Source organism: Nocardioides agariphilus, assembly GCF_015352445.1.
Lineage (GTDB): Bacteria > Actinomycetota > Actinomycetes > Propionibacteriales > Nocardioidaceae > Nocardioides > Nocardioides agariphilus.
The window spans coordinates 115,006-172,101 of sequence record NZ_JADKPO010000007.1 but is presented as its reverse complement, the minus strand read 5'-3'; the positions used below and the strand labels follow the sequence as shown (position 1 = coordinate 172,101).

The window sequence follows — 57,096 nt, the reverse complement described above, 5'->3', positions numbered from 1 at the left end:
ATGTGGTTCGGCGACCTGGTCACGATGAAGTGGTGGGACGACCTGTGGCTCAACGAGGCGTTTGCCTCATGGGCCGCGTGCTGGGCGTCGGTCGGCGCGACGAAGTACCAGGACAACTGGGCCAACTTCCTGGCCGGCGAGCAGCTGGCCGCCTACCGACTCGACATGGGACCCGCGTCGCACCCGATCCGCGGAGACGTCCCCGACGTCGCGCAGGCGATGGCGAACTTCGACGCGATCTCCTACTCCAAGGGCCAGGCCGTGCTCAAGCAGCTCGGTGCCTACGTCGGCGAAGACGCCTTGCTCGAAGGCCTGCGGGCCTACTTCCGTGACCACGCCTGGGGCAACACCACCCTCGAGGACTTCGTGGGCGCGGTTGCCACTGCGAGCGGGCGGGACCTGGGGGAGTGGCAGCGGTCCTGGCTGGACGAGGGCGGTACCGACACCCTGACGCTCTCGGGTTCTGAGCTGACAGCAACCGGGCCCGATGGCAAGGCGCCGCGGCCGCACCGGGTCGACATCGGCTGCTACGTCGACGAGGGCTCGTCGTTGAGCAAGGTCGCCGACGTGGCGGTGCAGACCGTTGGTGGGTCGACCCAGGTCGAGCTGCCGGAGTCCGACCTGCGCCTGGTCAACGACGGCGACCTGACCTTCGCGGCCGCGCGGACGGACCCGGTCTCACTTGACCTCTTGCTGCGCAAGGCGGGTCTGCTGCCAGACGCGGTGTCGCGCTCCCTTGCGGTCTCGACGGTCTACGACATGCTGCTCAAGGGCGAGCTCGGTGCCGAGGAGACGCTCGCCTGCATCCTCGGCGTGCTCGAGACCGAGCACGTGGCCGGGATCGTGGAGCCGTTCCTGCAGATCGCCAGCACGGTCGCCCACCGCTACATGCCGCTGCCCCGCATCGAGTCCGCGCGCTCCCGTGTGGCCGACGTCGCGGCCGTGCTCGCCGGGCAGCCGGAGCTCGCCAAGGGCGCGCTCCTCGAGCTGGCCGGCAACGCCGTCACCCCGGAGCACTTCGCCCGGGTCGACTCCGCGGCCTCGTCTGACTTCGGGCTCGCCTGGCGGGTGGCGGCCACGCGTGCTGCGCAGGGTGACTACGACGAGGCCGTCATCGAGGACCTGCTCGAGCGGGACCCTGATCCCGACGCCCCGTTCAGTGCGCTCGCCGTCCGCACCGCCAGGCCGCTCGCCGAGGCCAAGGAGGAGGCCTGGCACGCGCTGTACGTCGAGCAGAACGTGCCGTCCGGCCTCGCGATGTACCCGATGGTCCAGGCCTTCTGGCAGCCCGAGCAGCGTGACGTGGTCCTGCCCTACACCTGGCGCTACCTCGAAGAGGTCCCCAAGCTCGCCGGCGGGCTGATGCTCAAGGTCGGCGGCCTGATCCGCGGCATGTTCCCCGACGTGGGCGACCAGGTGTTCATCGACGCCGCCCTGGAGATGGCGCGCGCCGACGGCTGCGACCCGACGGTGCGCGGCGCGCTGCTCAACGGCACCGACGGGCTGGTGCGCAAGCTACGGGCGAGAGGCGACCTGCCCGCTGGTTGAGGAGGGACGTGTCCGTGCCCGTTGGTTGAGGAGGGACGAAGTCCCGTCTCGAAACCACGTCTCCAGCGCTGACACCCGTCTGTTCGCCAAGAGGGGCGGCGCCCACCTGGACGCCGCCCCCTTCCCGATGCTGCGTCAGGCCGCAGCGGGCGGGGCGAAGAACTCCAGCGCGATGCCGTCCGGGTCGCGGAACGACAGCCCCGACCCGTAGTGCGCGTCGACGATCTCGCCGCGGGCGATGCCGAGCTCGTCGAGCCTGACGCTCCACTTCTCCAGCTCCGCTCGGTCGCTGCACGCGAAGGAGACGTGGTCGAGCCCGGGGCTGCGCTCGTCGAACGGCGCCCCGCTGGGGTCGACGTGCCGGTGCAGCCCGAAGAGGTTGCCGCCGCCGAGGGCGAAGACCGTGTGGTGGAAGTCGCCGGCCTCGACGTCCTCGTCGAGGACGGGCTGGGTGCCGAACAGGTCGGCGTACCACGCCGCACTCCGCCTCAGGTCGCTGACGGTGACAGCGATGTGGGTGATGCCTGGGAACTCGTTCATGGTGATCTCCTTGGATGGGTGTTCGCCCCCTGTACGGCGACACCTCGCTTGCGGTTCCCTCCCGTGTCCTCGATGGTCGAGGACGGAACCGATCCGCAACCGCTCGCGTAAGCAGCACGTGGGACACAGTGCAGCCGCCTTCGAAGCTGCCTTCGTGCGCCCGAAAACCAGGGAGCCGAGCACTGAACGGTGGGCTAGCGTGACGACCGTGGCCATGGACGATGCCGAGGTGGCGTCGCGGTTCGCATCAGGGGACGCCGACTCGGTGCGCGTGGTCTACCAGACCTACGGACGGCTGGTCTTCTCGATCGCCTACAAGGTCCTCGGTGACACCGGGCTCGCGGAGGACGCGACGCAGCAGACGTTCGTGCAGGCCTGGCGCGGCGCTTCGACCTACGACCCCAGCCGCCCGCTCGGCGCCTGGATCGGCACGATCGCCAAGCGCGTCGCCATCGACGTCTACCGCCGCGAGAAGCGCCACCGCCACCTCGACGACATCGACACCGCCGAGACGCCGAACCTGATCACGCTGCCGCCGTCGGTGGACCAGATGGAGGACGTGGCCGAAGTACGACGGGCGCTCGATGAGCTGCCTCCCGCCGAGCGCGACCTGCTCCGCATGCAGCACTTCGACGAGCTCAGCCACGCCGAGATCGCCCAGCAGCTGGAGATTCCGCTTGGCACCGTGAAGTCACGTACCTTCCGAGCACACCGCCGCCTGGCCGGCCTGCTGGCCCATCTGCGCACCGAACCCGAAGGAGGCCGCGATGTCTGACTCCGAGCTGACCCCGGCCGAGCGTGCCGAGATCGAGCGGGTCTCCGACGTACTCGCGGACCCCGCCGTCTGGATGGAGCCGCCGGCGCACCTCCAGGAGGCCGTCGTCGCGGCGATCGCGTCCGAGGCTGGCTCGGTGGGCCGTCGACGCCGCGTGCGCTTCGCACTCGTCGGCGTGGCCGCAGCGATCCTCCTGGCGGTGGGCGTGACCATCGGCGTCCAGCTCAACCAGGACGACTCGATCGAGTTCGCCGCCTCCTTGAGCGGCACCGAGCTCGCCCCGTCGGCTACCGGCGACGTCACCCTGACCAAGACCCCCAGCGGCTGGGACATCCGCCTCCACGCCACGGGCCTCCCTCGCCGCCAGGACGGCGAGTTCTACCAGGCCTGGCTCAAGAACGACGACGGTCTGCTCGTCCCCATCGGCTCCTTCAACGACGGCCGCGAGGTCATCCTCTGGTCCGGCGTCGGTCCCGGTGACTTCCCGATCCTGACCATCACCCAGGAGGTCGCCGATGGCGACCAGGCCTCCTCGGGGCTCGTCGTACTGGTCGGGCAGGCCTCCCAGTCCTGACCGTGGCCGCCCGCGTGCAGGCGGGCACAAGTCAGGCTCAAGTCGGACGCAAGTGGCGTCGAGTTGCATAAGGGCATGCCCCGAACCGCGGGGTCCGAACCCAGGAGCACCTCATGGCCAGAAGCGCAGTCCACCTCTACCGTCACCTCCAGTCCAGGCGCGCACGCGCTGTGGTCGACCGCCCACCCGCCATACCGACGCGCGACCGTTTTGCCACGGCCCACGCGCTCGGCTGGCGGCCCCTCCCGTGACAGGACGCCAACGACACCAGCACCCACCACGACCGCCCGGCTCTTTCGTCAGATGACGATGAAGCCGGGCGGTTCGTCATTTCCTGGGTTCCAGGAACCTGTGCGAGGCAAGGGCCGTCCCACCGGCGTGCGTTCCGGACTTCCCCTCGTGCTCGCAGCCGGCCTGCTCACCCTCGCGGCGTGCGGTGGCGAGCAACCCACTGAGGAGCCCGACTCCGGCTTGAGAGGGATCGTGCAGCTCGGCCCCCAGTGCGCCGTCGAGAACGCCACGGACCCCTGCGACAACCAGCCGGCGGCCGGCGTGACCGTGATCGTCTCCGAGCAGCTGCCCGGCGACGCGTACGCCGCCGGCGAGGAGGTCGCGCGGACCACGACTGCCGACGACGGCAGCTTCGAGCTGGCCGTCGAGCCGGGTGCGTACGTCGTCACCGCCGAGGCCGGTATGTCCTGCGAGCTGATGGACGCCCGCGTCGTGCGAGGTGCCATCGCCGAGGTTGTTGTTCCGTGCGACACGGGCATCCGCTGACACAGCCGGCGCTGTCGCGGTGGTCGATGCCAGCCACCCGTCGACCGATGTCGACATCGGTTCCTCCGTTCTTGGGTCGTGTGCCGCACACCGCGCCATAGCGCCGCCTCAGGCACACGAGGACGGACGCTAGCGATCCCGCAGCACCTCCCGAGCAACGAACGCCATCCCCACGGCCGTCAGGCTCCAGGCGACGAAGTCGACCTGAGGGCTTCCGAGGATGACGGTGGCCACGAAGTGCAGCGGCTGGGAGACGGCGATCGCCCATCCCGCCCAGACGGGGATCCGGCCGGACCGGAGCAGTGCCAGTCCCAGGAGCACCGTGCCGATCACGTGGCCCAGCACGAAGACGCCGATCGCGACGTCGATCGACGGGTGGCCGGCATCGACCACCGCGACCGCGTCGGCGCGGGACAGGCCGGCGTCCGTCGTACTCCAGAGCAGGTGGTCCGATCCGACGAGCATGCCGAGCGATAGGTAGCCCGGCACCGCGAGCCCCAGGGCCCAGGCCGTCAGTCGCGGTGCGGCCGTGCGGCAGACCTGGGCTGCGGCGAACAGGCCGGGCACCAGCGTGAGGATGCCGACGTACGCCAGCCATAGCACCGCGCTCTGCCGCCCGGGGTTGGCGTTGACGGCGGCGACCATGTCTGAGGTGTCGCCTGCGGTGTAGTAGGGGAGGATCAGCCGGAGTACGGCGATCGCTGCCGGGCCGACGGGAAGCAGCAGCGCCACGGCCCAGGTGGACAGCGGTATCGAGCGACCGCGGGTGGGTGCAAGCGTCGCAGTCATCGCGCCACCGCCAGGGCGCGGCCACGAGCGGTGAGCAGGACACCCACGGCAGTGAGCACGACGACACCAGCTGCGGCCGCCTGTGCGCCGGCTGGCACGTCGGACACGAAGAACGCCGGCAGTGCGGTGACTGCGGAGAGAACGCGTAGCGCGATCAGCAGGCGCAGCGGCCGGCGGGGGTCGAGGTGCGCGTGGACGACGAGCACGAGCGAGACGAGCCCGAGTAGCGCAGCGACGGCTGCCACGGCGTACGGCGGCGACTTGCCGTCGGTGAGCGCGAGGGTCGCCATGTCGCCGAGCGACAAGAGGCCGAAGATCGCGAGCCCGACGCTGCGGCTGGTGAAGCCGGATTTGTCGATCATGGTGAGTCTCCTTCGAGAAGCGGCTGTTGCCTCGAACGATCCGGCGAGTCACCGCCCAACGGGCAGGGTCGGGTTCCCGGCTGGTCGAGGAGATCCCCGGGTCGGTCGGGAAGATTTCCCGGGACGGCCCACGGGTGCCCGGCGGTATCTTCAGCCCAGATCTTCGGCACAGGCTGCAGGAGGTGTCCGATGCGCAGCAGGTTGCTCGCCGGTGCCCTGGGCGTCGCCGCTGTGCTCGCCGCTGTCGGCGCGATCACCTGCGTCTGGGCCGTCGGCTGGAGCTTCAACGACGCGTTCGAGGCGTTCGTCGTCAGCAACATCCTGATCGGCGTCAGCTTCGGGCTCTGTGGGGTGCTGATCGCGTGGCACCGGCCGTCGTCGCCGCTCGGGTGGATGTACGCCGTCGGCGGCGCCTGCCAGGCGGCCTCGGCGCTGGCCGCGCCACTGACCGAGCTGCTCGACGAGCGAGGTGTCGCGGAGTGGATGGTGCGGCTCGCCGCCACGGTCTTCCAGTGGGGTTGGCCGGTCAACATCGCCATGATCCCGATCTCGCTGCTGCTCCTGCCTGATGGCCGTCTCGCATCGTCGCGGTGGCGACCCCTCGCGATTGTCATCGCTGGCACCGCGCCGCTGTTCGTGCTCGAGGTCGGACTGGGCCCGGGGCACCCTGCCGGCCTGCCCCCGGCCTACCTCACCCTGAGCGAGGTCAGTTACGACTCCTTGACCTGGCTGTGGACCGTGAGCGAGATCCGGTGGGTCTTGTCGGTCCTGATCGGGTTGGTGTGCCTCGGGGTGAGGTATCGCGCGGGCTCGGAGACCGTGCGCCGACAGCTGCTCTGGCTGGTGGCTGCCGCCGCCGTGATCGTCGTCGCCGTCACGCCATGGGCGCTGGTCGCCGGCACTCCGATCATCGTGCTGTTCACCATCCCGCTGCTGCCGGCGGCGATCGCCGCAGCGGTGCTGCGTCACCAGCTGCTCGACATCCGGCTGGTGGTCGCCCGGGGTCTCACCTACGCGCTGCTCTCCGGTCTCGTGCTCGCGGCGTACGCCGGCCTGGTCGTCGTACTCTCCGGCGTCGCCTCCGCACTGCTGGTCGCCCTGCTCGCGCTGCCGTTGCGCTCGCGGCTGCAGACCGCCGTCGACCAGCTGCTGTACGGCGAGCGCGGCGACCCCTTGAAGGTCGCGTCCCGCGTCGGCCGTTCGCTCGGCGCCGGGCTCCCCGAGACGCTCGACGAGATCAGGCTGGCGCTGCGACTGCCGTACGTCGGGGTCGTGGTCGACGGCGAGCCGCTCGCAGCTGGTGGCGTGCTGGACGGGCCTTCGGCCGAGCTGCCGTTGGACTCCGCCACGCTGGTCGTGGGGCTGCGTCGTGGTGAGCGTCGTCTCGATGCTGCGGACAAGCGGCTGCTCGGCTTGCTGTCGGGTCCGCTCTCGACTGCCGTGCACGCCACCCTCCTGCTCTCGCAGTTGCAGGTCTCGCGTGAACGGCTGGTGGTCGCCCGCGAGGAGGAGCGTCGCCGACTCCGGCGGGAGCTGCACGACAGCCTCGGTCCCCTGCTCACCGGGGTGGCGCTGTCGGCCGACACTGCCGCCAACCTCGCTGCTGGCGCACCCGACGCCGGGCTGCAGGAGAGGCTGTCCGCGGTGCGAAACGACACCAGGTCGGCGATCCAGGAGGTGCGCCGGATCGTCGACGGCCTCGGCTCCCCCGCCCTCGACTCGCTCGGGCTCGTGGAGGCGCTGCGCATCCGCGCCGACCTGGTCAACCGGCGGTCCGACGGCGCCTCACTCCGCACCATCGTCGAGGCGGACGAGCTGGCGCCGCTGCCGCCTGCGGTCGAGCAGGCCGTCTACCGGATCGCCACCGAGGCCCTCACCAACGTCGTGCGTCACTCCCGTGCGACCTCCGTCGTCGTACGACTCGGTGCCGACGAGGCCGGACTGCACTGCGATGTACTCGACGACGGCGGCCACACACCCGCCTGGTGTCCCGGCGTCGGGATCGCCGGCATGCGGGAGCGGGTCGCCGAGCTGGGCGGCAGCTGCGAGGTCGGGTCAGGTCCCCGCGGAGGGGAGGTGCGGGTGTGTCTGCCGATGGCGCTGGGGTGAAGCCTGACGCGATCCGCGTTCTTGTTGCCGATGACCACCCGGTCGTCCGTTCGGGTCTGGTGGGAGTCCTGACCTCGCTCGAGGGCTTCGACGTCGTCGGTGTGGCCGCCGATGGTCGTGAGGCTGTGCGCGAGGCCGTGCTGCACCACCCGCACGTCGCCCTGATGGACCTCCAGATGCCAGGCGTCGACGGATTCGCGGCCATCCGCGAGCTGACCCGGGTCGCGCCGTCGGTGCGCGTCTGCGTGCTGACGATGTACGACGACGACGACTCGCTCTTCGCCGCGATGCGGGCCGGCGCGCGTGGGTACCTGCTCAAGGGCGCCGAGCAAGATGAGATCGCCCGCGCCGTACGTGCGATCGCGGCGGGCGAGGTCATCTTCGGGCCTGGGATCGCCGTACGGGTGCTGAGCCAGCTGAACTCACCTGCGGCTGAGCCCGCCGGTGAGCGCTTTCCTCAGCTCACGGCGCGGGAGCTGGAGATCCTCGACCTCCTGGCTGCGGGGACACCGACGGCGACGATTGCGGCTCGCCTCGACGTCACGGCGAAGACCGTCAGCAACCACGTCTCGAACATCCTGACCAAGCTGCAGGTCACCGACCGCACCCAAGCCGCGTTGCTGGCCCGCAAGGCTGGGCTGGGCGAAACGGGATCCGACCGCGCACGTGAGAACTGACGAGCCCAGGGAACGGCGACGCCCTCGATCCGGCTGCTCCACGCCGGGCCCGATGCGTCATTGCGCGGCCGCGCGTGTACGACATACTCGTGGCGCATGCTGATCATGCAGGTCGTGGAGGCATCGGCCAGCGGCACGCTGGAGATCGTCCGGGCCATCAGCCAAGGAGCGCGAGCGGCTGGTCACGAAGTCATCGTCGGCTACGGCAGGCGACCGGAGACCCCCGCGGACCCGGCCGCCTTCTTCGGTGACGGCCCGGAGCTCGTGGCGCTCCCGTGGACCGACCGGCGCCTTGCCGCGCAGCTGCATACCGGCCAGGCGCTTCGGCGACTCGTGAGCGCTCGACGCCCCGACGTGGTGCACCTGCACTCCAGCTTCGCCGGTGCCATGGGAGCGCTGGCAGTGGGCCGCGGGACGCCCACTGTCTACACGCCGCACGGCTACTCCTTCCTGCGCACCGACGTGGGCACCGTACGTCGCTACCTGTTCCGCGGCGCCGAGTGGCTGATCGCGCGGCGAGTGGACATCGTGGCCACGGTGTCCGCCGCCGAGGCAGCGGTGGCACGACACGCGCTCCGCGCGCCGCGGGTGGCCACGGTGGCGAACGGGATCGGGGAGCTCGACGAGTTGCCGAGTGCGGGGGTGAGCGGCGCGGCCCGGGTCGTCGCCATGGGCCGTGTCGGACCAGCCCTGGCGCCGGTTGCGACGACGTCGATCCTCGTCGCGCTCCAGGACCTCGCCACGGTGGAGTGGATCGGGGGCGGGCCCGCGGTGAGCGAGGCGCCGGTGCGGGACGCGGGGATCCCGATCACGGGCTGGCTCGGTCGCGACGACGCGCTCGCCCGGCTACAGATCGCGACTGTCCTGGTGCGCTGGTCAGCCTGGGACGCCGCCCCGGTCGCGCTTCTCGAAGCGATGGCCCACGACGTCGTGGCGATCGGGTCCGACATCCCGGCGAACCGAGAGCTGCTCGGGGCTCACGCGGTCTTCCGCACCCCGTCCGAGGCCATCGCCCGGATCCGTACGCTCCTCCAGGACCCCACGGCGCTCCGCGAGGCGATCGCCGCGCAACGCCGCCGCCGGCGGAAGTTCGGGGCCTCCCGCATGGTCGAGGACTGGCTCCGGCTCTATGAATCCGTGGCCACGGGCAAGGCCTCCTCGGCTGAGGTGTCGTGATCGCGAACCAGCGCACCCGCCCAGACCAACCCGGCGATGATCCACAGGTGCCGCCAATGGAGAGTGTCGACGACGAGGCTGTTCACCAGAAGGCCGCACCAGATGGCCAGCAGTGCCCGCGAGCTCAGCCCGAACGGGTCATGCCCGGCTCTCAGTGCTCGCAGGGCCAGCAGGAGCGTGACTCCGAGCAATGCCAGGAGCACGAGCAGTCCCACGACGCCTTCCTCAGCGAGGGCTCGGACGTAGATGCTGTGGGCCGACACCGGCGAGAGCACCTCGAACTGGCCCGGTCCCACACCCACCGGATGATGGCTGGCGAGCTCCACGCCGAACCGCTGAGCGCCGAAGCGCTCGCTGTCGTAGGAGTGGCTCCCGACCCGTTCGGCGAGGAAGGAGGCGGAGCCGGTCGCCGCGACGGCGACCGCAGCCACCGCCACCACTCCCGTGGCGATCCCGACCGCCACCAGCGTCCGGCGCTGGCCCGCACCGCCGAAGGCGTGGGTCGCCACGACCACGACGACCGCCACGGCCAGGTTGACCCAAGCGCCTCGGGAGTACGAGTACAGGATCCCGATCGCCAGCACCATCAGGGCCAGCATCTTGATCGACACGTGCCAGCGAAGCAGCGAAGGCTCCAGGATCTCGACGAGCAGCAGCACCGCCGCGACGACGAGGAACGGCCCGAAGACGTTGGCGTCCTGGAACAGTGCGTTGGCCCGCATCCCGAAGCTGTCGGTCAGGTGGATCGACCCGGGGAAGTGCACCAGCACGGCCACCGTCCCGGCGGCGGCGGCGACGACCGCGCCGGCGATGTAGCACGAGACCACCGTGCGCGCCCGCGAGGTCCGGTCGACATAGCCGCTCAGCCACACTCCCAGCACCATCAGGTAGCCGGTGACGGCGACGTAGCCCATCGCCCTCGAGAGGTCGGGGGCCACCAGGCACGCCGCCAGGTTCACGACGGCGAAGGCGGCCACAAGCACCAGCACCACGCGTGGCGCCGACCGCAGTCCGAGTCGACCGGTCAGCAGCGACACCAGGATCAGCGCTGCGAAGAGGACGTCGACCGGCGCCGGTTCGACCTCGACGACCCCGACGATCACCATCGCGACCCCGACCGCGACGTCGTAGGGCGCTCCGCTGAGAGCGCGGCGTACGGTCACCTCCCGAGGGTAGAGGAGCCTTGAGCCAGCCTGCAGCCGACGGCCCCACGGCCCCTCAACGCGTCGCTCGCAATGTGATCGTGCGGGCCGGTGGGGAGGTCATCGCCAAGGCGGCGTCCTTCGTCTTCTTCGTGAGTCTCGCTCGTGAGGTGGGCACTGCCGACTTCGGCGCCTTCATGTTCGCCCTGGGTCTGACCGGCGTCCTCGCCCTCGTCGCGGGGTTCGGCACCGATGCGCTCGTGGCGCGCGAGGTCGCCGACGACACCGCGGCAGCCGGGCCCCTCCTGGCGGACGTCGGCTCGATGAAGGCGCTGGTCGCGGTCTGCCTCCTTGTCGTGGCCGTGGGCGTCGTGGGACTGGGCGACTTCTCGCACAGCACGACGGTGACGGTCGCCATCGTCGGCCTCGGCGCGACCATCGAGGTGATCGCCAAGTCGTGGGACGCCGTCCTGCTGGGTCACGAAAGACTCGACCTGGTCTCGATGACCACCATCGTCCAGCGGATGACCACCACGTTGGCGTGGCTTGCCGTCGTCGTGGTCGGCCCGAGCTTGTTGGCCGCGTCGCTGTGCTTCCTCGGCGGTGCCTTGGCGGGGCTCGCCGCTGACGAGTGGGCGGTGCGCCGGGTCGTCGGACGGCGTCCGCGGCCCGACCCGACCCGATGGTGGAAGTTGGCCAAGGCCGGCGTGCCCTTCGGGATCGCCAGCGTCCTGTTCCTCCTCCTTCTCAGGCTCGACGTCGTGCTGCTGTCGTTCCTCTCGGGGGAATCCCAGGTCGGCTACTACGCCGCGGCCTACCGCCTCGCGGAGAGCGGCCAGTTCATCGCCTGGGCGATCGGGGCCGCGACCCTGCCGTGGCTCGTGCGGCGTGCCTCGGACGGCGTCGCCCGAGGGTGCGAGATCGCCCTCAAGGCCTCGAACCTGGTCCTGGCACCGATCAGCGCCGTGCTGGGGCTGTTCGCCGTACCCGCCGTACAGCTCCTTTACGGGGACGAGTTCAGACCCTCGGTGCTCCCCCTCCAGCTGATCGCGGCCACCGCCGCGTGCTACGGGGTGCAGTCCGTCGCCGCGACGGTCTTGGTGGCACGCAACCAACCCTGGCACTTCACCCGCCTCGTCGGCCTGGTCGCGGCGGGCAACGTCGCCGCGAACCTGGTGCTGATTCCCAGGTACGGCGCAAACGGTGCTGCTGGCGTGGCGCTGGCGTCGAGCGCAGCCCTCGCGATCGCCTCCTTCCTGGCGTTGCGTCGACGGTTCGGCCACGTCGGAATCTGGCGCTGCAGCTCCGGTGCGCTAGCGGGCATCGCAGCCATGGCGGCGGTGCGGGCCTGCCCATGGCCCGACGGCGCAGAGCTCGTGCTGGGTGTCGTCGCGTACGTGGCCACGGTGGGGGTGGTCGAGTGGGTGGCCTTCCCCGACGACGTGCGCTTCTTCCGTCGGAGCCTGCCGTCCGCATGGATCTGGCGCGGCTCCTGGCGATGACTGCCGTCAGGCGCGCGACGCCCCCGTCCACCATCCGAGCCGGTCGGCCCACGGCTTCAGCCTCTCCTCCATGGGCCACCGTGCCCGTGCGCCGTAGACCAGGGGGAACAGCAACTTCTTGTGCGGCGGCAGATCGGAACGACGGCGGTGCTCGCGGATCTGCTCGAACAGGTACGGGTGGTCTGCGCGCATCGCCCGGTACAGCGCGGCATGCCTCGTCTTCGCCGTCGCGTTGAGGCGCGGCCCGTGCAACCGACGCCGATAGCCGATCCGACCGGCGCCCAGGTGCACGATGCGCTCACGCTGCTGGGCGAGATCCATCCATAGGTTCCAGTCCTCGTAGCCCGTCAACGTCGTGCTGGTGCGTTCCCACCCGTGCAGCGCGTCGAGGGTCGAGCGGCGGAAGAGGGCGCTGACGGGGTACTCGTTGGTGTAGGCCACGCGGTAGGGGTCGAGGGCCGTTGGGACCGCACGCACCAGGGTGTGCTTGCCGAACTCGAGGATGTCGCCCACACAGGCCGCCGCCCCCGGGTCGGCGTCCAGGCGGTCGGCCATCTCGGCGAGGACACCGGGCTCAGCGAGGTCGTCGGCGTCGAGGGGGAAGACGTACGGTGTCGTGCATCGGGCCAGGCCCAGGGTGCGGGCCCGGCCCGGCCCGCCGTTGGCCTCCAAGCTCACGACGGTGGCCTCACCGTCGCGAAGCCCGTCGAGCACCGACAGCGTTCGTGGGTCTGACGAGGCGTCGTCGATGACCACGACGTCGACGGGCTCGGACTCGCGGATCGAGGCGACCGCCTCCGCCAGGTGCTCACCGTCGTCGTAGCAGGGGATCAGGACGCTGATGCGCGCCGCTCGCGCCGGGGACGTCACTGCGCGTCGAGGGCCGGCAGGGCCGGGGCCTCTGGCCTGCGCTCTCCTCGGACGACCGCCGGCAGGGTCTGCGCCAAGATCCAGAGGTCCGTCCGCAGCGACCAGTGAGCGACGTACCGGGCGTCGAGCTTCGCGCGTTCGGGATAGACCATCCGGCCCCGGCCTGTCACCTGCCAGACCCCAGTCATCCCGGGGCGGGTCGCTGCGTAGGCCCAGCGCCACGGACCGTATTCCGCGATCTCCGGCAGGACCACCGGCCGCGGTCCGACGAGACTCATCTGGCCGCTCAAGACATTGACCAGCTGCGGGAGCTCGTCCAACGAGGTGCGGCGCAACCACCTGCCCAGCGGCGTGGTGCGGGTCTCCGCGCCCGCGGGCACCTTGTAGCCGGCCAGCACGTAGTGGGCGGCCGCATCGGTGTCGGCGACGAGCCTTGCCTCGGCGTCCACCACCATCGTGCGGAACTTCAGGATCGAGAAGGGGACACAGTCGCGTCCCAACCGGGTCTGGCGAAACAGCACCGGACCGGGGGAGGTGGCCTTGACCGCAACGGCGATGAGGGCCAGGAGCGGCGCGAGGAGGAACAACAGGAGTGTCGCGAGGACCACGTCGAGACCACGCTTGACCATCCGAGCCAGTCGCACGCCGGGGGTCGCGGAGCGGGCGACGTGCAGCTCGAACAGGGGCACCTGCGCATCGTAGGGTCAAACGCCTAGGGTCGTCTCGGTGAGATCTCCCCCCTCCTCTGCTCCGCCCTCCGAGGTCCATCTCGTGGAGCTGGACGGTCGTGGCGGCGTCTTCCAGCACGCCCTGGCTCTCGCCGATGCGCTGCACCTCTCCGGCACCCGAGTGGTGCTGCACACCGCGACGGACGCCGAGCTCGAACCCCTGGGACAGGTCACGGTCTGCCGTTGCATGGACTGGCTCCGGGACGCCGGGCCCGGGCGGCGGGTGCGCGTCGGTGTTCGCTTCCTCGCCGTCACGCTTCCTCACCTGCTGCGGGGTCCCGGGGTGCTCCACGTGCAAGGGCCATTCCGGTCGAGCCTGTCGGTCGTGGCCCTCGCTGCGGCGAGGATGCGTGGACGGCGGGTGGTCTTCACCCCGCACAACACCTTCTCCCGAAGCGGAAGTGCCCTGGACGCGCGCCTGATGCGGGTGTGCTGGCGACTGGCGCACGTCAATGTCGTCTTCTCGCGGGCCGACGCGGCGGTGGTGGGCCGGGTCACCACCATGCCGGTGATCTCGCCTCTCGTCCTTCCCCAACCGCCGTCCGATGTGCTCGCGCAGGACGGCTGGCGAGCTCGTTGGGGTCCCGGACCCGTCGTGCTCTTCGCGGGACACATCCGGCCGGACAAGCAGCTCGACCTGCTGATCGCGGCCAGCCAGCTGTGGCAGCGCGCAGCGCGGCTGGCCATCGTGGGGTCGGACAACGGCGACGCGCAGCGCTGTCAGCGCCTGGCGGAGCGGCTGGGTGTCGATGCCTCGTGGACGGTCGGATACCTCGACCTCGCCGAGTTCGCGGCCGCCGTCGCAGCCGCCGACCTGATCGTGTGTCCGTACCGCACGGCTAGCCAGAGTGGCGTCCTGGCCCTGGCGGCCCAGCTCGGTACTCCCACGCTGGCGACCGACATCGGTGGCCTGTCCGAGCTCGCCACCCGCACCGTCGCGCGCGACGCCGACCCGATGGCGGTCGCCATGGCGGTCGACGAGCTCCTCGCCTCGCCACGGCCGCGCGCGGCGCCGGCTCCCTCCCTTGCCCTGGTGGCGGCACACCGGCGCGCCTACGCCTTCTAGAGCTCATCCGAGAGCTCACCATCGACCTGACCCGCGACTACCAACCCCACGGCCCGAAATGACAACAGCTGAACCTGCGATCCGTAGGTCCAGCTGCCGCGTGTCTCTTGAGAGATCACACAAGGCGCCCCCGGTAGGATTCGAACCTACGCTCCCGCCTCCGGAGGGCGGTGCTCTATCCCCTGAGCTACGGGGGCTCAGGTGCGGACACGACCATACCGGCGGGTCGAGTGGTGTCGGAAACCGGCAGAACGCTCAGGCAGTCTGGAACGTGTAGCGCAACGGCTGGGCGCCCTGCTTCTTCGGCTGCTGGTCCCAGCGGTTGCCCGCAGGATCTTTCACCCCGCGGACCGTCACGACGTACGTCGCATGAGAGGCGAGTGCGCGACGAGGCGTCAGGACGATGGTCGCCGAGGTCGCGACGTACTTCACCGTGGCGGTGACCCGGCCACTCACGCCCTGCTTGGTGAGGAAGACGGTCGTGCCGTTGACCGTGGCGGCGGCGAGCTTCTCGCTGGCCCGGATCTTGATGCTGGTGCCTCGTGGGACCTTCGTGGCGTTCGCTGCCGGCGTCAGCTTCCTGGCCAACGGGGCCTTGGTGTCGAGCGCGATGGTGTCGCTGACCACGATCGACTGGTTGCCGTCGGCGTCCTTGAACTGCGCGTACACGCGTTTGGTCCCGTCGAGGACCGACAGCGTCCAGGTCGCAGTGGCGGCGTACGGCTGGTAGTCCGTGAAGGCCAGTCCGTCGTTGCTGAACCGCATCTGGGTGACGCCGCTGGAGGGGGACGGGTCGGACGCGCTGAGGTTCAGCACCACTGAACGCTTGTTGGTCCGGGTGGCCCCGCCGGCGATCGAGACGGTGCCGGTCGGGGCGGTGGGGTCGGCCCAGGACAGGTCGAGCGACCAGCCGCCGTCGATCTTGGTGATGTCACCGGGGCCGTCGTCCACGGCGTAGAGCGTCCACACGCCGTTGGGGTTCGTCCCGTCGAACACCGACAGCGCGAAGCTGCCCGTCGAGGTCGGTGCCGGCGCGGGGTAGGGGTCAGGGAAGGTGCCGTAGTCCACCGGTTTGTAGGTCCCGGCGCCGAAGAAGCTGTTCTCCGGCAGCAAGGCGGATGCCTCGTCATCGAGAGTGATGTCCGCGTCCACGAGGTGCCCGGCGAAGCCGGCGTCACTGATCAGCGTTGCCTGCTGGCCTTGGGGTCCCACCAGCAGCACGTCGAGGTCGTTGGAGTAGGTGGAGTTGACGTCGTGCAGCGTGACGTTGACGTCGGTCACGGCGCCCAGGCCGCTGACGGAGATGGGGCTGGGGTAGTGAGTGGGCTCGAAGTCGAATACCAGAGCCCAGCCGTTCGCGATGGTGCCGCTGTTGAACGCCAAGTCGTCCATGATGTACAGGCTCCAGACACCCTTGGCGTCGGTCCCGTTGAAGACTGACAGCACGCTGCCGCCATCGGATTCCGGCGCCGGCGCCGGGAAGAAGTCGGGAAACTCGTAGTTGGTGGTCGCGTACGTGCCGTTGCTGACCGCTGTCGTCTCCGGCAGACCCTGTGCGGCGTCGTCGTCAAACGTCAGGGAGAGGTTGGAGGCCGCGGTCGTGCCACCGGCGTCGCTCATGAAGGTGGCCTGCTCACCACCCGGGCCGACCAGCATCATGTCGACGTCGCCGAGGCTCGGGTGGGTGAGACCGCGGATCTTGAGGTCGACGTCGGTGATGGTGACGTTGTCGGGGACCGTGATCATCGAGGGGTACGGCGAGGGCTTGTTCTGGTCGTAGATGTCGATGATCCCGCTGTTGGCGAACTCGTTGTCCTCGCCGCCGAGGTGCATCGCGGTGGTGGAGGCGAACGAGGACCGGGCAGCGTGGGCAGGGGCGACGGCTGCACTCAACCCACCCGCAGCCACGAGCAGGCTCATCAAGGCGATTAGCGCACCTTTGCCCCGCCCCGTGCGTCGCCACGCCATGGCGAGAAACCTAAGCACTTCACGGGCCCGGGTAAACCACTCCTGCCCGGCTGCCCGACCATCGAGCCGCCACCGGGGTCGGGTCACGTCCGCAGATAGCCTGGGGCGGTGACTCCGGAGCAGCTGTCAGACGCGTTCGTCGAGGCCTTGAGGGCGCTCGTCGAGCGACGCGAGCTGACGTTGCCGGACGGCGTGCCGGGCTCGGTGACGATCGAGCGGCCGCGGCAGGAGGGGCACGGGGACTACGCGTCCAACGTCGCTCTCCAGCTCGCCAAGAAGGCCGGCACAAACCCGCGAGCCTTTGCGGAGCTGATCGCCGAAGAGCTCGGGCAGGCGGATGGGATCGCCGCGATCGAGGTTGCGGGGCCGGGGTTCCTCAATGTCACTGTCGAGGCCTCGAGCCAAGGTCGGGTCGCGGCGGACATCGTGGCGGCCGGGCCGGCGTACGGGACGTCGAACGCTCTCGCCGGCGAGCGGATCAACGTCGAGTTCATCTCGGCGAACCCGACGGGGCCGCTACACCTGGGACACACGCGATGGGCGGCTGTCGGCGACGCGCTGGCTCGCGTGCTCGAGGCGGCCGGCGCGGTCGTCAGCCGGGAGTTCTACATCAACGACCGCGGGACGCAGATGGACCTGTTCGGCGACTCGATCCTGGCGCGGGCGCTGGGGGAGGAGCCGCCGGCGTACGGGTACCAGGGCGAGTACGTGCACGAGCTTGCTGCTCAGGTGGTCGCCGAGAACCCGGGGATTCTTGAGCTGCCTGACGATGAGCGGAGGCTCGCGTTCCGGGAGGAGGGGTACCGGATCCAGCTCGCCAACCAGCAGGCGGAGCTGGCGGAGTTCCACACGGTGTTCGACACGTGGTTCAGCGAGCGGGATCTGCACGGGGTGGTCCCGACAAGCTCGACCAGCGGAGCAGGTTCCTCAACCGGCGATCGCGATGGTTTCGAGACGGTTGCTAGCGCAACCTCCTCAACCATCGGAGCAGGTTCCTCAACCGGCGATCGCGATGGTTTCGAGACGGTTGCTAGCGCAACCTCCTCAACCATCGGAGCAGGTTTCTCAACCAGCGATCGCGATGGTTTCGAGACGGTTGCTAGCGCAACCTCCTCAACCAGCGGAGCAAGTTCCTCAACCAGCGATCGCGACTCCTCAACCAGCGATCTCTCGCCGAATGTTGCGGAGACGCTCGAGAAGCTGCGGGGGGAGGGGCATCTGTACGACGCCGACCGGGCGTTGTGGATGCGGACGACGGACTTCGGGGACGACAAGGACCGCGTGCTCATCAGGAGCAACGGGGAGCTGACGTACTTCGCGAGCGACACGGCGTACTACCTCGACAAGCGAGTGCGGGGCTTCGACCGGTGCATCTATCTGTTGGGTGCGGATCACCACGGGTACGTCGGGCGGTTGCGGGCGATGGCCGCGTGTGCAGGGGATGACCCGGACACCAACATCGAGGTGCTGATCGGGCAGCTGGTCAAGATCCTCGAGAACGGCCAGGAGCTCAAGCTCTCCAAGCGGGCGGGCAACATCGTGAGCCTGCGGGAGCTGATCGACCTGATCGGGGTGGATGCGCTGAGGTACACGCTGGCGCGGTATCCGGCCGACTCTCCTCTGACTCTCGACGCCGCCGAGATGACGCGGCAGGCGTCGGACAACCCGGTGTTCTACGTGCAGTATGCGCATGCGCGGGTCAGTTCGATTCTGCGGAATGCGGGGGACCTTGGTTTCGACACGGTTGCCAGCGCAACCTCCTCGACCAGCGAGCTCACACATCCGCGTGAAGGGGAGCTGCTGCGGGCGCTGGCGGAGTTTCCGCGAGTGGTCCAAGGAGCGGCGGTGTTGCGGGAGCCGCACCGGGTGGCGCGGTATCTCGAGGACACTGCGGCGGCGTACCACCGCTTCTACGACTCCTGCCGGGTGCTGCCGCAGGGGGACGAGGAGCCGAACGACCTGCACCGCGCCCGGCTCATGCTCGTCGACGCAACGCGCGTCGTGCTCGCCAACGGCCTTGCCCTGCTGGGCGTCAGCGCTCCGGAACGGATGTGACCACCCACGAGGCCGGGTGGGCCCATGCCGCCGGTGCGCTGAACTCGCCGTCGTGGCTGCGAGTGCCCGACGACGTCAACGGGCTGCACCCGTTGCTGTGGAGCGGTACGGCGCGACGTACGGATGACGGGGGAGTCGAGGTCGGTGGCGTTGACCTGCGGGACCTGACGGCGGAGCACATGACACCGGCGTACGTGCTGGATGAGGCGGACTTCCGGCAGCGGGCACGGGCGTTTCGCGGTGCTTTCAAGGACTACGACGTCTTCTACGCCGGCAAGGCGTTCTTGTGCGCGACGGTCGCGAGGTGGATCCAGCAGGAAGGGCTGAACCTCGACGTCTGCTCCTCTGGTGAGCTGACGGTCGCGTTGCGGGCGGGGTTCGAGCCGAGCCGGATCGGTTATCACGGCAACAACAAGACGTACCCCGAGCTCAGGCGCGCCGTGCATGCGGGGGTGGGGCGGATCATTGTGGATTCGTTCCAGGAGATCGAGCGGTTGAGCGAGATCGTCAGCGAACGGGGTTTCGAGACGGTTGCTAGCGCAACCTCCTCAACCGGCGAAGGCGCTAGCGCAACCTCCTCAACCGGCGAAGGCGCTAGCGCAACCTCCTCAACCGGCGAAGGCGCTAGCGCAACCTCCTCAACCAGCGAAGGCGCTAGCGCAACCTCCTCAACCAGCGAAGGCGCTAGCGCAACCTCCTCGACCAGCGAAGGCGCTAGGGCAACCTCCTCGACCATCGAAGGCGCTAGGGCAACCTCCTCAACCGGTGGACGTGTGAACGTCATGGTGCGGGTGACGGCGGGCGTCGAGGCGCACACGCACGAGTACATCGCGACGGCGCACGAGGACCAGAAGTTCGGGTTCTCGATCACCAACGGGGATGCGTGGGAGGCGGTCAAGCTCGTCCAACAAGCAGAGGGCCTCAACCTGCTCGGCCTGCACTCCCACATCGGCAGCCAGATCTTCGACAGCTCTGGCTTCGAGGTGGCGGCGAGGCGGGTCCTGGCGCTTCACAAGAGAGTCAGCGAGGAGCTCGGCGTCACGCTGCCCGAGATGGACCTAGGCGGTGGGTTCGGGATCGCGTACACCACGCAGGACGACCCGTCCGACCCCGCGCAGCTGGCGACCGAGATGTCCAAGATCGTCGAGCACGAGTGCCGCGCGCTCGGCATCCCCGAGCCGCGCCTGAGCATCGAACCTGGCCGCGCGATCGTGGGACCGAGCGTCTGCACGGTCTACACCGTCGGCACGGTCAAGCGGGTCGAGCTCGACGGGGGCGCGGTCCGCACGTACGTCAGCGTCGACGGCGGGATGAGCGACAACATCAGGACGGCGCTGTACGGCGCGGACTACTCCTGCACTCTCGCGAGCAGGCGCAGTGACGCACCGCCCGTGCTGACCCGCGTCGTCGGCAAGCACTGCGAGGCGGGCGACATCGTGGTGATGGACGAGTTCCTGCCCGCCGACGTCAGTCCGGGAGATCTGATCGCGGTGCCGGGCACCGGCGCCTACTGTCGCTCGATGGCCTCCAACTACAACCACGCGCTGCGTCCGCCGGTCATCGCCGTGCGCGACGGCGAGACCCGTGTGCTGCTGCGGCGCGAGACCGAGGATGATCTCCTCGCAACCGATCTGGGGCTGACGGATATGGGAATCGAAGAGGAGCAAACATGAAGGTGGCCGTGCTGGGCTGCGGGTCGGTGGGCTCGCAGGTCGTGCGACTCCTCCTCGAGCAGGCAGACGATCTCGAGGCCCGCGTGGGTGCGCGGATCGAGATCGCGGGCGTCGCCGTACGCCGCCTCAACGCGCCGCGCGAGATCGAGGTGCCCGACGGCCTGCTGACCACCGACTCCGCGGGCCTCGTCGCTCGCGACGACGTCGACCTCGTCATCGAGACGATCGGCGGCATCGAGCCCGCTCGCTCGCTGATCCTCCGTGCCTTCGAGCACGGCAAGTCCGTGGTCACCGCCAACAAGGCGCTGCTCGCCGAGGACGGGCCGACGCTCTTCGAGGCGGCCGACAAGGCCGAGCGAGACCTGTACTACGAGGCCGCCGTCGCCGGTGCCATCCCGATCCTGCGCCCGCTGCGCGAGAGCCTGGCCGGCGACCGCGTCACCCGCGTGCTCGGCATCGTCAACGGCACCACCAACTTCATCCTCGACAAGATGGACACTGCCGGCAGCGGCTTCAACGAGGCGCTCGACGAGGCGCAGGAGCTCGGGTACGCCGAGGCCGACCCGACTGCCGACGTCGAGGGTTTCGACGCGGCCGCCAAGATCGCGATCCTGGCGAGTCTGGCGTTCCACACGCGCGTCACCGCTGCCGACGTACACCGTGAGGGCATCACCGAGGTGACGGCCGCGGACGTGAAGTCCGCCCAGGAGATGGGCTCCGTGGTGAAGCTGCTCGGCATTGCGGAGCTGGTTCCCTCACCGGGTTTCGAGACGGTTGCCAGCGCAACCTCCTCAACCAGCGGGGGTGGCAGCGACCAGGGGGGTGTGTCCGTCCGCGTGCACCCGGCGATGATCCCGAGGTCGCACCCGCTGGCGTCGGTGCGCGAGGCGTTCAACGCGGTCTTCGTGGAGTCGGAGGCGGCGGGGCAGCTGATGTTCTACGGGCCGGGCGCCGGTGGATCGCCGACCGCGAGCGCAGTGCTCGGGGACCTGGTCACCGTCGCCCGCAACCGCCTGGCCGGCACGCGCGGAGCGGGGGAGTCGGCCTACGCCGATCGCCGGGTGCTGCCGATGGGGGAGACGGTCACTCGCTACCACGTGGCGATCGACGTCGACGACCGAGCTGGTGTGCTGGCGGCCGTCGCGACAGCGTTCGCCGACCACGGCGTCTCGATCCAGACCGTGCGTCAGGAGGGCCGCGGCGAGGATGCCCAACTCGTCGTGGTCAGCCACGCGGCGACCGACGCGCAGCTGTCGGCGACGGTCAAAGCGCTGCGGGAGATGGACATCGTGCGTGAGGTGACCTCGGTGATGCGCGTCGAAGGCGGCGACGAATGAGACCAGCGCCCCACCAGTGGCGGGGCGTGATCGAGGAGTACCGCGAGCTGCTCGACATCCCCGACGGCATCCCGGCGATCACGCTGCGCGAGGGCGGGACCCCGCTCGTACCCTCCGCCTGGCTGTCCGGACTCACCGGCGGCGACGTGTGGCTCAAGGTCGAGGGCGACAACCCGACCGGCTCGTTCAAGGACCGAGGCATGACGACCGCGATCTCGTGCGCGCTCGCCGAGGGTGCCGAGGCCGTGGTCTGCGCGAGCACCGGCAACACGAGCGCGTCGATGGCTGCCTACGCCGCGCGTGCCGGCCTCAAGCCGCTCGTGCTGGTGCCTGAGGGCAAGATCGCGGCCGGCAAGATGGCGCAGGCGTTGATGCACGGCGCACAGGTGATCATGGTGCGCGGCAACTTCGACGACTGTCTTCGGATGGCGCGCGAGATGGCCTGGCACTACCCGGTCGCCCTGGTGAACTCCGTCAACCCGGTCCGACTGGAAGGCCAGAAGACCGCGGCCTTCGAGATCGTCGACTTCCTCGGGGACGCCCCCGACTATCACCTGCTGCCGGTCGGCAACGCCGGCAACATCTCGGCGTACTGGCTCGGCTACAAGCAGTACAAGGCGATCGGGCGCGCGACGAGGACGCCGGTGATGCGCGGGTTCCAGGCCGAGGGTGCCTCGCCACTAGTGACGGGCGAGCCCTTCCCCGACCCCGAGACCAAAGCCACCGCGATCCGGATCGGCAACCCCGCCTCGTGGAAGCTCGCCGAGGAGGCGCGCGACGAGTCGGGCGGCCGGTTCGAGGCCGTGAGCGACGCGCAGATCCTCGACGCGCAGAGGGAGCTGGCCTCGCGCGACGGCGTCTTCGTCGAGCCCGCGTCGGCCGCCGGCATCGCCGGGCTGCTGATGGACATCGGCAACCGCGACTCCTACGTCGGCGCGACGGTCGTCGTGACCGTCACCGGCCACGGACTCAAGGACACTGCGACCGCACTGGAGGGCTTCGGGTCAGTTGTCGACGTCGTGGTCGACGCCGACGTCCAGGCGGCGGCCGAGGCCGCGGGTCTGGAGCGGAACTCCGAATGAGCCTCGCGTGAGCTTCGTCCGAGGCGAGGTGCGGGTCTCCGTGCCCGCCACGTCGGCCAACCTCGGGCCGGGGTACGACTCGCTCGGCCTCGCGCTCGGCCTGCGCGACGAGCTGACGGCGACGACCATCCACGACGGTCTCGAAGTCGTCGTCGAGGGCGAGGGAGCGGGCGCGCTTCCGCTCGACGAGTCCCACCTCGTGGTGCGGTCGATGTGGGCAGGTTTCGGCGCGATGGGCATCGCGCCACCGGGCATCAGGCTGCACTGCCGCAACGTCATCCCGCACGCGCGCGGCCTCGGATCCTCCTCGGCCGCGATCGTCGGCGGGCTGGGACTCGCCCGCGCCCTGGTGTCCGACGGCCCGTCGCGGTTGTCCGACGGGGACCTTGTCCAGCTGGCCGCCGACCTCGAGGGGCACCCCGACAACGTCGCCCCCGCGGCCCTCGGCGGCTTCACGATCTCGGGACGCGAGGGGATGAGCTGGTACGCCGTGTCGGCCCCCGTCGACCCGCGCATCCGCGCGGTGGCGTTCGTGCCGCCGTACTCGCTCTCGACCGAGCTCGCCCGCAGCCTGCTGCCCGCCTCGGTGCCGCACGCGGATGCGGCGGCCGATGCCGGACGTACGGCGCTGCTCGTCGCGGCGCTCGGCGGTGCGCCCGAGCACTTGCTGACGGCCACGCGTGACTACCTGCACCAGGACTACCGCCGACCCGCCATGCCCGAGTCGCTCGCCCTGGTCGATGCACTGCGGGCCGACGGTGTGCCGGCGGTCGTCTCGGGGGCGGGGCCCACAGTGCTGGCGTTCCTGGCGGACGGTGTGCCGGGCCTGCTCGCAGCCGCCGACCTGCGGGGCCGGTGCCCCGGCGGATGGGTGGCCCACGAGCTCGACGTGGACCGGTCCGGCGTACGCGTGGGTTGATCGCCGTCCGTGACGAAACGGTTGGTGTGAAGGCATTCCTATGGTGCTTTCCGTCACGGACGGCGGTGTTGCCGCGCGCCAGGAAACCCGGTGCTAGGGTTGGCGTCGCGTTCGGGAGTACCGGTCCTCCGTGACCAGGGCCCGACGCACTCTCAACTCTCTGATCGATTCTCTTGCGCGCCGAATCTCGGCGCGGCCGGACGGCGTCTGTCGGACGGCAGTGATACGTGGGAAGGACCTCACGTGACGGAAACCAACGAATCCACTGGTCTCGCGCCCGACGCCCCGGCTGACTCCTCAGCGGGCGGTTCGAAGAAGCGAAGCGGTGGACTCAGCACCATGCTCGTCGCCGACCTCAAGTCGATGGCGAGCGGCCTGGGCATCAGCGGTGCCGGCTCGATGACGAAGCCGCGGCTGATCCAGGCGATCAAGGACGCCCAAACGGGAGCCCGATCAAGTGACCAGTCCGGTGGCGCTCAGCGCACGGAAGCGGCCGAGCCGAAGCAGTCCGACGCGGGCCAGGCCCCGAAGTCGGAGAAGAAGAAGGACAAGAAGAACAAGCAGGGCAAGCAGCAGGTCGAGTCCCGCTCCCAGGGGTCCCGGTTCGAGGAGGTGCGGTCCGAGGAGTCCCATTCCGAGGAGGTCCGCCACGAGCAGCGCGAGGAGCGCCGCCACGAGCAGGACCACCACCGGCAGCAGAACCAGAACCAGGGCGCCCAGCAGCAGAGCCAGAACCAGCAGGCCCAGGCCGTCGCGGCGGCCGACGGTGAGAGCGGTAGCCGCCGCAACCGGCGCCGCCGGGGCCGCGACCGCGACCGTGTGGGTCAGCCGGGTCAGCCGGGCGGGCAGCCGACTGGTCAGCAGAGCCAGCAGGGTCAGGGCCAGCCGGGCCAGCAGGGCCAGCACGGTCAGCAGTCAGGTCACCAAGGTGGCCGCGGTCCGCGCAACGAGCCCGATACGACGATCCTCGACGACGACATCCTGGTGCCGGCGGCCGGCATTCTCGACGTACTGGACAACTACGCGTTCGTGCGGACCAGCGGATACCTCCCCGGCACCGAGGACGTCTACGTCTCGTTGTCGATGGTGCGCAAGTACGGTCTGCGTCGCGGCGACGCGATCGTCGGGCAGGTGCGCCAGCCCCGCGAGGGCGAGCGGCGCGAGAAGTTCAACCCGATGGTGCGCATCGACGCCGTCAACGGCGCCGACCCGGATGGGACCAAGCACCGGCCGGAGTTCGCGAAGCTGACTCCGCTGAACCCGACCGAGCGCCTCCGTCTGGAGACCGGGCCCGACAACCTGATCGGGCGGATCATCGACATCGCCTCGCCGATCGGCAAGGGCCAGCGCGGCCTGGTCGTCTCGCCGGCCAGCTCGGGCAAGACGACGCTGCTGCGGTCGGTCGCGGCCTCGATCACCCAGAACAACCCCGAGTGCCACCTCATGGTCGTGCTGCTCGACGAGCGGCCCGAGGAGGTCACCGACTTCGAGCGCTCGGTGAAGGGTGAGGTCATCGCCTCGACCTTCGACCGTCCGCCGGCCGACCACACCGCGATCGCGGAGCTCGCCATCGAGCGCGCCAAGCGGCTCGTCGAGCTCGGCCACGACGTGGTGGTGCTGCTCGACGGGCTGACCCGCCTGGGCCGCGCCTACAACCTCTCGATGCCGGTCGCGGGTCGCGTCCTGGCCGGAGGCGTCGACGCCGGTGCGCTCTACCCGCCCAAGAAGTTCTTCGGCGCGGCGCGCAACATCGAGAACGGCGGCTCGCTGACGATCTTGGCGACCGCCAGCATCGAGAGCGGCTCGGCGATGGACGAGGTGCTGTTCGAGGACTTCAGGGGTACGGCGAACCTCGAGATCCGGCTACGTCGCGAGCTCGCCGACCTGCGCCTGTTCCCGGCCATCGATGCCGTCCAGAGCGGCACCCGCTCCGAGGAGGAGCTGCTGGGTCCCGAGGAGCTCGAGATCGTCTGGAAGCTGCGCCGCCAGCTCTCAGGCCAGGAACCGGCAGCCGCGCTGGAGCAGCTGCTCGGCCGGCTGCGGAGCACGCAGACCAACATCGAGTTCCTGCGCCAGGTGCAGGCGGACTGACCCCCTAGAGATACGAATCGGGCACCGGCCCGACGATCTCCATGTGGTGGCGGGCCGCGATCTCGTCGAGGAGCTCGGGTGTCGTCGTACCTTCGGCCTCGGCGCTGGCGAGGTCCTGGAAGAAGCCGACCATGCCGGCCGGTGCGAACAGGTTGAGCTTCATGCCTGGCGTCGACGAGGTGACCTGGAAGGTGTGCGGCACCGCGCGAGGTACGTAGACGAAGCTGCCGGCCGGACACGGCTCTCGCCGGTCCTCGAGGATCATCAGGTACTCGCCCTCGAGGACGTAGAACGCCTCCGCGGCGTCATGGTGCTTGTGAAGGGGAGGCCCGAACCCGGGCGGCTCCTGCTGGGTGCGCAAGAGGCTGAACGCCCCGTCGGTCTGGGCGGCCTCGGCGAGCACGACAGCCTCGAAGTTGCCGAGGTCGAGCAGGTGGCCGCTGCCGGGAGGTACGACGTAAGCGTCGGACATGGTGGTCAGGGTTGCCCCGCCGGCCCGGCAGGTCAATGTCTTGCGGCGAGGTCCGCGGGCGTTGCGGCTTTGATGGGGGGCGAGCAGTCAGCGAGCACGGGAATCCCACGATTGGCCGCAGCGTTGGGGCGGGTGGCAAACTCTGCCTGTTCGGTTCCGGTTCACGTCCCCTCGTCGAGGGAGGCGACCCGGCGCCACTCGAAAGGACAACCATGAAGAAGGACATCCACCCGGACTACGTGCTGACTGATGTGACCTGCACCTGCGGGAACCAGTTCCAGACGTACAGCACCTCCAAGAACGGCGTGATCCACGCCGACGTGTGCTCCAACTGCCACCCGTTCTACACCGGCAAGCAGAAGATCCTCGACACCGGCGGCCGCGTGGCCCGCTTCGAGGCCCGCTACGCCAAGAAGACGGCCGAGCCCGCGAAGTCGCAGGGCTCCAAGCAGTAAGCGAGGCTCGCACCTCGACCCCGAAGACCCACAGCGGCCCCTCACCTCTCGCCAGGTGAGGGGCCGCCTTGGTGTCGAGGCCGTTGCTGCGCAACCTCCTCAACCAGCGACCACCCTCGGTGGTTGAGGAAGGCGCGCTGGCGCGTGTCTCGAAACCCGGTGGGCGACGCAGGGTCCCGATGGTTTCGAGACGGTTGCTGCGCAACCTCCTCAACCAGCGACTACCTGAGACGGAACTCCGCCCAGTGGCTGGTGCCATCGGCCAGCTCGACGACCAGCCGGCGGCACTGACCCGCCCAGTTCTTCTGGGTCTTCCAGACGTACTGGTAGGTGTCGGTGCCGACGTCGTAGGTCAGCGACGACGCACCTGGGTTGCTGGTCTCCTCCACCGTGTCGGTGTCACCGCCACCGCAGGTGACGGCGCCCGAGGCCGGTGAGCCGGCCGCGAAGATGTCCATCCCGCGGTAGCCGCCGAGCCCGAACTTCACCGGCACGGCCTGACCCGCCTTGACCACGTTGATGGCTGGGGCGTTGTCGACCGGCTGGAGGAACCCGCGCCACGGCCAGGCCGTGTCCGCCACCGTCACGGACCGCTGGACCTCGAACGACCCGCCGTCGCCGTCGGTGACGGTGACACGTGCGGTCCAGGTGCCGCGGCCGTAGCGGTGCGCGAGCACGCACGGTGACACCGCACCGGTCACGAGCCCGTCGGGAGTGCCGTCGCCCCACACCACCTTGCAGGTGTGCGTGTCGTCGGTGCCCGCGTCGGTGAAGGCCACCGACGCCCCGGCGCCGTCGACGTCCACCGCAACGGCTACCGGCGCCGCGTTGCCGACCGTGACGGTTGTCGTCGCGGTGGCCGTCAGGCCGCCGGCGTCGGTCGCGGTGAGCGTGGCGGCGTAGGCGCCGTTCTGCGTGCACCGCACCGAGGAGGCAGCCCCCGCACCAAGCACCGTGCACGGGCCCGAGACCGACCACTGCGCGGTGACGCCGGGAGCGTCGTCCTCGACCGTCCCCGAGAGCGCGATCGCAGCACCCTCCAGGCCGGACGGAGCCGTCCCCGCCGACACGACCGGAGCCTGGTTGTCGGGCTCGGCGTCGTCGTTGTCGGTCACGAACGACGGACCAACCTCGCCGAGGACGACCTTGCGCTCGTCGGACGCCACCAGCTGGCCCAGCTCCAGCTCGACCGCCTCCGGGGTCTCGACCTCGGTGTCGTCGGTCGTCGGCATCGAGACCACCGCTGACGGCTCGTCGGCGCTGAGCACCGCCGTACCGCTGGCAGGTCCGATCGTCCACGGCACCGAGACCTCGACGCCCGCCAGGGGCGTCGGGCTCACGGTGATCGCGAACTCCACGGGGGAGCCCTCGACCACCGTCGAGCCGGTGGCGTTGACCACGAGCACCTCGTCGTCGAGGATCCGCACGGTCCCAGCAGCGCCGATCTCGGCGTTGGTGGCGTCGCTGAGCTGCACCGCGAAGGTCTCGGTGGGCTCCTGCTCGGTGTCGCCGGTGACCGAGAGGTGTACGACGTCCTCGGTCTCGCCCGGCGCGAACCGGATGACCGCCGACGACTCCACGTAGTCCGACCCGGCCGAGGCCGAGCCGGCGAGGGTCGCGTACGTCGCCACGACCTCCTTGCCGCTCGGCTTCGAGAGGCGGAAGGTCACCGGGGTGTCGGTGAGGCTGGTGCCGCCCTCGTCGATCGTGCGGCTCTCCACGCTGACGGTGGGAGCGGCGTCGTCGTCGGCGACCGTGCCGATCGCCTGCGCGCGGTCGATCTGCAGACCGAGCCGCGCTCCGGTCAGCGACAGGACCACGGTCTCGTCGTCCTCGTCGATGGCGTCGTCCTTGACGTCGACGTCGACCTGCGCGCTGGTCTGCCCCGCAGGGATGACCACCGTGCCGGACGTCAGCTCGGCGTCGCTGGCGTCGGCTGTGCCGGCGCCCAGCGACCAGGTGATCGCCATGTCGTCGAGCAGGACGTGGTCGAGCGACACGGTGAACGCACCGCCGCCGCTCTCGGACAGGTCCGTGTCAGCGACCGATGCGCTGACCCAGGAGGCCGGGAGCTCCAGCTCGGGGTCGTCCTTCGGACGGGTGAGGGCGAAGCCGGTCCAGTTGCTGCCCGAGGTCTGCAGCACCGTACGTCCGGCCACGTCGAGCACGATCGGGCTCGTGATGAAGCCCGGCTTGCCCGTACCTCCCGCGCCGAAGGTGTTGCCACCCCACAGCACGAGCGAGCCGTCGGCCCGGATCACGCGAGGCGTCACCGAGTCGGTGTTGTCGACGTCGACCGCCGGGGGTCCGGCGGGCAGCGGTGCCAGGGTCGGCTCCTCCGCGACGCCGGCGTCGGCGCCGAAGATCGGCGCGAGGGCAGCGTTGGTGTTGCGGCCCCACAGGTAGACCGAGCCGTCCTCCTTCATCGCCATCGCAGCGTCACCGGTGATCGAGATGTCGACGACCTTGGAGCCCGGTCCGAATCCCGCCACCGGAAGCGGCTTCCACGGCGACTTGTCGGTGAAGTTCCAGTCACGACCGAGCTCCTCGTCGGTGCCACCGCACGACAGCACGGTGCCGTCCTTGCGGAGGAACAGCGTGACCGCCGGAGACGTGGAGATCTGCTTGATGTCGGTGAGCCCTGGGATGGTGCTGGGGAACGGCGTCGCGACGCCACTCGACGACCCCAGGCAGGAGACCGAGCCCCACGCCATCACCGTGCCGTCCTCCATCAGGGCGTAGTCCTCCGCGTGACCGGCCTCCACGGAGCGCACCCCGGTGAGCGCCGAGCCGCCGAGCGACGTACGCACGTAGTCCGGGTAGAGCCGCGACGTGGGAGTCGATCCGTCACCGAAGGTGCCAGCCGTCTGGTTGCCCCAGGTCAGCACCTTCCCGCCGGTCGTGGTCGCCGCGACGTGGTCGAGGCTGGCACTGATGCGGCGCACTCCGGTGAGCAGACCGACACCGCCGGGGCCGACCGGCTGGACCGGCCCGTAGCGGGTGACGGACTGGCCGTCGCCGATGGCGCCGCTGATGCCCCACGCCCGCACGCTGCCGTCGGCGAGCACCGCGTAGGCGTTGCCGAGCATGGCCTCGACCTGCACCACGTCGTTGTCGAGCGCGGTGGCGGTCGGGGTGACGTGGTCGCTGTTGGAGATCGTGCCGGTGCCGAGCGCGCCGTACGTCGCGTTGCCCCAGCCGTAGACCTTGCCCGTCAGACCGCCGGGAGGCGCGTCGGGGGAGGAGTCGTCGCAGTCGTCGTCGATGCCGTTGCCGAGGTACTCCGTGGCGCCGGGGTGGACGGCCGCGTCGGTCTCGTCGCAGTCGAGCAGCGACGACCAGCCGTCACCGTCGACATCGGGCTGGTGCACGTTGATGTCCCAGGCGAACGAGCTGGCGTGGCCGTCAGCGTCGGTCGCGGTCGCGACGACCTCGTGCACGCCCACACTCGTGGGCGCCGTCCAGGTGAGGCTGGCGCCGGTTCCGGCGGCCTGCCCGTCGATGCTCCACACCACCGCGGGGGTGCCGCCGTCGTCGGAGACGGCAACGTCGAACTTCCGCGACGTGCCGGTGACCATCGTCTGCAGGCGGTCGGTCGGGGTGCCGGAGACGACCGGGGCCGACCCGCGCGAGGTCACGCGGACCGACTTCCAGCCGTACGCCGTCTGGCCGGCGTCGTTCCTGACGCGCAGGCCGATGAGTGCGGTGCCCGGCTCGGTCAGCGTCACCGACGGCGAGGCGCCGGTGGCGTCGTCGAAGTCGCGGTCGCCGTCGAGGTCCCAGGCATAGGACACGGCGGCGGTCGACCCGGAGGCGTCCAGGCCGAAGCCCTCCCCCTCGACCACCGTGGCCGGGGCGTCGAACGACGCAACCGGCTGCTCGTCGGGCACGTTGTCCTGGGCCTCGAGCGAGGTCACGATCGCCTGCCAGGCCGAGCGGCCCTGGGCGAGTGCGCTGACGGTGTCTGCGTGGGTGCTGCGCTGGGCGGCGAGCGCGGCCCGGACGTCGCTGGCCAGGATGCGAGGCGTCGAGGTCGCGGCCAGATCGCTCTCGAACGCGGTGATCTCGGCATCGGACATGCCGTTGTCGCGCAAGGTGTGCTTCTCGCCGGGGGTCAGTCCCTCGCGGCGCACCCGGCCGAGGTAGTCGCGCGCGGCCTGCAGCCCCTCGTCGGCCTGCGAGGAGTAGAGCCCCTCGAGGTCCTGGAGTTGGGCAGAGGTGCCGTCGGCCTGGGCCGCCAGTGCGTCGTGCAGGTCTCGGACGGTGCGCGCGTGGACCAGCGCCCACTCGGCGTCGCCGGCCTGCTGGGCGCCCTTGTAGGCCTCGACGGCGTCGAGAAGTGCCTGGGTGAGGGCGACCTCGCCGGCCATCGCGTCGGCCCCGGCGGTGTTGTCGACCGCGGGCGCCGTGATGGCGTGCTTGAAGTCGGTGTTCGGCGGGTCCTCGTAGATCGCCAGGTAGTGCAGGCCCTGGTTGACCAGCAACTGGTCGAACTGCTTCTTGATCGGGCCGAAGTAGTTGGCGTACTTCATCGCGCACGCCCACGGGTTTCCGGCCTTGCAGCCGCCCTTGATGGCCTTCTCGACCTGCTTCCACACGGCGTTCATGACGGTGCGCGCGTTCTTCCACGACTCGTACTCGGCGTGCGAGGCGTTCTTCAACGACGCGAGGGCGCCATCGGCGGCGGGGAGCACGGCCGGCATGGTGACAGTGATCGCGCCCGGGAAGACGTTGTCGTCCTCGGGATCGAACCGGCCGTCTTGGCAGGTGTCGAAGACGACGTCGTAGGTGCCCTCGGCCAGCGTGCCGCCGGGCTGGGTCATCGCGATGATCTCGTCGTCGAAGACCGTGGCGTACTGCACCACGGTGTTGGGGCGGCCCCCCGTGACGTCGGTCAGCTCGCCACTCGCCGACCCGGGCGCCACGACGTACACGTTGCTGGTCGGGTAGACGAAGTCGTTGACGCCGTCCTCGGCGCAGCCGAACGTCTTGACCCGCAGGTCGCCCCAGATGCGGACGACCGCGTTGGCCCCGAAGGTGCCGTGCGTCTCACCGATCTTGCCGACCCAGAGCGCGTTCTCGTTGGCGGCCGCCGGTGACTGGACGGCCATCACCGCGCCTCCCGCAGCGGCCGTGGTCGCGAGCATCATCACGATGCCGCGACTGGCGCGCCCTCTCCACCTGGTCATGTGGTCCTCCTCGTCGATTCCTATGTGGGTACGAGAGGAGGCTCGTCGCGCCCGCTTGAGCCCCACTTGAGCGCCGCTTGCGTGCGCCTTGCGACAATGGCGGCCGGTGGTGGTCGAGCTCGTCGCGACCACACGGTGAGGTGGTCTCGACAGGCCCGACCACCCAGACAACGAGAGGTCCCTTGTGTTCGAGGCAGTAGCCGCGCTGGTCGACGAGCACGCCGACCTCGAGGGGCAGCTCTCCTTGCCGGAGACCCACGCCGACGCGCGGCTGGCCAAGCGGCTCAACCAGAGGTACGCCGAGCTGACGGCCATCGTGACCACCTGGCGGGAGTGGCAGCAGGCCGGCGAGGACATCGAGGCCGCGCGCGAGCTGGGCGACCCCGACCTCAATGCCGAAGCCGACCGTGTCGAGGCCCACCGCGAGGAGCTGGCCGAGCGCCTGCGGCGCCTGCTCGTGCCGCGCGACCCGACCGACGACAAGGACGCCATCCTCGAGGTGAAGTCGGGCGAGGGGGGCGAGGAGTCGGCGCTGTTCGCGGGCGACCTGCTCCGTATGTACACCCGGTACGCCGAGCGCAGGGGCTGGACGACCGAGATCATCGACGCTGCAGAGTCCGACCTCGGCGGCTTCAAGTCGGTCACCGTGGCGGTCAAGGCCAAAGGCACCAGCGAGCCCGGCCACGCGCCGTTCGCGATGCTGAAGTTCGAGGGCGGCGTCCACCGCGTCCAGCGGGTGCCGGTCACCGAGTCGCAGGGTCGCGTGCACACCAGCGCCGCGGGCGTGACGGTGATGCCCGAGGCCGAGGAGGTCGACGTCCAGGTCGACGACAACGACCTGCGCATCGATGTCTTCCGTTCCAGCGGTCCGGGTGGTCAGAGCGTCAACACCACCGACTCGGCGGTCCGCATCACCCACCTGCCGACCGGCATCGTGGTCAGCTGCCAGAACGAGAAGAGCCAGCTGCAGAACAAGGAGCAGGCGCTGCGCATCCTGCGTGCCCGGCTGCTTGCGATGGCGCAGGAGGAGGCCGACGCGGCGGCGGGGGAGGCCCGCCGCAACCAGGTGCGCACCGTCGACAGGTCCGAGCGGATCCGCACCTACAACTTCCCGGAGAACCGGATCTCCGACCACCGCACCGGCTACAAGGCCTACAACCTCGACCAGGTGCTCGACGGCGACCTCGACCCCGTGATCACCTCGGCGGTCGAGGACGACCTCGAGGCGCGACTCGCGGCGGTAGCCGACCTGTGAGGCGGCGCGACCTCGTCGCCGACGCGGTCCGGCGCCTCGCCGAGGCCGGGGTGGCCAGCCCCGAGTCCGACGCGGAGCAGCTCCTCGCCCATGCGCTCGGCATCGAGCGCAGCCGGCTGGTCCTGGTCGACGACGTCGACGACGACGACGTGGCGGCGTACGACGCGCTGGTCGGCCGGCGCGCCGCGCGCGAGCCGCTCCAGCACCTGACCGGTCGCGCGTACTTCCGCCGCGTCGAGCTCATCGTCGGACCCGGTGTGTTCGTGCCGCGGCCAGAGACCGAGCTGCTGGCCGGATGGGCCATCGAGCAGGCCGGTCTCGTCGACGAGCCGGTCGTGGTCGACCTGGGCACGGGCTCCGGCGCGATCGCGAAGGCTGTGGCCGACGAGGTGCCGGGCGCCCGGGTGCATGCGGTCGAGAAGGACGAGCACGCCTACCACTACGCGACGCTCAACCTGCGCGGCTGCGGCGTCGACCTGCGCCTGGGCGACCTCGCGAAGACCTTCGACGACCTCGCCGGCACCGTCGACGTCGTCGTCAGCAACCCGCCGTACATCCCGCTCGAGGCCTGGGAGTCGGTGGCGGTCGAGGCTCGCGACCACGACCCTGCGCTGGCGCTGTGGAGCGGTGCCGACGGGCTCGACGCGATCCGCGTGGTCGAGCAGCGGGCCGCGCTGCTGCTGCGACCTGGCGCAGTGGTGGGGGTCGAGCACGCCGATGCCCAGGGCGAGTCGGCGCCGGCTGTCTTCGCCGCCACCGGCCGATGGGCCGACGTACGCGACCACCGCGACCTCGCCGGCCGTCCGCGATTTGTCACCGCGCGACTGGCACGATGACCCCTGTGCCGATTGAAGAGCCCGACGAGCTCGCCGAGCAGCAGGACGAGGACTCCTCCGACGAGCGAGACGGTTCCGATGGTTTCGAGACGTCTGCTGAGCAATCTCCTGAACCCATGCACAGCGCAGCTCGCCGTCTCTCGACGGCCGACGACAACACGCGCGAGGAGGCCATCGCGGCTGCCAGCTCGGCCGTCCAGCGCGGTGAGCTGGTCGTCTTGCCGACCGACACCGTCTACGGCATCGGCGCCGACGCGTTCGACGCGGAAGCCGTGCAGTCGCTGCTCGACGCCAAGGGTCGGGGGCGCGAGATGCCGCCGCCGGTGCTGATCAGCTCACCGACCACGCTCGACGCCCTGGCGACGGGCATCACCGACTATGCGCGGCGGCTGGTCGACAGGTTCTGGCCCGGCCCGCTGACCATCGTGTGCAACCAGCAGCCCTCGCTGCAGTGGGACCTCGGCGAGACGCGCGGCACGGTCGCCATCCGGATGCCCGACCACCGGCTCGCCCTCGACCTGCTCGAACGCACCGGCCCGCTGGCCGTCAGCTCCGCCAACCTCACCGGACACCCCGCGGCCACCGACGCCGACCAGGCCGAGGAGATGCTCGGCGACGCGGTCGCGGTGATCATCGACGACGGGCCCTCGCCGGGAGGTGCCGCGTCGACCATCGTCGACGTGCGCGGCTACCGCGGGAAGGTGCTGCGCACCGGCGCGATCTCGCTCGAGGAGCTCAACGACGCCCTCGACGGCCTCGAGGCGTTCGTCCGCGGCGAGGACGAGGACGAGGACTAGGCGGTCGAGGCTTGCGCGAGTACGTCCTGGTCTTCTTGGTGGCGGCGACCGTCACCTACCTGCTGACCGTCGTCGCGCGCGAGATCGCGTTGCGGACCGGTGCGGTGGCCAGGGTACGTGACCGCGACGTGCATGCCGAGCCGATCCCCTACCTCGGCGGACTCGCCATGCTGGGCGGTCTGGTGGGGGCCTACGTCGTGGCGCGCGAGCTGCCGTTCTTGTCGACCCGCAGTGACGCCTTCGTCTTCCGGGACGCAGGGGTCGTGCTCATCGCCGGTGCCCTGATCTGCGCGATCGGCGTCCTGGACGACCTGTTCGAGCTCGACGCCCTGACCAAGCTGGGCGGGCAGATCATCGCTGCTGGCTTCCTGGTGACCCAGAACGTGCAGTACATCTACTTCAGCAGCAACGAGACCCAGTTCATCATCGACCCGGCGCAGGGTGCGCTGCTGACGGTCTTCATCGTGGTGGCCACGGTCAACGCGGTGAACTTCGTCGACGGCCTCGACGGGCTGGCCGCGGGCGTGGTGTGCATCGGGGCGCTGGCGTTCTTCGCGTTCTGCTACCAGATCACCCGGTTCAACGACCAGTCGGTCGCCTCGACCGGCGCCCTGCTGTCGGCCATGTTGGCCGGCGCGTGCATCGGCTTCCTGCCCCACAACATCAACCCGGCCCGGCTGTTCATGGGAGACAGCGGCTCGATGCTGATCGGGCTGTTCCTCTCGGCGAGCGCGATCACGCTGACCGGTCAGTTCAACCCGGCCGAGATCAGCAAGGGCGCGATGGGCACCCAGGCGAGCCTGCTGGTGACCTTGCTGCCGATCCTGCTGCCGCTGGCCATCCTCGTGGTGCCGATGGCCGACCTGGTGCTCGCCGTCGTACGTCGTACGCGCGCGGGCCGCTCGCCGTTCTCCCCGGACAAGCAGCACCTGCACCACCGCCTGCTCGAGATCGGCCACTCCCAGCGTCGCGCGGTGCTGATCATGTGGATGTGGGCGGCGCTCATCGCTGGTGGCATGGTGCTGGTCAGCCTCTACACCGGCCGCTGGATGTGGATCGCCCTGGCCTCGATGAGCGCCCTCACCGTCATCTTGACCTTCGTCCTGCCCGTCGTCCGCAAGCCTGCCCTCCTCGACCGCGAGCCCGACCCCGAGCCCTCCTCCTGACGCCGAGTCGGCACCCAGGTGAGCAGGGGAGGGGCGGAGGATGAAAGGGTGGGCCGAACGTTGACCCCTCCCCGTATCGCACGCCGCCCGGACTTTGTGCTAGTTTTCACAAGCACCCCGACCGACGACCAGATTGGCCGCCGACCGATGATGACGAGACCCTCCCGCCGCCCCGGCCCCAAGAGCGCCCAGATCACCGCTCTGGGCCGTGCTGCTGGCCGGATTTCGGTCGTCTCGCGCTGTGGTACTTTCGCGCAGTCGCCGGCCTTCGGGGGAGTGTCCGCCGGTGGCACCGACGTCCCCGACGGAAGCGATCTGGGTGGATGGCCGATGACGGCTCCTCACAGGGTCTGCGAGGCCGCGACCTGCTCGGTCTCGGCGGCATGCTCGCCGGCGCTGTCATCGTCTGCACGGCGCTCGGCTACCTGCTCGACCAGGCGCTCGGCTCGACCCCGGTCTGCACGCTGGGTGGCATCGCGCTCGGCATGGTCGCCGGCGCCGTCGGCTTCTGGGTCCGCGTGCGCGCTGCGCTCGACTCCACATCGCGGGACCCGGGCTCGTCATGAGGTGGTCACATGCACGAGCCTCTGAGCATGCACGAGGCTGTGACCCAGACCACAGAACACAAGTCTGGTCACCCTTCCGGTCACTCTTCCGGGCATCCCGTGGCTGACGAGTCGGCCGCCCTGCCCCAGCGCGCCAGCTGGGGGCGCGTGCTCCGCGACCAGAAGAAGACCATCGTGGTCGCCGCGGTCATGGTCATCGCGACCTACTGGATCGCCGGCCAGTTCGGCGAGTGGGAGCTGGCCGGGTGCATCTCCGGCGGCGTCCTGCTCGGCCTGGCCAACCACCTGATGACCGAGCGCTGGCTGCTCGGCATCATCACCTCCGGCGCCCAGCCGACGCGCAGCCAGATGATCGCCTCCACGCTGACGCGCCTGGGCGTGCTCACCGTCGTCGCGGTCGGTGCCGCCGTGCTCTTCTGGCCCAACGGCATCGGGCTGCTGCTCGGCCTGGCCATCTTCCGACTGATCGCCCTGGTGATGACCGGGCTGCCGCTGCTGAAGGAGCTGAAGCAAGGATGACGTTCGCGACGGTGCTGCCCCAGGCCATCGGCGGGTTCCTCGCGGCCGGGGGTGGCGAGGAGGGCGGCACCAACATCGAGATCGGCCACCACGTCACCCGCGAGTGGTTCGGCTTCACGGTCAACATCGACACGATCTCCTCGACGGTGATCGCCGGCCTGATCGTGCTGATCCTGGGCTTCGTGCTGCGCTCGCGGCTCACCAAGGCCGACGACCACGTGCCCTCCAAGCTCCAGCTGATCTGGGAAGCCGTCGTCAGCGAGGTCAACCGCCAGGTCGAGGACAACCTCGGCAAGGTGCACCCCTACGTCGCCCCGCTGGCGATCGCGCTGTTCTTCTTCATCCTGTTCGCCAACTGGCTCGAGCTGATCCCGAGCAAGCTCAACGACGACAGCCCGCACCTGCTGGCCGCGCCGACGGCCGACACCAACCTGACCTACGCACTGGCCGCGGTCACCATCATCAGTGTCTGGGCCTACGGCATCCGGACCAAGGGCGTGAAGGGGTACTTCAGCCACTTCCTGCAGCCCTTCCCGGTGCTGCTGCCCCTCAACATCCTCGAAGAGCTGGTCAAGCCGATCACGCTGGCCCTGCGACTCTTCGGCAACATCTTCGCCGGCGGCATCATGCTGGCGCTGATCGGGCTGATCCCGATCTGGGCCAGCTGGGCGCCCAACATCCTCTGGAAGGCCTTCGACATGTTCATCGGCGGCATCCAGGCCTTCATCTTCTCCCTGCTGACCGTCTTGTACTTCGCGATGGCCGGTGCCGGCCACGGCGAGCACGACGACGAGCACGAAGAGGCAGACAGCAAGACCCCCGCGCTCGCGCACTGATCCTCAGCACGAGAGCGACCCACCCGAAGTACGACCAATGCAAGTCAAGTGGAGAGGCAGTTCCATGGCAGTAAGTGATGAGGCCGTCAAGCTCGCCGGCGCGTTCGTCGGCGGTGGCATCGCCCTCGCCGGTGGCGCGATCGGCGCCGGTGTCGGTGACGGTCTGGCCGGTTCGTCCTACATCCAGGGCGTGGCCCGCCAGCCCGAGGCCCAGGGTCGCCTCCAGACGATCTTCTTCCTGACGGTCGGTCTGGTGGAGGCGATGTTCTTCATCAACCTCGCCTTCATGGCGATGTTCGTCTTCGTCTTGTCCTGACCGGCCTCACCGGTGAGCAGGAATCCAGGACACCCCCACGCATGGGCAAAGGACAGATGAGATGACAGGCGCTGTGATTCAGCTCCTCCCGATGGCCGCCGAAGGCGAGGGCCAGAGCAACTTCTTGGTCCCCAACTTCACCTTCCTGGTCGAGCTGGCTGCGTTCGGGCTGCTGTTCTTCCTCCTGGCCAAGTACGTCATCCCGCCGATCAACCGGGCGATGACGAACCGCCAGGAGGCGATCCGCACCCAGTTCGCCGAGCTCGAGCAGGCCCGGTCCGACGCCAACGCCGCCGAGGCGGAGTTCAAGGCGCAGATCGCCGACGCCCGCCACGAGGCCGCCCGCATCCGCGAGGAGGCCCGCGAGCAGGGCGCGCAGATCGTCGCCGAGCTGCGGCAGCAGGGTGAGACCGAGAAGGCCCGCATCGTCGAGAGCGGCCACGCGCAGATCTCCGCCGAGCGTCAGCAGGCCGTGGCCTCGCTGCGCGCGGAGGTCGGCACGCTGGCGACCACCCTCGCCGGTCGGATCGTGGGCGAGAGCCTCGAGGACGACGAGCGCAGCACCCGAGTCGTCGACCGCTTCCTGGCCGACCTCGACGCGCTCGAGTCCAGCAAGGCCAGCTCGACCGGAGGAGCCAGCTGATGCTGCGAGGTGCCTCGGCCGAGGCCCGTTCCGCGCTGACCGCCAAGGTCTCCGCGCACCGGACCCTCGACGAGAACGCCACCCTCGGCGAGCAGCTGCTCGCCGTGGCGGGAGTGCTGCGTGCAGAGCCCTCGCTGCGCCGGGTCTTCACCGACGGCTCGGTGGAGGGGAAGGCCAAGGCCGGGCTGGCCGACAACGTGTTCTCCGGCAAGATCGGCGACACGGCGCTCGACGTGGTGAAGGAGGCCGTCCAGCAGCGCTGGACCGCCTCGCGTGACCTGGGGGCGGTGCTCGAGGAGCTCGGCATCCAGGCACTGGTCCGCTCGGCCGGTGCCCAAGGGCCACGTGTCAGCGACGAGCTCTTCGCGGTGGGCCGGCTGATCGACGCCAACCCCGACCTGCGCGGAGCGCTGTCCGACCCCGCGCGCACCAACGCGGCCAAGTCGGGCCTGCTCGACAGTGTGCTCGAGGGCAAGGTGCTCCCGGCCACGCTGCGGCTGGTCGGCCAGGCCGCCCGCAGCGACGCTCCCATCGGCCGCGCGCTGGCCGACATCCAGCGCACCGCAGCCGACGTACAAGACGAGCTGCTCGCCGTCGTCCACACCGCCAGGCCGCTGGGCACGACCGAGATCACCCGCCTGACCCAGGCGCTCGGCAAGACCTACGGTGCGACCGTGCACCTGCACGTCGTGGAGGACCCCTCGCTGATCGGCGGCCTGCGGGTCGAGATCGGCGACGACGTCATCGACGGCAGCGTCTCGACCAAGCTCGACACCGCTCGCCGACGCATCGCCGGCTGAGACATCACCAGGCAGACCACCAGCCCCAGTAGCAAAGGGAAGAGGCAACGAACATGACGGAGCTCTCCATTCGTCCGGAGGAGATCCGCGACGCGCTCGCCAAGTACGTCGACGACTACAAGCCCTCTGCGGCCAGCAGGGAAGAGGTCGGCTCGGTCGCCGAGTGCGCCGACGGCATCGCCCGCGTCTCCGGCCTGCCCTCGGCCATGGCCAACGAGCTGCTGGAGTTCGAGGACGGCACCCTGGGCATCGCCTTGAACCTCGACACCCGTGAGATCGGCGTCGTGGTGCTCGGTGACTTCGACAAGATCGAGGAGGGCCAGACGGTCCGCCGCACCGGCGAGATCCTCTCGGTGCCCGTCGGCGACGGCTTCATGGGTCGCGTGATCGACCCGCTCGGCACGCCCATCGACGGCCTCGGCGAGATCGTCTCCGACGACCGCCGCGCCCTCGAGCTCCAGGCGCCGGGCGTGATGGCCCGCAAGTCGGTGCACGAGCCCCTGGCCACCGGCATCAAGGCCATCGACTCGATGACCCCGATCGGCCGTGGTCAGCGCCAGCTGATCATCGGCGACCGGTCGACCGGCAAGACGACCATCGCCATCGACACGATCATCAACCAGAAGCAGAACTGGGAGACCGGCGACCCCAACAAGCAGGTCCGCTGCATCTACGTCGCGATCGGGCAGAAGGGCTCGACCATCGCCGCGGTCCGCGGTGCCCTCGAGGAGGCCGGCGCGCTGGAGTACACCACGATCGTGGCGTCCCCGGCCTCTGACAGCGCTGGCTTCAAGTACCTCGCCCCCTACACCGGCTCAGCCATCGGCCAGCACTGGATGTACGACGGCAAGCACGTCCTGATCATCTTCGACGACCTCACCAAGCAGGCCGAGGCCTACCGTGCGGTCTCGCTGCTGCTGCGCCGTCCGCCGGGCCGTGAGGCCTACCCCGGTGACGTCTTCTACCTGCACAGCCGCCTGCTCGAGCGCTGCGCGAAGCTCTCCGACGCTCTCGGCGCCGGCTCGATGACGGGGCTGCCGATCATCGAGACCAAGGCCAACGACGTGTCGGCCTACATCCCGACCAACGTCATCTCGATCACCGACGGCCAGATCTTCCTCCAGTCCGACCTCTTCGCGGCCAACCAGCGCCCGGCCATCGACGTCGGCGTCTCGGTCTCGCGAGTCGGCGGCAACGCGATGACCAAGGCCATGAAGGCGGTGACCGGCTCGCTCAAGGTCGACCTGGCGCAGTTCCGCGCGATGGAGGCGTTCGCGATGTTCGCCTCCGACCTCGACGCCGCGTCTCGTCAGCAGCTCGACCGCGGCCAGCGCCTGATGGCGCTGCTCAAGCAGCCGCAGTACTCGCCGTACCCGCTCGAGGAGATGACCATCTCGCTGTGGCTCGGCACCACCGGCAGGCTCGACCGCGTTCCGACCGGCGACGTGCTGCGCTTCGAGAACGAGTTCCTCGACTTCCTGCGCAGGTCCCACGAGGACCTGCTGAGCGGGATCCGCGAGTCGCAGAAGTTCGAGGACGACGCCGCCTCCGCCGCGGAGTCGGCCTACGACAAGTTCCTCGACCAGTTCGAGACCTCGGAGGGCGAGTCGATCAAGGTCGGCCACGAGGCCCCGGCCGATGCTCTGCCGGACGAGGAGCTCGAGCAGGAGACCATCGTCAAGCAGAAGCGAGGCTGAGGTAGCCGATGGCCGTATCGCTGCGTGAGTACCGCGCGCGGATCAAGTCGGTCGAGTCGACCAAGAAGATCACGCGCGCCATGGAGCTCATCGCTGCCTCGCGCATCATCAAGGCGCAGCAGCGCGCCCAGCAGGCCGCCCCCTATGCCCGCGAGCTGACGCGCGCGGTCTCGGCGCTGGTGACCTACTCCAACGTCAAGCACCCACTGACCACGGAGCCGGAGAACCCGCGCCGCGCCGCAGTGCTCATCGTGACCAGCGACCGCGGACTCGCGGGTGCCTACTCCTCGAGCGTGCTCAAGGAGGCCGAGCGGCTGGCCGAGCGGCTCCGCTCGGAGGGCAAGGAGGTCGTCACCTTCATCTCCGGACGCAAGGGCGAGGCCTACTACCGCTTCCGCAACCGGCCGGTCCGCGAGACCTGGACCGGCTTCTCCGACCAGCCGCGCTACGAGAACGCGCGGGCCATCGGAGAGGCGCTGATCGGGGCGTTCATCGCCGACTCAGACGACACCGGTGACGCAGCCGGCGTCGACGAGGTCCACCTGGTCTACACGCAGTTCCGGTCGATGCTCGTGCAGGAGCCTCGCAGCGTGCGGATGCTGCCACTGGAGGTGGTCGAGGGCGAGGAGAAGCCCGACGCCGACGAGGTGCTGCCGCTCTACGAGTTCGAGCCCTCGCCGCAGAGCGTGCTCGACGAGCTGCTGCCGAAGTACGTCCAGAGCCGGATCTTCTTCGCCCTGCTCCAGGCCTCGGCCTCCGAGCTGGCCGCCCGCCAGAAGGCGATGAAGTCCGCGACCGACAACGCTGAAGAGCTCATCAAGAAGTACACCCAGATCGCCAACCAGGCCCGCCAGGCCGGGATCACCCAGGAGATCAGCGAGATCGTCGGTGGCGTCAACGCGCTGGCCGACGCCAACGCTGCCGCCGAGTAAAGCGCCGCACCACTAGTCAGCCGAAGTGAGTGAGAAGACATGACTGCCACTGTTGAAGACACCCAGACCCAGTCGGGCCAGGGAAGCACCGGCCGCATCGCCCGGGTCATCGGGCCCGTCGTCGACATCGAGTTCCCGTCCGACTCCATGCCGGAGATGTACAACCTGCTCGAGACCGAGCTGACGATCCTCGACGAGACCAAGACCCTCTCGCTCGAGGTGGCTCAGCACATCGGCGACGGCATGGTGCGCGCCATCTCCTTGCAGCCCACCGACGGCCTGGTGCGCGGCGCCCAGGTGGTCGACACCGGCGGCCCGATCACGGTGCCGGTCGGCGACGCGACCCTCGGCCGGGTGTTCAACACCCTGGGCGAGTGCCTCAACCTCGAGGAGGGCGAGACGCTCGACGTCAAGGAGCGCTGGGGCATCCACCGCAAGGCGCCGGCCTTCGACCAGCTCGAGTCCAAGACCGAGATGTTCGAGACCGGCATCAAGGTCATCGACCTGCTCACCCCCTACGTCCAGGGCGGCAAGATCGGCCTGTTCGGCGGCGCCGGCGTGGGCAAGACCGTGCTGATCCAGGAGATGATCGCGCGTGTCGCGCGCGACCACGGTGGCGTGTCGGTGTTCGCCGGCGTCGGTGAGCGCACCCGTGAGGGCAACGACCTGATCGCGGAGATGGAGGAGGCCGGCGTCATCGGGCAGACCGCCCTGGTCTTCGGTCAGATGGACGAGCCCCCGGGCACCCGCCTGCGCGTGGCGCTGTCGGCGCTGACCATGGCCGAGTACTTCCGCGACGTCCAGAACCAGGACGTGCTGCTGTTCATCGACAACATCTTCCGGTTCACCCAGGCCGGCTCCGAGGTGTCCACGCTGCTGGGCCGGATGCCCTCCGCGGTGGGCTACCAGCCCAACCTCGCCGACGAGATGGGCACCCTGCAGGAGCGGATCACCTCGACGCGTGGTCACTCGATCACCTCGCTGCAGGCGATCTACGTGCCCGCCGACGACTACACCGACCCGGCTCCGGCCACGACGTTCGCGCACCTGGACGCCACCACCGAGCTCTCCCGCGAGATCGCCTCGCTCGGCATCTACCCGGCCGTGGACCCGCTGACCTCGACCTCGCGGATCCTCGACGCCCAGTACATCGGGCAGGACCACTACAACTGCGCGATCCGCATCAAGCAGATCCTCCAGCGCAACAAGGAGCTCCAGGACATCATCGCGATCCTCGGTGTCGACGAGCTCTCCGAGGAGGACAAGATCATCGTCTCGCGGGCGCGCCGCATCCAGCGGTTCCTCTCGCAGAACACCTACGTCGCCAAGCAGTTCACCGGCATCGAGGGCTCCACGGTCCCTGTCACCGAGACGATCGAGGCCTTCAACAAGATCGCCGACGGTGACTACGACCACGTGGCCGAGCAGGCGTTCTTCATGTGCGGCGGTCTGGACGACGTCGAGCGTCGCTGGGACGAGATCCAGAAGAGCCTCTGACCATGGCGAACACGATGCAGGTCTCCCTCGTCGCGGCCGACCGCGAGGTCTGGTCCGGCGAGGCGACCGTCGTCAACGCGCGGACGCTGGCCGGCGAGATCGGGATCATGGCCAACCACCAGCCGATCATGTCCGTGCTCGCGGCCGGCCAGGTCGACGTACGCACGGTCGACGACGGCCACTGGGTGGCCGCCGTCGACGGCGGGTTCATCTCGGTGGCCAACAACCAGGTCCGCCTCCTGTGCGAGTACGCCGAGCTCTCCCACGAGAGCTCCTACGAGGAGGCCAAGCGCCTCCTCGACGACCGCAAGGCGCGGGACGAGACCACGGACAACTAGCGGGGGCGTAGGGTCAGGCACTCTCGTGCCCGCACCTCGGAAAGGTGATCGATGCCGGTCTGGCAGTGGCTGCTCGACGTGGCCGGTGTCGTGCTGGGTGTCGTCCTGCTCTACGGGATCGCTCTGATCGTCCGCCGCCGCGTACTCGCTCGCCACGGCGGCACCTTCGAGCTCAGCCACCGCGCCCGGACCAACAAGTCCGGGCGCGGTTGGGTTCTCGGGCTCGGTCGCTACACGCCCACCACCTTGGAGTGGTTCCGCATCTTCTCGATCAACCCCAGGCCTCGACGCGTGTGGCAGCGCGCCGACCTCGAGTACGTCGACCGGCGCAGGGCCGCGGGCGGCGTCGAGCAGCTCTCGCTCTATCCCGACCACGTGATCATCCGGTGCCTGACGCCGGACGGTGAGCTCGAGCTGGCACTGAGCCAGGAGGCGCTGATGGGTTTCCAGGCCTGGCTCGAGGCGGCGCCCCCCAGCGCGGCCCAGCACCTGTGAGGGCGACCTCCCTGGACCGAGCCCGCAGCGCCGTGGCCACGGCCTTCGTCCTCAACGGGCTACTGTTCGCGACGCTCTTCTCGCGCGTTCCCGACCTGCGCGAACGGCTCGACCTGTCCAACGCTGCGCTGGGACTGCTGCTGCTCTCGGTCTCGGCGGGCTCCCTGCTGGGTCTGCCCAGCAGCGGACGGCTGGTGGAGCGGTACACCGCTGCCGGGGTCTGCCGGGGCGGGCAGGTCCTCGTCGTCGTGGGCCTGGCCGTGGTCGCCCTCGGAGCCGCCGGCCTCGAGGCCGGCTTCGTGGTGGCCGCAGGACTGCTCTGCTACGGCTTCGGCACCGCGATCTGGGACGTCGCGATGAACGTCGAGGGCACCGAGGTCGAGCGCCGACTCGGGCGCACGATCCTTCCGCGCTTCCACGCCGGGTGGAGCTTCGGCTCCATCGGCGGTGCCGGGATCGGCGTGATCGCCGTGCGACTCGACGTACCTCTGCCGGTCCATCTCCTCGTCGTCGCCGCTGTGTCGGCCCTGGTGCTGTTCTGGGCGGTGGGCGCGTTCCTGGTCACCGAGGAGCACCCAGGCGAGGACGTCGAGCCGGGCCGGTCGGTCTGGCTGGAGCCCCGCACCCTGGCCATCGGAGCGATGGTGCTCGCGTTCACGTTGGCGGAGGGCTCGGCCAACGACTGGCTGGCGCTGGCCCTCGTCGACGGCTACGACGCGCGGCAGTTCGTCGGGATCGCCGGGTTCGGGCTGTTCGTGTGTGCCATGACCACCGGCCGGCTCCTCGGGCCGATCCTGCTCGACCGCCTCGGCCGGGTGCCGGTGATGCTCGGGTCGGCGTTCGCCGCGACGGCCGGGCTGCTGCTGGTGATCGTGAGTGGCGAGCCCGCAACGGCGGCTCTCGGCATCGTCGTGTGGGGACTCGGAGCGGCGCTGGGCTTCCCGGTCGGCCTGAGTGCGGCAGCCGACGACCCGAAGGGCGCCGCACGCCGGGTCTCAGTGGTCTCGACGATCGGGTACGGCGCGTTCTTGTCGGGGCCGCCTCTGCTGGGCTTCGTCGGCAACCAGGTCGGCACCCTCCACTCGCTCTACGTCGTGGTGGCGGCGATGGTGCCCGCGGCCGTGCTGGTGCTGGCGGTCCGCAGACCGCGAGTGGTAGCTGGTTGAAGACGTTGCGCAGCTCCCACTGGTTGAGGAGGTTGCGCAGCAACCGCTGGTTGAGGAGGTTGCGCCACTCCCGCTGGTTGAGGAGGTTGCGCCACTCCCGCTGGTTGAGGAGGTTGCGCCACTCCCGTTGGTTGAGGAGGTTGCGCAGCAACCGTCTCGAAACCATCGGGCGGCGAGTCGCCTGGTTTCGAGACAGGCGCTAGCGCGCCTTCCTCAACCGGCGGGGGTGGTCGCTGGTTGAGGAGGTTGCGCAGCTCCCGCTGGTTGAGGAGGTTGCGCAGCAACCGTCTCGAAACCATCGGGCGGCGAGTCGTCTGGTTTCGAGACAGGCGCTAGCGCGCCTTCCTCAACCGGCGGGGGTGGTCTCGTCTGGTTTCGAGACAGGCGCTAGCGCGCCTTCCTCGACCACCGAGGGTGGTCGCTGGTTGAGGAGGGCCGCCCGAACGGCCCGTCTCGAGCCGCGCCGCGGGGGGTCGGCGTGTTCGAGACGGATGCCGGTCACCGGACAGGGCACGGTTGGCCGGTGACCGGCATGCCTCCTCAACCAGCAGATCGTGGTCAGCGCTTGTAGACCGCGCTGGTCTTGAACGTGCCGACGTTGCCGGCGGCGTCGGGGGGCTGGTCCTTGTCAGGGGGAGAGACGCTTCCGGCACGTCTGGTTGCTGGGAGGGTAGGTGGGTTTGTTACCTGCGAGTTGGTAAAACGAGGAAAACCGAACGGATCGACAACGACCGGACTAGGCAACCGGTTGACGGACGCTGGCGTGTGTCGGACCCGCCCCAGCCCCTACGGTGTGGCCATGACGGGCCACCCTGCGCTGGCGGATGCGGCACCTGTTCCCGCATGGCTCGACTCGCCGCTGAGGCCGGTGGCCCGGCCAGCGCTGAGCGCCGACACCGCGGCCGATCTCGTAGTGGTCGGTGGCGGCTACTCGGGCCTGTGGACCGCCGTGCTCGCCAAGGAGCGCAACCCCGCGCGCGAGGTGATCCTCCTCGAGGGGCAGCGCATCGGCTGGGCCGCCTCCGGACGCAACGGCGGCTTCTGCTCGGCGTCGCTGACCCACGGCAAGGACAACGGGGCCCAGCGCTTCCCCGCGGAGATCGACACCCTTGAGCGGCTGGGGCGCCAGAACCTCACCGAGCTCGAGTCCGCCATCGGCCGCTACGGCATCGCCTGCGACTTCGAGCTCACGGGCGGCTTGTCGGTGGCGACCGAGCCGCACCAGGTCGACTGGCTGCGTGAGGCCGCCGACGAGGGCGACGGCGAGTTCCTCGACCAGGACGCCATCCGTGCCCAGGTCGCCTCTCCGACGTACCTCGCGGGCTTGTGGGAGCGCGACAACAACGCACTGCTCGACCCCGCCAAGCTGGCATGGGGGCTGGCCGAGACCGCCGAGCGGCTCGGCGTACGCGTCCACGAGAGCACGCGGGTCACCGACCTGGCCGGCGACGCGGAGGGCATGGCCGTGCGCACGGCATCCGGTCACACCGTGCGCGCCTCGCGCGTTGCCCTCGGCACCAACGCCTTCCCCTCGCTCGTACGCCGGGTGCGGTGGCACACCGTGCCTGTCTACGACTACGCGCTGATGACCGAGCCCCTGTCGGCCGAGCAGCTCGCCTCGGTCGGCTGGCGCCACCGCCAGGGCATCGACGACTCCGGCAACCAGTTCCACTACTACCGGCTGACTGCCGACAACCGGATCCTGTGGGGCGGCTATGACGCGATCTACCACTTCGGTCGCAAGATCGACGACCGGCTCGACCAGCGGCCGGCGACCTTCGACCTGCTCGCACGGCAGTTCTTCGAGACCTTCCCTCAGCTCGAGGGGCTGCGGTTCACCCACCAGTGGGGCGGCGCGATCGACACCTGCACGCGCTTCTTCGCCTTCTTCGGCACGGCGTACGCCGGCCGTGCGGCCTACGCCCTCGGCTACACCGGCCTCGGTGTCGGCGCCACCCGCTTCGGGGCCAACGTGATGCTCGACCTGCTCGACGGTCTCGACACCGAGCGGACGCGGCTGCAGATGGTGCGCAGCAAGCCGTTGCCGTTCCCGCCCGAGCCGCTAGCGTTCGCGGGCGTCCAGCTCACCCGCTGGTCCCTGGCCGCGGCCGACCGCAAGGGTGGCAGGCGCAACGTCTGGCTGCGCTCGCTCGACCGGATGGGCCTGGGGTTCGACTCGTAGCCACTGACGGGATCGGAGGTTCGAGGCTCGTCGCTGGCGCGCTCCTCGCACCCCAACCACCGATCAGCGGGTCACGAAGGCCGCGATGCCCTCGGCCTCGGCGATGCGCGACTCCTCGTGGAGGTAGGGCATGTGGCCCGAGGGAAAGTAGGCGTGCTCGATGCGGTCGAAGGCCTCGTCGGGCAGGCGCAGGTGGGCGACCATGTCCTCGGCCGCGTGGTAGGGCGTGGCCAGGTCGTAGTAGCCGTACTCGATGCGCACCCGAAGGTGCGGGTTGACCCGCATCAGCCGCTCGAGCTTGTCGGCCACGTTGATCGGCTTGCCCTCGAACTCCTTGAACGACCACTGCTTGATCGCGTTGGCGAACACCTCGTAGGGCAGGTCCTGGATGCTGCCGAGCTCGCCGCGCAGGTAGTGGTGCAGGGCTGCGGTGAAGGGTGCGTCGATCGCGTCGATGGACGGGTCGGCATCCATGTTCTCGGCGATGCGCGAGTGGAGCGGGCCGGTGTAGCGACCGTCGATGCGGCCCACGGTCAGTCCCCGGTCGCGCAGCAGCTCGGTGCACCAGCGCCAGTGCTCGATGCGCAGCTCGGTGCGGTCGACGTACTCCTCGCTGACGCCGGCCAGCCGCGCCAGGGTCGAGACGATCGCGGAGCGCTCCTCGGCGGGCAGCCGACGACCCCGCGACAGGGCGAGGCGATAAGGGCCGGCAGCGAACTCCTCCGCTTCGGCGCGCACCTCGTCGAGGGTCCGGCCCTCGTGCAGCCCGTGGTAATGGGCGATCGCGGCATAGGTCGGCAGGAAGTTGAGGCAGGCCTCGTCGGCGCGCAGGAACTCGAAGTCCTGGCTGCCGAAGTCGACCACGCTTGAGACGAGGACCAGCCCGTTGAGCGCCATCGCGTGCACGCGAGCCAGGCGCTCGGCGACGGCCACCGCTCGGGTCGTGCCGTAGGACTCGCCGATGAGGTACTTCGGCGACATCCAACGGTCCTCGCGCGTGCACCACAGCCGGATGAGCTCGGTGACCTGCTCGACGTCCTTGCCGAACCCGTGGTAGTCGACCGCCTTGCCGCCCGTGACCGCGCGGCTGTGACCGGTGGACATCGGGTCGATGAACACGAGGTCGCTGACGGCCAGCAGGGTCTGCGGGTTGTCGACCAGGGAGTACGGCGGGGGGGTCGGCGCGTCCACGCTGCCCACGTCGACGCGTCGGGGACCGAGCAGCCCCATGTGCAACCAGACCGATGCCGCGCCCGGACCGCCGTTGAAGACGAAGGTGATCGGGCGCCGATGACTGCCGGCACCGTCGGACTCATCGAGGGTGTAGGCCGTGACCGACAGCTCGGCTCGGGCCTTCCAGCCGGTGAACTTGTCCTTCTTGACCTCCTCCTCGCGCAGCACGATGCGGCCGGTGCGCGCGGTGTAGGAGATCTCGCCGCTGGTCGTGGTCAGCGTGTGGTGGGTGACCACGAGGTCGTCGACCGGCTCAGCGGGTGCCTGGTGCTGGTGCTGGTGCTGGTGCTGGTGCTGGTGCTTCTTCTCGTCGCTCACCCGTCGCCCTTCTCGTTGCCCTTCTCGTTGCCCTTCTCGTTGCCCTTCTCGTTGCCCTTCTCGTTGCCCTGGCCCGTGCGGTGCCCACCCGGCACCCACAGCACGTCGCCTGCCTCGCGGTTGGCGTAGCGGGCCAGGATGAACAGCAGGTCCGAGAGTCGGTTGAGGTAGGTGATCGCCAAGGTGCTCATCGTCTCGCCGTGCTCGTCGTGCGCCGCCCAGGCGGCCCGCTCCGCCCGACGTACGACGGTGCGTGCGACGTGCAGCTGTGCCGCCGCGGGAGTGCCGCCGTTGAGGATGAAGGATCTCAAGCTCGGCAGGGACTCGTTGTAGTGGTCGCACCACGCCTCGAGTCGGTCGACGTACTCCTGCTCGATGCGCAGCGGTGGGAACTCCGGGCTCTGCACGACCGGCGTGCACAGGTCGGCGCCGACGTCGAAGAGGTCGTTCTGGACGTGTATCAAGACGGCCCGCACGTCCTCCTCCAGGTCGTGCGTGAGAGCGACCCCGAGCTGCGCGTTGGCCTCGTCGACATCGGCGTAGGCGTGCAGTCGCGAGTCGTTCTTGGTCGTCACGCTCATGTCGCCCAGCCGGGTCTGACCGCCGTCACCCGTGCGTGTGTAGATCCGGGTGAGGTTCACCATGGCCGCGACTCTAGTGGCCGACTCGTGAGCGCTGGACCGGCGCACGAGTGGTTGAAAAATCCACCTCTGCCAGAGAGCAACCGAATCGGTGTACCGCGCGTCATTACGAGTACGGGGGCAGCGAGGCGCCACGGGGGCTCCTCATGCCATCCGCACCGGACACTCGGGAACCGGAGAACGGGGTGGGTTGGATGCTGATCGAGAACGTGGGGTCGACGCTGGTTCTCAGCGGTGACTTCGACGCGCGCAGCACATGGGAGGTGCGCAACGCCCTCCGCGAGCGGCTGTCGGGCAGCGAGATGGACGTCGTGGTCGACCTGACCGACGTCACCTCGATCGACGTCACGGCCACGCGCGTGCTGGCCTACGCCAGCCGCGAGGCGTCGCTGGCCGGCAACCACGTCACCCTGCGCGGCTGCGGCCCGGCCGTACGCCGCATGCTCCACCTCTCGCGCCTGATGCGGTTCGTCGACGTCGAGCGAGCGGCCGCATCGGCTTGATGTGACCGGTCCGACGCTGTCGCACATCCCACACGCGCAGTCGGTTACCGAGAGGTAGTCACGGACCTACCCTCGGCCCTATGCGCGAGAAGGACCGTCACGACCGGGTCAAGGATCGCCCCTGGGTGATGCGGACCTACGCCGGCCACTCGACGGCCGCGGCCTCCAACGAGCTCTACCGCACCAACCTGGCCAAGGGGCAGACCGGCTTGTCGGTCGCCTTCGACCTGCCCACCCAGACCGGCTACGACCCCGACTCCCCGTTGGCTCGCGGCGAGGTCGGCAAGGTCGGGGTGCCGGTCCCGCACCTGGGCGAGATGCGCCGGCTCTTCGACGGCATCCCACTGGCTGACATGAACACCTCGATGACCATCAACGCCACCGCCATGTGGCTGCTGGCGCTCTACGTGGTCGCGGCCGAGGAGCAGGGCGCCGCTGCCCGCGACCTCGCGGGCACGACCCAGAACGACATCGTCAAGGAGTACCTCTCCCGCGGCACCTACGTCTTCCCACCCGAGCACTCAATGCGGTTGATCGGTGATGTCATCGCCTACACCGTCCACGAGATCCCGGGCTGGAACCCGATCAACATCTGCAGCTACCACCTGCAGGAGGCCGGCGCGACGCCGCAGCAGGAGCTGGCCTACGCGCTGTGCACCGCCATCGCCGTCCTCGATACCGTGCGCGCCTCCGGACAGGTCTCGCCCGACGACTTCGGCAAGGTGGTCGGGCGGATGTCGTTCTTCGTCAACGCGGGCGTCCGGTTCGTCGAGGAGATGTGCAAGATGCGGGCCTTCGTGCAGTTGTGGGACGAGCTGACCGAGCAGCGGTACGGCGTGACCGACCCGAAGATGCGCCGGTTCCGCTACGGCGTCCAGGTCAACTCGCTCGGCCTCACCGAGGCCCAGCCCGAGAACAATGTCCAGCGGATCGTGCTGGAGATGCTCGGCGTGACCCTGAGCAAGGATGCCCGCGCTCGCGCCGTCCAGCTCCCCGCGTGGAACGAAGCGCTCGGGCTCCCGCGGCCGTGGGACCAGCAGTGGTCGCTGAGGCTCCAGCAGGTGCTGGCCTTCGAGTCCGACCTGCTGGAGTACGACGACATCTTCGAGGGCTCGAAGGTCATCGAGACCAAGGTCGCCGAGCTGGTCGCAGGAGCGCGAGCCGAGATGGACCGTGTGCAGGCCATGGGTGGTGCGATCGCGGCGGTCGAGTCCGGGTACATGAAGGAGCAGCTGGTCGGCTCGCACGCGGCCCGCCGGGCCCGCATTGAGTCGGGCGAGGACAAGGTCGTCGGCGTCAACGTCTTCGAGACCACCGAGCCATCGCCACTGACCGCCGACCTCGACGCGGCGATCCAGGCTGCAGACCCGCAGGCCGAGGCCACCGCCCTGGAGTCGGTGCGTGCCTGGAAGGCGCAGCGCGACGAGTCCGCCGTACGCGACGCGCTCGACCGGCTCGCTGCCGATGCCAAGACCGACGCGAACCTGATGGCGGCCACGCTGGCTGCCGCGCGCGCGGGTGCGACGACGGGAGAGTGGGCTGGCACGCTGCGCGAGGTGTTCGGGGAGTTCCGGGCACCGACAGGCGTCACGGGCGGGGTCGGCGTGGCCGATGCCGGAGCGGAGCTCGCAGCAGTGCGCGAGCGGGTCCGGACGACGGGCGAGCAGCTCGGCGGACGACTGCGACTCCTGGTCGGCAAACCGGGTCTGGACGGGCACTCCAATGGCGCCGAGCAGGTCGCTGTACGCGCTCGCGATGCCGGGTTCGAGGTGGTCTACCAAGGCATCCGGCTGACGCCCGAGCAGATCGTGGCGGCAGCTGTCGCTGAGGACGTGCACTGCGTCGGGCTCTCGATCCTGTCCGGCTCCCACATGGAGCTGGTGCCTGCCGTGCTGGACGGCCTGCGTGCTGCCGGACTGGACGACGTGCCGGTCGTGGTCGGCGGGATCATCCCGGCTGCGGACGCCCGAGCCCTGACCGGGCTCGGCGTCGCCGCGGTCTACACGCCCAAGGACTTCGGGCTCACCGAGATCATGGGCGGCATCGTGGACGTGATCAGGAAGGCGCACGACCTGGACTGACAGGTCCGCCTGGTACGCCGACGAGCTGCGGCCACGCGACTGATGACCAGCCGACGAACTGCCAGTCGACGAATTGCCAGTCGACGAGCTGCCAGCCGAGGAGCTACCAGCCGCGGGAGTCGGGGCCGCCCTTGAACGGACCCACGACGCGGCTGGTGATCCAGCCTCCGTAGAAGCCGCCTTCCTGGGCGACCACGACCTCGCCGTCGACCAGGCAGGCGTCGACGAGGCCGGGCATCACGGCGTAGTGGTCGACCAAGGCCTCGAAGCCGTTGATCGGATGCGGGTAGGTCCAGGCCGCGCGTGAGGCGGTGGTCGAGGCGACGACCACGTCGGCGTAGGACGCCTGGCCCTTCCACTCGCAGTAGGTATGACCGCTGGCTGGACGCAAGGCGCCCTCGACGAAGTCGGCGGCGGGCAGGTAGTAGGTGGGCGGGTGGCTGGTCTCCAGCACGCGCAAGGTATGGGTCGAGCGCGCGACCACGAGCCCACCGAGGAGAACCTCGACCAACTCGGTGCTCGGTTCGACGCGTGGCGGGCGTGGGTAGTCCCAGACGGACTCCTGCCCGGGGCCGGGCGGCAGGGGAGTGGGTCGCACGTCAGCGACGGTACCTAGGGTGTCGTCATGACGGACCTGCAGTGCCCCGCTCGTGTCTTCCTCGCGCGACACGGCCACACGGAGTACGAGAGTCCGGTGATGGTGAACCACGGCGGCACCCTGACCGCCGTGGGACGCGCGCAGGCTCGCGAGCTGGGCGAGAAGCTGCGCGGCGAGCGGATCGCGCATGTCTACTGCAGCTCGGTGGCGAGGGCGGTGCAGACAGCGGAGCTCGCGGCGGGTGTGCTGGGGGTCGAGGTCACCGTGCGCGAGGGGCTGGCGGAGTTCGCGGTGGGCGATGCCTACGGGATGCCGAACGGTCAGGGCATCTTCGTGGCGGAGATGGAGAGGTGGGTGGCAGGCGACGTCGATGCTGTGTACCCCGGCAGCGAGAGCGCTGTCGACGTCGTCACGCGCGTGCGACCGGTGCTGGACGCGATCGCCGACTCCCATCGCGGCGAGGCGGTGTTGGTGGTCAGTCACGGTGGCGTCATCGTCGCCACCCAGGCGGTCATGGACTTCCGCCCCGGTCGCACGTGGGACTTCGAGAACTGCGGGTACGTCGAGCTCCAGGGCGACGCGTCCGGATGGCGAGTAGTTAGTAAGCCTTAGCAAACTCCGCTAGCTTCCCTCGCGCGGTGAAGGGCACGAAGGCGAGCAGAAGGCCGGACTGCCCAAGAAGAAGTGCTGCGCAGCCGGCGCCTGACGGCGCTGCGCAGGACCGGCACACTGTCACCCATGTCGCGGGTGACGATCGTCGGTGCTGGAGTGGTCGGACTCAGCTGCGCGGTCCGCCTGTTGGAGGACGGCCACCGCGTCGACGTACTCGCGCGAGACCTGCCCCTGGAGACGACCTCGGCCGTGGCCGCCGCCATCTGGTACCCCTACCGCGCGTTTCCGTTCGACCGCGTGCTCGCGTGGTCGGCGCGCTCCTACGAGGTGTTCGTCGGGCTGGCCCAGGTCGCGGAGTCCGGGGTCGTGCTGCGCAGTGGCGTCGAGGTCTTCGGCTCTGCCCAGCAAGAGCCCTGGTGGCGCCCGGCGGTCCCGCAGCTGGACCGCGTCGCGCCACCCCTGGGTTGCGCCGACGCGTGGACGTTCGTCGCGCCGGTCGTCGAGATGCCGGTGTACCTGCGCTGGCTCGCCGGCCGGGTCGAGGGGCTCGGCGGCACCATCACCCGGATGAGCCTGGCTGCGCTGCCCGTCGGGCCCGATGTCGTCGTCAACGCGGCCGGTATCGGGAGCCGGTTGTTGGCCTCTGACCTGACGGTCGAGCCGGTGCGCGGACAGGTCGTGTACGTCGAGCAGGTCGGGCTCGACGAGTGGTGGCTGGACTCCTCGGCGGCGCTCACCTACGTCGTACCGCGCAAGCACGACATCGTGGTCGGGGGCACCGACCAGGAGGGCGACTGGAGCCAGACGCCGTCGATGGCGACGGCCGAGGAGATCCTCGCGCGTGGGCGGCGGCTGGTGCCCGCCTTGGCCTCTGCTCGTGTCCTCAAGCACCGCGTCGGTCTGCGTCCGGCCCGGCCCTCGGTGCGAGTCGAACGCGTCGGCGACGTCGTGCACTGCTACGGCCACGGCGGCGCCGGGGTCACGTTGAGCTGGGGGACCGCCGAGGAGGTCGTCAGCCTCGTCGCCGCAGTACCAGCAGCATGACGACGAGGCCTGCAGCCAGGCCCGCGACGGCTCCAGCGAACCCGGCCCACTCGGAGTCTGCTCGACCACCGATCGCCGAGCCCACGAAGGCCAGCGCCATCGCTGCGACGAACAGCGCGATGCGGACGAACATCTCGCCGACGAACGCACCCGTGAACGAGCCGGTGCCGCCTCGCGCGTCAAGGGGCTGAGCGCGCACGACGGCGCCGGTGTTGATCGGCCCGTAGACGTGCGGGTATGTCGTGTCGCCGACCGGGTCCGCCTGCCAGGGCGAGGTCAGGCGTCCCGTGTCGACGGTGAGCAGCACGAGCGGCTCACCGGCGTCTGCGTAGTACCTCTTCCAGACCTCTGCGACCTGCTCGCGCCGGGCGGCATGGATGAAGCCCTCGTGGTCGAGCGTCACACCTCGGGTCGAGGTCGTGTAGACGCCCGAGCGCTGGGCTGCCGACCAGTCGGCTGCGGTGGCGATGTGGAAGAGGTGGTCGGACCGCGCGGTGTCCCGGTCGCCGATCATGCCTCGGGTGGCTCCGGCAGCCGGCGCAGCACCTCGGCGAGCGTGCCGTCGATCCGGTCGAACCTGACGTCGTGCTGGTCGAACCTGGCGTCGTGCTGGTCGAACCTGGCGTCGTGCTGGTCGAACCTGGCGTCGTGCTGGTCGAACCTGGCGTCGATCCGATCGAACCTGGCGTCGTGCTGGTCGAGCCGCGCGCTGTGCTGGTCGAGCCGCGCGCCGTGCTGGTCGAGCCGGGCGTCGACCTGGTCGAAACGTGCGCGGACCTCGGCGCGAAAGTCGTCGACAAGCTCGTAGAGCGAGTCCCGGTCGTTCTCGAGTCGTGCAACTCTGCGCAGAAGGTGGGGATCGCTCGTCACACCAGGAACGCTATGCCGTTTCGAGGGCGACCCGCCACCGGCCGAGCGGGAGCTGTGGAAACTCGGTGGATCGAGGCCTCTGTGCCCCGCGAAGGGAAGCACACACATCGCTGCGTTGCCGTCCCTCGATGATGAGCCAACAGCGTCTTCGATCCGGCGCCGTGCGCTGCACGCACGCTCGGCACCCCAAGCCTCACCACACGTCCCTCGCGGGGCACTAGAACAGCCGATCGGTGGGGTCGTCCATGCCGCGCAGGGCGTCGTAGTCCACGACAGCGCAGGTGATGCCGCGGTCGGTGGCGAGGACGCGGGCCTGGGGCTTGATCTCCTGGGCCGCGAAGATGCCGCGCACCGGGGCGAGCAAGGGGTCGCGGTTGAGGAGCTCGAGGTAGCGGGTCAGCTGCTCGACCCCGTCGATCTCCCCGCGGCGCTTGATCTCGACCGCGACCGAGGCGCCGGCGACGTCGCGGCACATCAGGTCGACCGGGCCGATGGCGGTGGGGTACTCGCGGCGGACGAGGGTGAGGCCGTCGGCCAGGCTGGACGGGTGCTCGGCCAGGAGCTCTTGGAGGTGCTTCTCGACGCCGTCCTTTTGCAGGCCGGGGTCGAGGCCGAGGTCATGGCTGGTGTCGTGTCGGACCTCATCGATGAGGATGCGCAGGGTGTCGTCGTCCTTGCCGGTCACGACCCACTCGACCTGGCCGTCGTCGGTCACGCCTTCACGCACCCTGCAGGGCGGCGACATCCAGTTCAGCGGCTTGTAGGAACCACCGTCGGAGTGCACGAGCACCGACCCGTCGGCCTTGATCATCAAGACCCGCGTCGCCATCGGAAGATGCGCGGTGAGCCGGCCGGCGTAGTCGACCTGACAGCGTGCGACGACGATCCTCACGAGGCGGCAATCTACCGAGCCCTGGTCTCGACAAGCTCGACCACCGGGCGAGTGACCGTTTCCACACACCCACGGCCTCGGCCCGGGTGTGGCCGCGATGGGAGGATCCCCCCATGACGACGAGCTCAGCGGACGCCACGGCCACCAGGACTGGACGCGAGTTCGAGCGCGTCGGTGTCATCGGTCTGGGCACGATGGGCGCGGGCATCGCCGAGGTGTTCGCCCGCAACGGCTTCCAGGTCACCGGGGTCGAGATCACGGAGGAGGCGCTGGCCCGCGGCCGGGAGCACCTGCAGCACTCCACCGACCGAGCCGTCGCGCGCGGCAAGCTGAGCGAGGAGGCCCAGGCCGAGCTGCTGGGCCGGATCACCTTCACCACCGAGATGA

At 69.7% G+C, this 57,096-nt stretch carries 53 protein-coding genes and 1 tRNA gene (2 of these 54 cut by a window edge); 38 read left to right on the top strand and 16 right to left on the bottom strand.

Annotated features, from left to right (window positions below):
* Positions 1-1,548, top strand: the 3' portion of a protein-coding gene (gene pepN / locus ISU10_RS07380; RefSeq protein WP_194695722.1) for an aminopeptidase N. Its footprint begins 942 nt before the window's first position; 1,548 of the gene's 2,490 nt are visible here — the last part of the coding sequence; the start codon falls outside the window, past its left edge; it ends in the stop codon at positions 1,546-1,548.
* 135 nt (positions 1,549-1,683) lie between these two features.
* Here the strand turns inward: pepN and ISU10_RS07375 are convergent, their stop codons facing one another.
* The gene (locus ISU10_RS07375; RefSeq protein WP_194695721.1) at positions 1,684-2,088 is read right to left on the bottom strand and encodes a VOC family protein; all 405 of its coding nucleotides are present in this window, start codon (positions 2,086-2,088) and stop codon (positions 1,684-1,686) included.
* A 199-nt stretch (positions 2,089-2,287) separates the two neighbouring features.
* On the opposite strand from ISU10_RS07375, the gene ISU10_RS07370 reads away from it, so the two are divergent.
* From ISU10_RS07370 to ISU10_RS07360, 3 genes are all read left to right on the top strand, one after another.
* On the top strand, positions 2,288-2,863 hold the full coding sequence (locus tag ISU10_RS07370) for an RNA polymerase sigma factor (protein WP_370864916.1): 576 nt from the start codon (positions 2,288-2,290) through the stop codon (positions 2,861-2,863).
* Positions 2,856-3,437 (top strand): anti-sigma factor, encoded by a 582-nt coding sequence (locus ISU10_RS07365; RefSeq protein ID WP_194695720.1) that lies wholly within the window; start codon positions 2,856-2,858, stop codon positions 3,435-3,437. The genes ISU10_RS07370 and ISU10_RS07365 overlap by 8 nt, the downstream gene beginning before the upstream one ends.
* Before the next feature lie 399 nt (positions 3,438-3,836).
* Entirely contained in the window at positions 3,837-4,214 is a 378-nt protein-coding gene (locus tag ISU10_RS07360) for a carboxypeptidase-like regulatory domain-containing protein (RefSeq protein WP_194695719.1), read from the top strand.
* 129 nt (positions 4,215-4,343) lie between these two features.
* Here the strand turns inward: ISU10_RS07360 and ISU10_RS07355 are convergent, their stop codons facing one another.
* Together ISU10_RS07355 and ISU10_RS07350 are read right to left on the bottom strand one after the other, a co-directional pair.
* On the bottom strand, positions 4,344-5,003 hold the full coding sequence (locus tag ISU10_RS07355) for a hypothetical protein (protein ID WP_194695718.1): 660 nt from the start codon (positions 5,001-5,003) through the stop codon (positions 4,344-4,346).
* Positions 5,000-5,365: a hypothetical protein gene (locus ISU10_RS07350; protein WP_194695717.1), complete on the bottom strand. Its 366-nt coding sequence runs from the start codon at positions 5,363-5,365 to the stop codon at positions 5,000-5,002. Before ISU10_RS07350 ends, ISU10_RS07355 begins: the two co-directional genes overlap by 4 nt.
* A gap of 189 nt (positions 5,366-5,554) precedes the next feature.
* Between ISU10_RS07350 and ISU10_RS07345 the strand changes: the two genes are divergently transcribed.
* The 3 genes from ISU10_RS07345 (at position 5,555) to ISU10_RS07335 (ending at position 9,327) form a co-directional block, all read left to right on the top strand.
* Complete coding sequence (locus ISU10_RS07345; RefSeq protein ID WP_194695716.1) at positions 5,555-7,474, top strand: sensor histidine kinase; 1,920 nt, start codon at positions 5,555-5,557, stop codon at positions 7,472-7,474.
* Positions 7,450-8,151 (top strand): response regulator, encoded by a 702-nt coding sequence (locus tag ISU10_RS07340; protein WP_370864913.1) that lies wholly within the window; start codon positions 7,450-7,452, stop codon positions 8,149-8,151. Before ISU10_RS07345 ends, ISU10_RS07340 begins: the two co-directional genes overlap by 25 nt.
* Before the next feature lie 96 nt (positions 8,152-8,247).
* Entirely contained in the window at positions 8,248-9,327 is a 1,080-nt protein-coding gene (locus ISU10_RS07335; protein ID WP_194695715.1) for a glycosyltransferase, read from the top strand.
* Here ISU10_RS07335 and ISU10_RS24070 read toward each other — a convergent pair.
* Positions 9,279-10,490: an O-antigen ligase family protein gene (locus ISU10_RS24070; protein WP_194695714.1), complete on the bottom strand. Its 1,212-nt coding sequence runs from the start codon at positions 10,488-10,490 to the stop codon at positions 9,279-9,281. The genes ISU10_RS07335 and ISU10_RS24070 overlap by 49 nt on opposite strands.
* 20 nt (positions 10,491-10,510) lie before the next feature.
* Here ISU10_RS24070 and ISU10_RS07325 point away from each other — a divergent pair, with 20 nt between their 5' ends.
* Complete coding sequence (locus tag ISU10_RS07325; protein WP_194695713.1) at positions 10,511-11,971, top strand: oligosaccharide flippase family protein; 1,461 nt, start codon at positions 10,511-10,513, stop codon at positions 11,969-11,971.
* A 6-nt stretch (positions 11,972-11,977) separates the two neighbouring features.
* On the opposite strand, the gene ISU10_RS07320 is transcribed toward ISU10_RS07325, so the two are convergent.
* A complete protein-coding gene (locus tag ISU10_RS07320) occupies positions 11,978-12,841 on the bottom strand; it encodes a glycosyltransferase family 2 protein (protein WP_194695712.1) in 864 nt (287 codons plus the stop codon).
* The gene (locus ISU10_RS07315) at positions 12,838-13,530 is read right to left on the bottom strand and encodes a sugar transferase (protein ID WP_194695711.1); all 693 of its coding nucleotides are present in this window, start codon (positions 13,528-13,530) and stop codon (positions 12,838-12,840) included. Before ISU10_RS07315 ends, ISU10_RS07320 begins: the two co-directional genes overlap by 4 nt.
* A gap of 37 nt (positions 13,531-13,567) precedes the next feature.
* Here ISU10_RS07315 and ISU10_RS07310 point away from each other — a divergent pair, with 37 nt between their 5' ends.
* Positions 13,568-14,635 (top strand): glycosyltransferase, encoded by a 1,068-nt coding sequence (locus tag ISU10_RS07310; protein WP_194695710.1) that lies wholly within the window; start codon positions 13,568-13,570, stop codon positions 14,633-14,635.
* 125 nt (positions 14,636-14,760) lie between these two features.
* On the opposite strand, the gene ISU10_RS07305 is transcribed toward ISU10_RS07310, so the two are convergent.
* Positions 14,761-14,832: transfer RNA gene (locus tag ISU10_RS07305), tRNA-Arg, on the bottom strand.
* Positions 14,833-14,890: 58 nt separating this feature from the next.
* Positions 14,891-16,555 carry an Ig-like domain-containing domain gene (locus tag ISU10_RS07300; protein ID WP_194695709.1) on the bottom strand — a complete coding sequence of 555 codons (1,665 nt, stop codon included), beginning with the start codon at positions 16,553-16,555 and terminating at the stop codon, positions 14,891-14,893.
* A 156-nt stretch (positions 16,556-16,711) separates the two neighbouring features.
* Here ISU10_RS07300 and ISU10_RS22935 point away from each other — a divergent pair, with 156 nt between their 5' ends.
* From ISU10_RS22935 to rho, 6 genes are all read left to right on the top strand, one after another.
* Positions 16,712-18,658 carry an arginine--tRNA ligase gene (locus ISU10_RS22935; RefSeq protein ID WP_370864911.1) on the top strand — a complete coding sequence of 649 codons (1,947 nt, stop codon included), beginning with the start codon at positions 16,712-16,714 and terminating at the stop codon, positions 18,656-18,658.
* Positions 18,655-20,331, top strand: a complete 1,677-nt coding sequence (lysA, locus tag ISU10_RS22930; protein WP_370864910.1) for a diaminopimelate decarboxylase — start codon at positions 18,655-18,657, stop codon at positions 20,329-20,331. The genes ISU10_RS22935 and lysA overlap by 4 nt, the downstream gene beginning before the upstream one ends.
* Entirely contained in the window at positions 20,328-21,668 is a 1,341-nt protein-coding gene (locus ISU10_RS07275) for a homoserine dehydrogenase (protein WP_194695708.1), read from the top strand. Before lysA ends, ISU10_RS07275 begins: the two co-directional genes overlap by 4 nt.
* A complete protein-coding gene (gene thrC, locus ISU10_RS07270) occupies positions 21,665-22,750 on the top strand; it encodes a threonine synthase (RefSeq protein ID WP_194695707.1) in 1,086 nt (361 codons plus the stop codon). The genes ISU10_RS07275 and thrC overlap by 4 nt, the downstream gene beginning before the upstream one ends.
* A gap of 7 nt (positions 22,751-22,757) precedes the next feature.
* Positions 22,758-23,669, top strand: coding sequence for a homoserine kinase (thrB, locus tag ISU10_RS07265; protein WP_194695706.1), 912 nt, complete (start codon positions 22,758-22,760; stop codon positions 23,667-23,669).
* A 339-nt stretch (positions 23,670-24,008) separates the two neighbouring features.
* Complete coding sequence (gene rho / locus ISU10_RS07260; protein ID WP_194695742.1) at positions 24,009-25,760, top strand: transcription termination factor Rho; 1,752 nt, start codon at positions 24,009-24,011, stop codon at positions 25,758-25,760.
* A 4-nt stretch (positions 25,761-25,764) separates the two neighbouring features.
* On the opposite strand, the gene ISU10_RS07255 is transcribed toward rho, so the two are convergent.
* Entirely contained in the window at positions 25,765-26,232 is a 468-nt protein-coding gene (locus ISU10_RS07255) for a cupin domain-containing protein (RefSeq protein WP_194695705.1), read from the bottom strand.
* 212 nt (positions 26,233-26,444) lie between these two features.
* Here ISU10_RS07255 and rpmE point away from each other — a divergent pair, with 212 nt between their 5' ends.
* Positions 26,445-26,687 carry a 50S ribosomal protein L31 gene (gene rpmE / locus ISU10_RS07250; RefSeq protein WP_194695704.1) on the top strand — a complete coding sequence of 81 codons (243 nt, stop codon included), beginning with the start codon at positions 26,445-26,447 and terminating at the stop codon, positions 26,685-26,687.
* A 221-nt stretch (positions 26,688-26,908) separates the two neighbouring features.
* Here the strand turns inward: rpmE and ISU10_RS07245 are convergent, their stop codons facing one another.
* On the bottom strand, positions 26,909-31,876 hold the full coding sequence (locus tag ISU10_RS07245) for a PxKF domain-containing protein (RefSeq protein WP_194695703.1): 4,968 nt from the start codon (positions 31,874-31,876) through the stop codon (positions 26,909-26,911).
* 184 nt (positions 31,877-32,060) lie between these two features.
* Here ISU10_RS07245 and prfA point away from each other — a divergent pair, with 184 nt between their 5' ends.
* The 17 genes from prfA (at position 32,061) to ISU10_RS07160 (ending at position 47,917) form a co-directional block, all read left to right on the top strand.
* Complete coding sequence (gene prfA / locus ISU10_RS07240) at positions 32,061-33,131, top strand: peptide chain release factor 1 (RefSeq protein WP_194695702.1); 1,071 nt, start codon at positions 32,061-32,063, stop codon at positions 33,129-33,131.
* Positions 33,128-33,967: a peptide chain release factor N(5)-glutamine methyltransferase gene (prmC, locus tag ISU10_RS07235; RefSeq protein ID WP_194695701.1), complete on the top strand. Its 840-nt coding sequence runs from the start codon at positions 33,128-33,130 to the stop codon at positions 33,965-33,967. The genes prfA and prmC overlap by 4 nt, the downstream gene beginning before the upstream one ends.
* Positions 33,968-33,972: 5 nt before the next feature.
* The gene (locus ISU10_RS07230; RefSeq protein ID WP_370864906.1) at positions 33,973-34,764 is read left to right on the top strand and encodes an L-threonylcarbamoyladenylate synthase; all 792 of its coding nucleotides are present in this window, start codon (positions 33,973-33,975) and stop codon (positions 34,762-34,764) included.
* A gap of 11 nt (positions 34,765-34,775) precedes the next feature.
* A complete protein-coding gene (locus ISU10_RS07225; protein WP_194695700.1) occupies positions 34,776-35,930 on the top strand; it encodes a glycosyltransferase family 4 protein in 1,155 nt (384 codons plus the stop codon).
* 323 nt (positions 35,931-36,253) lie between these two features.
* Positions 36,254-36,496: an AtpZ/AtpI family protein gene (locus tag ISU10_RS07220; RefSeq protein ID WP_194695699.1), complete on the top strand. Its 243-nt coding sequence runs from the start codon at positions 36,254-36,256 to the stop codon at positions 36,494-36,496.
* 99 nt (positions 36,497-36,595) lie between these two features.
* The gene (locus ISU10_RS07215; RefSeq protein WP_194695698.1) at positions 36,596-37,015 is read left to right on the top strand and encodes a hypothetical protein; all 420 of its coding nucleotides are present in this window, start codon (positions 36,596-36,598) and stop codon (positions 37,013-37,015) included.
* Positions 37,012-37,851 (top strand): F0F1 ATP synthase subunit A, encoded by an 840-nt coding sequence (gene atpB / locus ISU10_RS07210; RefSeq protein WP_194695697.1) that lies wholly within the window; start codon positions 37,012-37,014, stop codon positions 37,849-37,851. The genes ISU10_RS07215 and atpB overlap by 4 nt, the downstream gene beginning before the upstream one ends.
* Positions 37,852-37,915: 64 nt before the next feature.
* Positions 37,916-38,167, top strand: a complete 252-nt coding sequence (locus tag ISU10_RS07205) for a F0F1 ATP synthase subunit C (protein ID WP_194695696.1) — start codon at positions 37,916-37,918, stop codon at positions 38,165-38,167.
* 61 nt (positions 38,168-38,228) lie between these two features.
* On the top strand, positions 38,229-38,810 hold the full coding sequence (locus ISU10_RS07200; RefSeq protein WP_228499950.1) for a F0F1 ATP synthase subunit B: 582 nt from the start codon (positions 38,229-38,231) through the stop codon (positions 38,808-38,810).
* Positions 38,810-39,610: a F0F1 ATP synthase subunit delta gene (locus tag ISU10_RS07195; protein ID WP_194695695.1), complete on the top strand. Its 801-nt coding sequence runs from the start codon at positions 38,810-38,812 to the stop codon at positions 39,608-39,610. Before ISU10_RS07200 ends, ISU10_RS07195 begins: the two co-directional genes overlap by 1 nt.
* A gap of 53 nt (positions 39,611-39,663) precedes the next feature.
* Entirely contained in the window at positions 39,664-41,307 is a 1,644-nt protein-coding gene (atpA, locus tag ISU10_RS07190; protein WP_194695694.1) for a F0F1 ATP synthase subunit alpha, read from the top strand.
* 8 nt (positions 41,308-41,315) lie between these two features.
* Positions 41,316-42,239, top strand: coding sequence for a F0F1 ATP synthase subunit gamma (locus ISU10_RS07185; RefSeq protein WP_194695693.1), 924 nt, complete (start codon positions 41,316-41,318; stop codon positions 42,237-42,239).
* 39 nt (positions 42,240-42,278) lie between these two features.
* Complete coding sequence (gene atpD, locus ISU10_RS07180; protein WP_194695692.1) at positions 42,279-43,736, top strand: F0F1 ATP synthase subunit beta; 1,458 nt, start codon at positions 42,279-42,281, stop codon at positions 43,734-43,736.
* Positions 43,737-43,738: 2 nt separating this feature from the next.
* Positions 43,739-44,074 (top strand): F0F1 ATP synthase subunit epsilon, encoded by a 336-nt coding sequence (locus ISU10_RS07175; RefSeq protein ID WP_194695691.1) that lies wholly within the window; start codon positions 43,739-43,741, stop codon positions 44,072-44,074.
* A gap of 51 nt (positions 44,075-44,125) precedes the next feature.
* A complete protein-coding gene (locus tag ISU10_RS07170; RefSeq protein ID WP_194695690.1) occupies positions 44,126-44,569 on the top strand; it encodes a DUF2550 domain-containing protein in 444 nt (147 codons plus the stop codon).
* Positions 44,566-45,735, top strand: a complete 1,170-nt coding sequence (locus ISU10_RS07165; RefSeq protein ID WP_370864899.1) for an MFS transporter — start codon at positions 44,566-44,568, stop codon at positions 45,733-45,735. The genes ISU10_RS07170 and ISU10_RS07165 overlap by 4 nt, the downstream gene beginning before the upstream one ends.
* 799 nt (positions 45,736-46,534) lie before the next feature.
* Positions 46,535-47,917: an NAD(P)/FAD-dependent oxidoreductase gene (locus tag ISU10_RS07160; RefSeq protein WP_194695689.1), complete on the top strand. Its 1,383-nt coding sequence runs from the start codon at positions 46,535-46,537 to the stop codon at positions 47,915-47,917.
* Between the two features lie 63 nt (positions 47,918-47,980).
* Here ISU10_RS07160 and ISU10_RS07155 read toward each other — a convergent pair whose 3' ends face one another.
* Together ISU10_RS07155 and ISU10_RS07150 are read right to left on the bottom strand one after the other, a co-directional pair.
* Complete coding sequence (locus ISU10_RS07155) at positions 47,981-49,468, bottom strand: S10 family peptidase (protein WP_194695688.1); 1,488 nt, start codon at positions 49,466-49,468, stop codon at positions 47,981-47,983.
* Positions 49,465-50,112: a cob(I)yrinic acid a,c-diamide adenosyltransferase gene (locus tag ISU10_RS07150; RefSeq protein ID WP_194695687.1), complete on the bottom strand. Its 648-nt coding sequence runs from the start codon at positions 50,110-50,112 to the stop codon at positions 49,465-49,467. The genes ISU10_RS07155 and ISU10_RS07150 overlap by 4 nt, the downstream gene beginning before the upstream one ends.
* 191 nt (positions 50,113-50,303) lie before the next feature.
* Between ISU10_RS07150 and ISU10_RS07145 the strand changes: the two genes are divergently transcribed.
* The gene (locus ISU10_RS07145) at positions 50,304-50,612 is read left to right on the top strand and encodes an STAS domain-containing protein (protein ID WP_194695686.1); all 309 of its coding nucleotides are present in this window, start codon (positions 50,304-50,306) and stop codon (positions 50,610-50,612) included.
* An 80-nt stretch (positions 50,613-50,692) separates the two neighbouring features.
* Positions 50,693-52,693, top strand: a complete 2,001-nt coding sequence (locus ISU10_RS07140) for an ethylmalonyl-CoA mutase (protein WP_194695685.1) — start codon at positions 50,693-50,695, stop codon at positions 52,691-52,693.
* 103 nt (positions 52,694-52,796) lie between these two features.
* Here ISU10_RS07140 and ISU10_RS07135 read toward each other — a convergent pair whose 3' ends face one another.
* Positions 52,797-53,291 (bottom strand): DUF427 domain-containing protein, encoded by a 495-nt coding sequence (locus ISU10_RS07135; protein WP_194695684.1) that lies wholly within the window; start codon positions 53,289-53,291, stop codon positions 52,797-52,799.
* Positions 53,292-53,318: 27 nt separating this feature from the next.
* On the opposite strand from ISU10_RS07135, the gene ISU10_RS07130 reads away from it, so the two are divergent.
* Positions 53,319-53,903 carry a histidine phosphatase family protein gene (locus ISU10_RS07130; RefSeq protein ID WP_194695683.1) on the top strand — a complete coding sequence of 195 codons (585 nt, stop codon included), beginning with the start codon at positions 53,319-53,321 and terminating at the stop codon, positions 53,901-53,903.
* Between the two features lie 126 nt (positions 53,904-54,029).
* Entirely contained in the window at positions 54,030-54,947 is a 918-nt protein-coding gene (locus ISU10_RS07125) for an NAD(P)/FAD-dependent oxidoreductase (protein ID WP_194695682.1), read from the top strand.
* Here ISU10_RS07125 and ISU10_RS07120 read toward each other — a convergent pair.
* From ISU10_RS07120 to nucS, 3 genes are all read right to left on the bottom strand, one after another.
* Complete coding sequence (locus tag ISU10_RS07120) at positions 54,916-55,461, bottom strand: DUF952 domain-containing protein (protein WP_194695681.1); 546 nt, start codon at positions 55,459-55,461, stop codon at positions 54,916-54,918. The genes ISU10_RS07125 and ISU10_RS07120 overlap by 32 nt on opposite strands.
* Positions 55,458-55,817, bottom strand: coding sequence for a hypothetical protein (locus ISU10_RS07115; RefSeq protein ID WP_194695680.1), 360 nt, complete (start codon positions 55,815-55,817; stop codon positions 55,458-55,460). The genes ISU10_RS07120 and ISU10_RS07115 overlap by 4 nt, the downstream gene beginning before the upstream one ends.
* 217 nt (positions 55,818-56,034) lie before the next feature.
* Positions 56,035-56,709 carry an endonuclease NucS gene (gene nucS, locus ISU10_RS07110; RefSeq protein WP_194695679.1) on the bottom strand — a complete coding sequence of 225 codons (675 nt, stop codon included), beginning with the start codon at positions 56,707-56,709 and terminating at the stop codon, positions 56,035-56,037.
* Between the two features lie 113 nt (positions 56,710-56,822).
* On the opposite strand from nucS, the gene ISU10_RS07105 reads away from it, so the two are divergent.
* On the top strand, positions 56,823-57,096 hold the start of the coding sequence (locus tag ISU10_RS07105) for a 3-hydroxyacyl-CoA dehydrogenase family protein (RefSeq protein WP_194695678.1). It continues 1,544 nt past the right edge of the window; only the first 274 of its 1,818 coding nucleotides appear in the window; its start codon is at positions 56,823-56,825; its stop codon lies off the right edge, out of view.

Coding starts and splice junctions, on each gene's coding strand:
- ISU10_RS07375 (WP_194695721.1), bottom strand. CDS start 2,088: ATGAACGAGTTCCCAGGCATCACCCACATCGCTGTCACCGTCAGCGAC.
- ISU10_RS07365 (WP_194695720.1), top strand. CDS start 2,856: ATGTCTGACTCCGAGCTGACCCCGGCCGAGCGTGCCGAGATCGAGCGG.
- ISU10_RS07355 (WP_194695718.1), bottom strand. CDS start 5,003: ATGACTGCGACGCTTGCACCCACCCGCGGTCGCTCGATACCGCTGTCC.
- ISU10_RS07350 (WP_194695717.1), bottom strand. CDS start 5,365: ATGATCGACAAATCCGGCTTCACCAGCCGCAGCGTCGGGCTCGCGATC.
- ISU10_RS07345 (WP_194695716.1), top strand. CDS start 5,555: ATGCGCAGCAGGTTGCTCGCCGGTGCCCTGGGCGTCGCCGCTGTGCTC.
- ISU10_RS07335 (WP_194695715.1), top strand. CDS start 8,248: ATGCTGATCATGCAGGTCGTGGAGGCATCGGCCAGCGGCACGCTGGAG.
- ISU10_RS07300 (WP_194695709.1), bottom strand. CDS start 16,555: ATGAGCCTGCTCGTGGCTGCGGGTGGGTTGAGTGCAGCCGTCGCCCCT.
- ISU10_RS07275 (WP_194695708.1), top strand. CDS start 20,328: ATGAAGGTGGCCGTGCTGGGCTGCGGGTCGGTGGGCTCGCAGGTCGTG.
- thrC (WP_194695707.1), top strand. CDS start 21,665: ATGAGACCAGCGCCCCACCAGTGGCGGGGCGTGATCGAGGAGTACCGC.
- rho (WP_194695742.1), top strand. CDS start 24,009: ATGCTCGTCGCCGACCTCAAGTCGATGGCGAGCGGCCTGGGCATCAGC.
- ISU10_RS07255 (WP_194695705.1), bottom strand. CDS start 26,232: ATGTCCGACGCTTACGTCGTACCTCCCGGCAGCGGCCACCTGCTCGAC.
- rpmE (WP_194695704.1), top strand. CDS start 26,445: ATGAAGAAGGACATCCACCCGGACTACGTGCTGACTGATGTGACCTGC.
- ISU10_RS07245 (WP_194695703.1), bottom strand. CDS start 31,876: ATGACCAGGTGGAGAGGGCGCGCCAGTCGCGGCATCGTGATGATGCTC.
- ISU10_RS07220 (WP_194695699.1), top strand. CDS start 36,254: ATGGCCGATGACGGCTCCTCACAGGGTCTGCGAGGCCGCGACCTGCTC.
- atpB (WP_194695697.1), top strand. CDS start 37,012: ATGACGTTCGCGACGGTGCTGCCCCAGGCCATCGGCGGGTTCCTCGCG.
- ISU10_RS07205 (WP_194695696.1), top strand. CDS start 37,916: ATGGCAGTAAGTGATGAGGCCGTCAAGCTCGCCGGCGCGTTCGTCGGC.
- ISU10_RS07200 (WP_228499950.1), top strand. CDS start 38,229: ATGACAGGCGCTGTGATTCAGCTCCTCCCGATGGCCGCCGAAGGCGAG.
- ISU10_RS07195 (WP_194695695.1), top strand. CDS start 38,810: ATGCTGCGAGGTGCCTCGGCCGAGGCCCGTTCCGCGCTGACCGCCAAG.
- atpA (WP_194695694.1), top strand. CDS start 39,664: ATGACGGAGCTCTCCATTCGTCCGGAGGAGATCCGCGACGCGCTCGCC.
- ISU10_RS07185 (WP_194695693.1), top strand. CDS start 41,316: ATGGCCGTATCGCTGCGTGAGTACCGCGCGCGGATCAAGTCGGTCGAG.
- atpD (WP_194695692.1), top strand. CDS start 42,279: ATGACTGCCACTGTTGAAGACACCCAGACCCAGTCGGGCCAGGGAAGC.
- ISU10_RS07175 (WP_194695691.1), top strand. CDS start 43,739: ATGGCGAACACGATGCAGGTCTCCCTCGTCGCGGCCGACCGCGAGGTC.
- ISU10_RS07170 (WP_194695690.1), top strand. CDS start 44,126: ATGCCGGTCTGGCAGTGGCTGCTCGACGTGGCCGGTGTCGTGCTGGGT.
- ISU10_RS07160 (WP_194695689.1), top strand. CDS start 46,535: ATGACGGGCCACCCTGCGCTGGCGGATGCGGCACCTGTTCCCGCATGG.
- ISU10_RS07150 (WP_194695687.1), bottom strand. CDS start 50,112: ATGGTGAACCTCACCCGGATCTACACACGCACGGGTGACGGCGGTCAG.
- ISU10_RS07145 (WP_194695686.1), top strand. CDS start 50,304: ATGCTGATCGAGAACGTGGGGTCGACGCTGGTTCTCAGCGGTGACTTC.
- ISU10_RS07140 (WP_194695685.1), top strand. CDS start 50,693: ATGCGCGAGAAGGACCGTCACGACCGGGTCAAGGATCGCCCCTGGGTG.
- ISU10_RS07130 (WP_194695683.1), top strand. CDS start 53,319: ATGACGGACCTGCAGTGCCCCGCTCGTGTCTTCCTCGCGCGACACGGC.
- ISU10_RS07125 (WP_194695682.1), top strand. CDS start 54,030: ATGTCGCGGGTGACGATCGTCGGTGCTGGAGTGGTCGGACTCAGCTGC.
- ISU10_RS07120 (WP_194695681.1), bottom strand. CDS start 55,461: ATGATCGGCGACCGGGACACCGCGCGGTCCGACCACCTCTTCCACATC.